This is a genomic window from Trinickia symbiotica (assembly GCF_003028655.1).
In the GTDB taxonomy this organism is placed as follows: domain Bacteria; phylum Pseudomonadota; class Gammaproteobacteria; order Burkholderiales; family Burkholderiaceae; genus Trinickia; species Trinickia symbiotica_A.
This window is the reverse complement of record NZ_PYUC01000003.1, coordinates 112,605-168,666: the sequence shown is the minus strand read 5'-3', so window position 1 is coordinate 168,666 and position 56,062 is coordinate 112,605. Positions and strand designations below refer to the sequence as shown.

The 56,062-nt window shown below is 65.1% G+C and carries 52 protein-coding genes and 1 pseudogene (2 of these 53 only partly in view); 27 read left to right on the top strand and 26 right to left on the bottom strand.

Annotated features, from left to right (window positions below; translation table 11 throughout):
* The 5 genes from C9I57_RS06840 to C9I57_RS06820 form a co-directional block, all read right to left on the bottom strand.
* Positions 1–562, bottom strand: the 5' portion of a protein-coding gene (locus C9I57_RS06840) for an SDR family oxidoreductase (RefSeq protein WP_107149883.1). It extends 119 nt beyond the left edge of the window; the window shows 562 of its 681 coding nt (coding positions 1–562); the start codon lies at positions 560–562; its stop codon lies beyond the left edge, outside the window.
* Positions 563–673: 111 nt separating this feature from the next.
* Positions 674–1,882: an acetyl-CoA C-acetyltransferase gene (locus tag C9I57_RS06835; RefSeq protein WP_107149882.1), complete on the bottom strand. Its 1,209-nt coding sequence runs from the start codon at positions 1,880–1,882 to the stop codon at positions 674–676.
* Positions 1,875–2,639, bottom strand: a complete 765-nt coding sequence (gene can / locus C9I57_RS06830; RefSeq protein ID WP_107149881.1) for a carbonate dehydratase — start codon at positions 2,637–2,639, stop codon at positions 1,875–1,877. Before can ends, C9I57_RS06835 begins: the two co-directional genes overlap by 8 nt.
* Before the next feature lie 84 nt (positions 2,640–2,723).
* Positions 2,724–4,559 carry a bifunctional isocitrate dehydrogenase kinase/phosphatase gene (aceK, locus tag C9I57_RS06825; protein ID WP_107149880.1) on the bottom strand — a complete coding sequence of 612 codons (1,836 nt, stop codon included), beginning with the start codon at positions 4,557–4,559 and terminating at the stop codon, positions 2,724–2,726.
* The gene (locus C9I57_RS06820; RefSeq protein ID WP_018441105.1) at positions 4,556–4,963 is read right to left on the bottom strand and encodes a MerR family transcriptional regulator; all 408 of its coding nucleotides are present in this window, start codon (positions 4,961–4,963) and stop codon (positions 4,556–4,558) included. The genes aceK and C9I57_RS06820 overlap by 4 nt, the downstream gene beginning before the upstream one ends.
* A 178-nt stretch (positions 4,964–5,141) precedes the next feature.
* Here C9I57_RS06820 and C9I57_RS06815 point away from each other — a divergent pair, with 178 nt between their 5' ends.
* Entirely contained in the window at positions 5,142–6,212 is a 1,071-nt protein-coding gene (locus C9I57_RS06815) for an MBL fold metallo-hydrolase (RefSeq protein WP_107149879.1), read from the top strand.
* Between the two features lie 4 nt (positions 6,213–6,216).
* Here the strand turns inward: C9I57_RS06815 and C9I57_RS06810 are convergent, their stop codons facing one another.
* A complete protein-coding gene (locus tag C9I57_RS06810; protein ID WP_107149878.1) occupies positions 6,217–6,828 on the bottom strand; it encodes a LysE family translocator in 612 nt (203 codons plus the stop codon).
* 295 nt (positions 6,829–7,123) lie between these two features.
* On the opposite strand from C9I57_RS06810, the gene C9I57_RS06805 reads away from it, so the two are divergent.
* Positions 7,124–7,528, top strand: coding sequence for a GFA family protein (locus C9I57_RS06805; protein WP_107150169.1), 405 nt, complete (start codon positions 7,124–7,126; stop codon positions 7,526–7,528).
* Positions 7,529–7,562: 34 nt separating this feature from the next.
* On the opposite strand, the gene C9I57_RS06800 is transcribed toward C9I57_RS06805, so the two are convergent.
* Positions 7,563–9,023, bottom strand: coding sequence for an NCS1 family nucleobase:cation symporter-1 (locus C9I57_RS06800; protein WP_107149877.1), 1,461 nt, complete (start codon positions 9,021–9,023; stop codon positions 7,563–7,565).
* Positions 9,024–9,074: 51 nt separating this feature from the next.
* On the opposite strand from C9I57_RS06800, the gene C9I57_RS32650 reads away from it, so the two are divergent.
* The 3 genes from C9I57_RS32650 to C9I57_RS06790 are packed head-to-tail and all read left to right on the top strand — an operon-like array spanning position 9,075 to position 12,783.
* Complete coding sequence (locus C9I57_RS32650; protein ID WP_181321749.1) at positions 9,075–9,350, top strand: hypothetical protein; 276 nt, start codon at positions 9,075–9,077, stop codon at positions 9,348–9,350.
* Positions 9,334–10,317: a PfkB family carbohydrate kinase gene (locus tag C9I57_RS06795; protein ID WP_181321748.1), complete on the top strand. Its 984-nt coding sequence runs from the start codon at positions 9,334–9,336 to the stop codon at positions 10,315–10,317. Before C9I57_RS32650 ends, C9I57_RS06795 begins: the two co-directional genes overlap by 17 nt.
* 15 nt (positions 10,318–10,332) lie before the next feature.
* Positions 10,333–12,783, top strand: coding sequence for a glycoside hydrolase family 65 protein (locus C9I57_RS06790; protein WP_107149875.1), 2,451 nt, complete (start codon positions 10,333–10,335; stop codon positions 12,781–12,783).
* Between the two features lie 22 nt (positions 12,784–12,805).
* On the opposite strand, the gene C9I57_RS06785 is transcribed toward C9I57_RS06790, so the two are convergent.
* The 8 genes from C9I57_RS06785 to argS all read right to left on the bottom strand — a co-directional run bounded on the left by C9I57_RS06785 (position 12,806) and on the right by argS (position 21,503).
* The gene (locus C9I57_RS06785; RefSeq protein ID WP_107150168.1) at positions 12,806–14,098 is read right to left on the bottom strand and encodes an RNA polymerase sigma factor; all 1,293 of its coding nucleotides are present in this window, start codon (positions 14,096–14,098) and stop codon (positions 12,806–12,808) included.
* 33 nt (positions 14,099–14,131) lie between these two features.
* Entirely contained in the window at positions 14,132–14,551 is a 420-nt protein-coding gene (locus C9I57_RS06780) for a YciI family protein (protein WP_107149874.1), read from the bottom strand.
* Between the two features lie 120 nt (positions 14,552–14,671).
* Positions 14,672–15,025 carry a YciI family protein gene (locus tag C9I57_RS06775; RefSeq protein WP_107149873.1) on the bottom strand — a complete coding sequence of 118 codons (354 nt, stop codon included), beginning with the start codon at positions 15,023–15,025 and terminating at the stop codon, positions 14,672–14,674.
* Between the two features lie 205 nt (positions 15,026–15,230).
* Positions 15,231–16,826 (bottom strand): ABC transporter substrate-binding protein, encoded by a 1,596-nt coding sequence (locus tag C9I57_RS06770; RefSeq protein WP_107149872.1) that lies wholly within the window; start codon positions 16,824–16,826, stop codon positions 15,231–15,233.
* 142 nt (positions 16,827–16,968) lie between these two features.
* Positions 16,969–17,784 (bottom strand): helical backbone metal receptor, encoded by an 816-nt coding sequence (locus tag C9I57_RS06765; RefSeq protein ID WP_107149871.1) that lies wholly within the window; start codon positions 17,782–17,784, stop codon positions 16,969–16,971.
* A 74-nt stretch (positions 17,785–17,858) separates the two neighbouring features.
* The gene (locus C9I57_RS06760; RefSeq protein ID WP_107149870.1) at positions 17,859–18,500 is read right to left on the bottom strand and encodes a thiol:disulfide interchange protein DsbA/DsbL; all 642 of its coding nucleotides are present in this window, start codon (positions 18,498–18,500) and stop codon (positions 17,859–17,861) included.
* Positions 18,501–18,763: 263 nt separating this feature from the next.
* Positions 18,764–19,564, bottom strand: coding sequence for an SPOR domain-containing protein (locus C9I57_RS06755; protein ID WP_107149869.1), 801 nt, complete (start codon positions 19,562–19,564; stop codon positions 18,764–18,766).
* Positions 19,565–19,724: 160 nt separating this feature from the next.
* Positions 19,725–21,503, bottom strand: a complete 1,779-nt coding sequence (argS, locus tag C9I57_RS06750) for an arginine--tRNA ligase (RefSeq protein WP_107149868.1) — start codon at positions 21,501–21,503, stop codon at positions 19,725–19,727.
* A 295-nt stretch (positions 21,504–21,798) separates the two neighbouring features.
* Here argS and C9I57_RS06745 point away from each other — a divergent pair, with 295 nt between their 5' ends.
* Positions 21,799–22,125 carry a DUF1840 domain-containing protein gene (locus tag C9I57_RS06745; protein ID WP_018441087.1) on the top strand — a complete coding sequence of 109 codons (327 nt, stop codon included), beginning with the start codon at positions 21,799–21,801 and terminating at the stop codon, positions 22,123–22,125.
* A gap of 123 nt (positions 22,126–22,248) precedes the next feature.
* Here C9I57_RS06745 and metH read toward each other — a convergent pair whose 3' ends face one another.
* From metH to C9I57_RS06725, 4 genes are all read right to left on the bottom strand, one after another.
* A complete protein-coding gene (gene metH / locus C9I57_RS06740; RefSeq protein ID WP_146166180.1) occupies positions 22,249–24,966 on the bottom strand; it encodes a methionine synthase in 2,718 nt (905 codons plus the stop codon).
* Positions 24,967–25,000: 34 nt separating this feature from the next.
* Complete coding sequence (locus C9I57_RS06735) at positions 25,001–26,089, bottom strand: homocysteine S-methyltransferase family protein (protein WP_107149867.1); 1,089 nt, start codon at positions 26,087–26,089, stop codon at positions 25,001–25,003.
* 216 nt (positions 26,090–26,305) lie between these two features.
* Positions 26,306–26,563 carry a BTH_I0359 family protein gene (locus tag C9I57_RS06730; RefSeq protein WP_018441084.1) on the bottom strand — a complete coding sequence of 86 codons (258 nt, stop codon included), beginning with the start codon at positions 26,561–26,563 and terminating at the stop codon, positions 26,306–26,308.
* A gap of 270 nt (positions 26,564–26,833) precedes the next feature.
* Positions 26,834–28,051 (bottom strand): DUF3108 domain-containing protein, encoded by a 1,218-nt coding sequence (locus C9I57_RS06725; protein WP_258187542.1) that lies wholly within the window; start codon positions 28,049–28,051, stop codon positions 26,834–26,836.
* A 323-nt stretch (positions 28,052–28,374) separates the two neighbouring features.
* Between C9I57_RS06725 and C9I57_RS06715 the strand changes: the two genes are divergently transcribed.
* The 5 genes from C9I57_RS06715 to rfaE2 all read left to right on the top strand — a co-directional run bounded on the left by C9I57_RS06715 (position 28,375) and on the right by rfaE2 (position 33,274).
* Complete coding sequence (locus tag C9I57_RS06715) at positions 28,375–29,397, top strand: fumarylacetoacetate hydrolase family protein (protein ID WP_107149865.1); 1,023 nt, start codon at positions 28,375–28,377, stop codon at positions 29,395–29,397.
* A gap of 135 nt (positions 29,398–29,532) precedes the next feature.
* Positions 29,533–30,339 carry a PhaM family polyhydroxyalkanoate granule multifunctional regulatory protein gene (locus C9I57_RS06710; RefSeq protein ID WP_107149864.1) on the top strand — a complete coding sequence of 269 codons (807 nt, stop codon included), beginning with the start codon at positions 29,533–29,535 and terminating at the stop codon, positions 30,337–30,339.
* Between the two features lie 52 nt (positions 30,340–30,391).
* A complete protein-coding gene (locus tag C9I57_RS06705) occupies positions 30,392–31,561 on the top strand; it encodes a patatin-like phospholipase family protein (RefSeq protein ID WP_107149863.1) in 1,170 nt (389 codons plus the stop codon).
* 321 nt (positions 31,562–31,882) lie between these two features.
* Positions 31,883–32,761, top strand: coding sequence for a ferritin (locus tag C9I57_RS06700; RefSeq protein WP_107149862.1), 879 nt, complete (start codon positions 31,883–31,885; stop codon positions 32,759–32,761).
* Positions 32,762–32,788: 27 nt separating this feature from the next.
* The gene (rfaE2, locus tag C9I57_RS06695) at positions 32,789–33,274 is read left to right on the top strand and encodes a D-glycero-beta-D-manno-heptose 1-phosphate adenylyltransferase (RefSeq protein WP_107149861.1); all 486 of its coding nucleotides are present in this window, start codon (positions 32,789–32,791) and stop codon (positions 33,272–33,274) included.
* A 34-nt stretch (positions 33,275–33,308) separates the two neighbouring features.
* Here the strand turns inward: rfaE2 and C9I57_RS06690 are convergent, their stop codons facing one another.
* From C9I57_RS06690 to C9I57_RS06680, 3 genes are read right to left on the bottom strand one after another with little or no spacing between them, the layout of a single operon-like run.
* Positions 33,309–33,548: a hypothetical protein gene (locus tag C9I57_RS06690; protein ID WP_107149860.1), complete on the bottom strand. Its 240-nt coding sequence runs from the start codon at positions 33,546–33,548 to the stop codon at positions 33,309–33,311.
* A 22-nt stretch (positions 33,549–33,570) separates the two neighbouring features.
* Positions 33,571–34,422: a type III pantothenate kinase gene (locus tag C9I57_RS06685; protein ID WP_107149859.1), complete on the bottom strand. Its 852-nt coding sequence runs from the start codon at positions 34,420–34,422 to the stop codon at positions 33,571–33,573.
* Positions 34,419–35,396, bottom strand: a complete 978-nt coding sequence (locus tag C9I57_RS06680; protein WP_107149858.1) for a biotin--[acetyl-CoA-carboxylase] ligase — start codon at positions 35,394–35,396, stop codon at positions 34,419–34,421. Before C9I57_RS06680 ends, C9I57_RS06685 begins: the two co-directional genes overlap by 4 nt.
* A 141-nt stretch (positions 35,397–35,537) precedes the next feature.
* On the opposite strand from C9I57_RS06680, the gene C9I57_RS06675 reads away from it, so the two are divergent.
* From C9I57_RS06675 to C9I57_RS06635, 8 genes are all read left to right on the top strand, one after another.
* Positions 35,538–36,665, top strand: a complete 1,128-nt coding sequence (locus C9I57_RS06675) for an MlaE family ABC transporter permease (RefSeq protein WP_107150166.1) — start codon at positions 35,538–35,540, stop codon at positions 36,663–36,665.
* 7 nt (positions 36,666–36,672) lie between these two features.
* Positions 36,673–37,551 (top strand): ABC transporter ATP-binding protein, encoded by an 879-nt coding sequence (locus C9I57_RS06670; RefSeq protein ID WP_018443252.1) that lies wholly within the window; start codon positions 36,673–36,675, stop codon positions 37,549–37,551.
* Between the two features lie 30 nt (positions 37,552–37,581).
* Positions 37,582–38,547 carry an MlaD family protein gene (locus C9I57_RS06665; protein WP_107149857.1) on the top strand — a complete coding sequence of 322 codons (966 nt, stop codon included), beginning with the start codon at positions 37,582–37,584 and terminating at the stop codon, positions 38,545–38,547.
* Positions 38,548–38,603: 56 nt separating this feature from the next.
* Positions 38,604–39,236, top strand: a complete 633-nt coding sequence (locus tag C9I57_RS06660) for an ABC-type transport auxiliary lipoprotein family protein (RefSeq protein ID WP_107149856.1) — start codon at positions 38,604–38,606, stop codon at positions 39,234–39,236.
* 152 nt (positions 39,237–39,388) lie between these two features.
* Positions 39,389–39,712, top strand: a complete 324-nt coding sequence (locus tag C9I57_RS06655) for a (2Fe-2S) ferredoxin domain-containing protein (RefSeq protein ID WP_107149855.1) — start codon at positions 39,389–39,391, stop codon at positions 39,710–39,712.
* A 32-nt stretch (positions 39,713–39,744) separates the two neighbouring features.
* Positions 39,745–40,371, top strand: a complete 627-nt coding sequence (locus C9I57_RS06650; RefSeq protein WP_107149854.1) for an alpha/beta hydrolase — start codon at positions 39,745–39,747, stop codon at positions 40,369–40,371.
* A gap of 320 nt (positions 40,372–40,691) precedes the next feature.
* Positions 40,692–41,960, top strand: a complete 1,269-nt coding sequence (locus tag C9I57_RS06640) for a D-alanyl-D-alanine carboxypeptidase family protein (RefSeq protein ID WP_107149852.1) — start codon at positions 40,692–40,694, stop codon at positions 41,958–41,960.
* 25 nt (positions 41,961–41,985) lie between these two features.
* Positions 41,986–42,255, top strand: a complete 270-nt coding sequence (locus tag C9I57_RS06635) for a DUF493 family protein (protein ID WP_107149851.1) — start codon at positions 41,986–41,988, stop codon at positions 42,253–42,255.
* Here C9I57_RS06635 and C9I57_RS06630 read toward each other — a convergent pair.
* Complete coding sequence (locus C9I57_RS06630) at positions 42,221–43,216, bottom strand: transcriptional regulator GcvA (protein WP_107149850.1); 996 nt, start codon at positions 43,214–43,216, stop codon at positions 42,221–42,223. The two genes, C9I57_RS06635 and C9I57_RS06630, sit on opposite strands and share 35 nt — an antisense overlap.
* A gap of 101 nt (positions 43,217–43,317) precedes the next feature.
* On the opposite strand from C9I57_RS06630, the gene C9I57_RS06625 reads away from it, so the two are divergent.
* The 6 genes from C9I57_RS06625 to C9I57_RS06600 all read left to right on the top strand — a co-directional run bounded on the left by C9I57_RS06625 (position 43,318) and on the right by C9I57_RS06600 (position 50,601).
* A complete protein-coding gene (locus C9I57_RS06625; RefSeq protein ID WP_107150165.1) occupies positions 43,318–43,644 on the top strand; it encodes a DUF2917 domain-containing protein in 327 nt (108 codons plus the stop codon).
* A 143-nt stretch (positions 43,645–43,787) separates the two neighbouring features.
* Entirely contained in the window at positions 43,788–44,585 is a 798-nt protein-coding gene (lipB, locus tag C9I57_RS06620) for a lipoyl(octanoyl) transferase LipB (RefSeq protein WP_181321746.1), read from the top strand.
* Entirely contained in the window at positions 44,578–45,582 is a 1,005-nt protein-coding gene (gene lipA / locus C9I57_RS06615; RefSeq protein WP_107149849.1) for a lipoyl synthase, read from the top strand. Before lipB ends, lipA begins: the two co-directional genes overlap by 8 nt.
* A gap of 217 nt (positions 45,583–45,799) precedes the next feature.
* Positions 45,800–47,095, top strand: coding sequence for a dicarboxylate/amino acid:cation symporter (locus C9I57_RS06610; RefSeq protein WP_107149848.1), 1,296 nt, complete (start codon positions 45,800–45,802; stop codon positions 47,093–47,095).
* 176 nt (positions 47,096–47,271) lie between these two features.
* Positions 47,272–49,152, top strand: a complete 1,881-nt coding sequence (locus tag C9I57_RS06605; protein WP_258187553.1) for a sensor histidine kinase — start codon at positions 47,272–47,274, stop codon at positions 49,150–49,152.
* 54 nt (positions 49,153–49,206) lie between these two features.
* Positions 49,207–50,601, top strand: a complete 1,395-nt coding sequence (locus C9I57_RS06600) for a sigma-54-dependent transcriptional regulator (RefSeq protein WP_107150163.1) — start codon at positions 49,207–49,209, stop codon at positions 50,599–50,601.
* Positions 50,602–50,706: 105 nt separating this feature from the next.
* Here C9I57_RS06600 and C9I57_RS06595 read toward each other — a convergent pair whose 3' ends face one another.
* Positions 50,707–51,234 (bottom strand): TlpA disulfide reductase family protein, encoded by a 528-nt coding sequence (locus C9I57_RS06595; RefSeq protein ID WP_107149846.1) that lies wholly within the window; start codon positions 51,232–51,234, stop codon positions 50,707–50,709.
* 308 nt (positions 51,235–51,542) lie between these two features.
* On the opposite strand from C9I57_RS06595, the gene C9I57_RS06590 reads away from it, so the two are divergent.
* Complete coding sequence (locus tag C9I57_RS06590; protein WP_107149845.1) at positions 51,543–52,187, top strand: hypothetical protein; 645 nt, start codon at positions 51,543–51,545, stop codon at positions 52,185–52,187.
* 448 nt (positions 52,188–52,635) lie between these two features.
* Here the strand turns inward: C9I57_RS06590 and C9I57_RS06585 are convergent, their stop codons facing one another.
* The gene (locus C9I57_RS06585) at positions 52,636–54,300 is read right to left on the bottom strand and encodes an alpha-amylase family protein (protein WP_107149844.1); all 1,665 of its coding nucleotides are present in this window, start codon (positions 54,298–54,300) and stop codon (positions 52,636–52,638) included.
* A gap of 35 nt (positions 54,301–54,335) precedes the next feature.
* Between C9I57_RS06585 and C9I57_RS06580 the strand changes: the two genes are divergently transcribed.
* Positions 54,336–55,910 carry an alpha-amylase family glycosyl hydrolase gene (locus tag C9I57_RS06580; protein WP_107149843.1) on the top strand — a complete coding sequence of 525 codons (1,575 nt, stop codon included), beginning with the start codon at positions 54,336–54,338 and terminating at the stop codon, positions 55,908–55,910.
* Here C9I57_RS06580 and C9I57_RS33670 read toward each other — a convergent pair.
* Positions 55,867–56,062, bottom strand: a pseudogene (locus tag C9I57_RS33670) (hypothetical protein) (its annotated part continues 65 nt past the right edge of the window); the annotation flags it as partial. The gene C9I57_RS06580 and the pseudogene C9I57_RS33670 sit on opposite strands and share 44 nt — an antisense overlap.

The window sequence follows — 56,062 nt, the reverse complement described above, 5'->3', positions numbered from 1 at the left end:
CCGCGTTGGCTCCGCCCATGTCCGTGCGCACCCAGCCGGGATTGAGCGCGATGCAAGTCGCCCGGCGCGTTTGCAGCGACGCCACGCGCAGCGCGCTGTTGAGCGCGGCCTTGCTCGCGCGGTAAAGCCAGCCCGTCGTTCCCGTCGCCTCGCTGATGCTGCCCATTCTGCTCGACAGCACGGCCAGGACCCCATCCACCGATTCGACGAGCGGCAGCAGCACGGGCAGCAAAAGCATCGGGCCGCGCACGTTGGTGGACATCACGTGGTCGAAATCGTCGGCTGAGAACGACTCGACGCCTTCCGTCTGCGGCCCGTAGACACCCGCGCAAATAATGGCCACATCGAGCTTCTCGTCGGCGATCACGGCGGCCAGCCCGTCGATGTCATCGGGCTCGGTCACGTCGAGCAGAATCGGCTCGGCTTCGAAGTCGGACTCGATCGCGTCGAGCGCCTCGCCGTCCCGTGCTGTCGCGATGACGCGCCAGCCCGCGCCACGGTATTGCCGCACGAACTCACGCCCGATGCCGCGCGACGCGCCCACGATCAGTGCTGTCTTCATTGTTCGGACTCCTAACGGACCGCAGAATCTGCGCGGCAGGCGCGCCGCATCTTGCCTTCAGCCGATCGAGCGCCGCCTGATGCCCGAGGATGCCCGATCGCCCGATGCGGGTCACGAGACGATCTCGATTCCCATGGCCGTCGCTTCACCGCCGCCGATGCACAGGCTCGCCACGCCGCGCTTGCCGCCGCGCTTCCTCAATGCGCCGATGAGCGTGACGAGAATGCGCGCGCCGGAGGCGCCGATCGGATGCCCGAGTGCGCAGGCGCCGCCGTTCACGTTGACGATCTCGTGCGGCAGGCCGTGTTCCTTCATCGCCGCCATCGTCACGACGGCGAAGGCCTCGTTGATTTCATACAGGTCGACGTCGCTGGCGCGCCAGCCGTTTTTCTCGAAGAGCTTGCGGATCGCGCCGACGGGTGCCGTCGTGAACTTCGCCGGTTCCTGAGCGAACGTCGAGTGGCCGACGACGCGTGCGAGCGGCGCGATACCGAGCCGCTCGGCCGTGGACGCGCGCAACATCACGAGTGCCGCCGCGCCGTCCGAAATCGAAGACGAGTTCGCCGCCGTGACCGTTCCCGTCTTGCTGAACGCGGGCTTGAGCGTCGGGATTTTCTCGATGTTGGACTTGAATGGCTGCTCGTCGCGCGCAATCAGGACCTCGTCGCCCTTGCGGCCTTCGATCTTCGCGGGCGCGATTTCCCACGAGAACGAACCATCTTCGTTGGCCCGCCGTGCTCTCATGAGCGATTCGACGGCGAACGCGTCCTGCGCTTCGCGCGTGAAACCGAACGAAGCGGCGCATTCCTCGGCAAACGTGCCCATCAGGCGGCCTTTATCGTAGGCGTCTTCGAGCCCGTCGTAGAACATGTGGTCGATTACCTGGCCGTGCCCCATGCGCATACCGGCGCGCGCCTTCGGCAGCAGGTACGGCGCATTCGTCATGCTTTCCATCCCGCCCGCGACGATCACATCGGCCGAGCCGGCGGCGAGCATGTCGTGCGCGAACATGGCGGCGCGCATGCCCGAGCCGCACATCTTGTTGACGGTCGTGCAGCCGGTGGAAAGCGGCAAGCCGGCACCGAGCGCGGCCTGACGCGCCGGTGCCTGGCCGAGACCGGCCGGCAGCACGCAGCCCATCAGCGCTTCGTCGACTTGCTCGGGCTTCAGTCCCGAGCGCGCGAGCGCCGCTTCGATCGCAATGGCGCCGAGCCGCGGCGCCGCGAGCGCGGCGAGCTCGCCTTGGAAACCGCCCATCGGCGTGCGCGCCGCGGCGACGATGACGACGGGATCGCTGGACCTCTCTCTTGCTTCAGTCATGCTTGATCTCCTTGATTACGCCTTCGACGACCGCTTCGACCTTCGTCAGTTCGGCGGCGTCGGCGGCGACGATGTCGATATCGGCCGCGCTCGCGCGCTTGGCGGAGAGCGCGGCTACACAGCGTTCGTAAGTACTGCCGAGCATCTCGGCGCTCGAAATCGTCATGCCGAGATTGCGCATGCGGCCGTCGTGCACGCCGTAGGTCCAGCCGTGCACCGTGAGCGGCTGGCTGCGCGCCCACGCGTCGTTCACGATCGTCGTGCGGCAGACGTTGACCACTTGCTCGATCGTGTTCAATTCGACGAGACGCCGATGCCGAGCCTCGCCCATCGGCCACTCGTCGAGCAGCGCCGCATGCTTCGCGCGCACGTCGTGAATGTGATGCAGCCAGTTGTCGGCCAGCCCGACGCGCCTGTCGAACAGGGCCGCGCCGACGCCCGAGCAGCCGTAATGGCCGACCACCATGATGTGCTTGACCTTCAGCAAATCGACGGCGAACTGGATCACGGACAGGCAGTTCAGGTCCGTATGGACGACGACGTTCGCGATGTTGCGGTGGACGAACACTTCACCGGGTGGCAGGCCGATGATCTGATTGGCGGGCACGCGCGAGTCGGAGCAGCCGATCCAGAGGTATTCGGGGGTTTGCTGATCGGCGAGCCGCGAGAAGTACTGCGGGTCTTCGGCCAGCTTGCGCTTGACCCACGACTGGTTGTTGGCGAAGAGGTGAGCGAGCGGATGGTCTTGATCGTTCATGATGCGTTGTGACGGTGGATTTGATTGATACGGGTCCGGACACTGGCGTCCTCGATTGAATGCCGCGAGCGAAACGGCGGCCGTTCAAGCCGCTCGCTTGCCGTGGCTCGGCTCGTCCTTCGCCTGAGGTTCGGCGCCGGGCGAAGTCTCGTGAAAGCGCTCGGGATAGCGATTGCAAAAGCGCACGCCCCTGTCGTAGGGAAAGAAGTCGGGCAATTCACCTTTGAGTAGCTGCTCCTTGTGTCTTTGCCACAGCGCGGGATCGAAGATGTCCGCGTGATGGCGCATGAAGTAGCGGCGCACGGTCGGATCGCCGAGCAGGAACGTTCCGTAGGTTTCGGGAAAGATGTCGTTGGGGCCGACGGCATACCAGGTCTCGGCCGATAGCTCGTCTTCCTCGCTTTGCGCCTGCGGCACGTGGCGAACGTTGCAGTCGGTCAGGTATTCGATCTCGTCGTAATCGTAGAAGACGACGCGGCCGTGGCGTGTCACGCCGAAGTTCTTATAGAGCAAATCACCAGGGAAGATATTCGCCTGGATAAGCTCCTTCACCGCGTCGCCGTACTCCTTGACCGCATGCTCGATATCGGCTTCCGTGCCATTTTGCAGGAACATGTTGAGCGGCACCATGCGGCGCTCGATGTAGACGTGCCGGATGATGACGCAATCGCCTTCGTATTCGATCATCGAAGGCGCTTCCCTTTCGAGTTCGCGCAAGAGTGCATCGTCGAGCCGCGCGAGCGGCAACGCGACGCTTGAATATTCGAGCGTATCGGCCATGCGGCCGAGGCGATCGTGCCGCTTCACGAGCAGGTATTTTTCCTGGATCTTCTCACGCGTCGTTTCCTTCGGTGCCGGGAAGCTGTCCTTGATCAGCTTGAACACGTAAGGGAACGACGGCAGCGTGAAGACGATCATCACGAGCCCCTTGATGCCGGGCGCGACGATGAACTGATCGCTCGAATGCGAGAGATGCTTCAGCAAGTCGCGATAAAAGAGGTTCTTGCCTTGCTTTTGCAGGCCGACCGACGTATAGATCTCCGCCTTCGGCTTGCCCGGCATGATCGTCTCGAGAAAGTCGACGTAGGCGGAAGGCACCGCCATGTCGACGAGGAAGTACGAATGCGAGAAGCTGAAAATGATCTGCAGCTGCTCGCGCCTGAGCAACACGGTATCGAGCGCGAGCAAACCCGGGCGCACATGGCGGATCGGCACGGCGAACGGCAATAGCAGCTCACCGTTGATGATCCGGCCGATGACATACGCGGCCTTGTTCCGAAAGAACAGCGACGACAGCACGTGCACCTGGAAGTTGAACGCTTCCTGAAACGGTCCGTAGGTCTCGTGGAGGGTGTCGATGATGCAGGCGACGTCTCGTGCGAGATTTTCGAATGGCACTTCGAGCTGAAAGTTCGTGACGATTCGCTCGAGCGTCGCCGCGAGGCCGTCCTTGCCGGGATAGTAGGCGCGATACGTGGGCTTCGCGGCTGGCTCCTCGTTCTCGAGATATTCGGTCGAGATGACGGGGCGCACGAAGATGAAGTCGTTGTTGAAGTACGACCGGTGCAGGATCTTGCAGCAGACTGAATTGAAGAACGTCTCGGCGCACTCGGGCTGCAGGTGGTTCGTCAGCAGTCCGATGTAATGGAGCCTGATCTGCTGCCAGACGTCGTCATCGATTCTTTCGGCGTCGTATTCGTCCTGAAGCAGCTCGACACAGGCTTGGACGCGGTTGTCGTATGACGCGATCCGCTCGCGCGCGAGCTTTTGCAGCCCGAGCCAGTCGCCCGTTTCGAAGAGCGTCTTCGCCCGCGTGCCGGCCTCGCGAAAAGCGCCGTAGTGGCCGTTGAAGCCTTCGAGGATCGACTGCGCCATGTCGAAGCCGATCTGCGAGGAGAGGAGCTTCGGAAAGTGCTTCATGCGCGCACGGCCTCGGCCGCCCCGTTTTCGGCGAGCATGGCTCGGCACTGCGCTTCGTATCGAGCTAGGTCCCCGAGCGTCGCGTTGAGATCGTCGAGCTGACGCTCGAGCACCTCGCGGTGCTGCGCAATCGTGGCGAGAAACGCCCGCAACTGGGGTACCGTGTCGGTCGGCGAGTCATACAGATCGAGCAGCCGGCGAATCTCGGAGAGCGTAAACCCGAGGCGCTTGCCGCGCAGCGTCAGCTTGAGCCGCGTGCGATCGCGGCTCGAGTAGACGCGCCGCAAGCCGCCCGAGCCCTCCCGCTTCGGCGCGAGCAGTCCCTGGTCTTCATAGAAGCGAATGGCGCGGGGCGTGACGTCGAATTCGCGCGCGAGTTCGGTGATCGTGAAATGCTGGCTCATGATGTTCGCTTCGGCTCGGCCGGCATGTGCCCGCGCTGCTCACGCGCTCGCGCATTCATGCGTTCGTGCGGCGCTCGCGGGGCGGCTGCGGCTTTTCGGCCGGATCGGGTAGAATCGGTCGACGTTTACGTTATCGTCAACTTCGACAAAGCGCAACCTGCGCGACTCAATCCGTCTGATGAATCCGCTCGAACATCAACTCGACTATCCGTTCGGCGACACGCTCGTCGAGCCGGGCGCCACGCTTGAGGTGGCGCCCGGCATTTACTGGGTGCGCATGCCGCTGCCGTTTGCGCTCGACCATATCAATCTCTGGTTGCTACGCGACGAGATCGATGGACGCCAAGGGTGGACCGTCATCGATTGCGGCATCGCGAGCGACGTCATCAAGGGACATTGGGAATCCATCTTCGACACGCGGCTCGAAGGTATGCCGGTGCTTCGCACGCTGGTTACGCATTGCCATCCCGACCACCTGGGGCTCGCGGACTGGATCTGCAACGGCGGCGCCCGCGAGCGCTGGAACGTGCGGCTTTGGATTTCGCTCGGCGATTACATGCTGGGGCGCGTGATGGCGGCCGGCGACGGGTCGAACGCGGGCGGCGAGGGCGCGGCGCGCCATTTCGCGCGGCACGGGGTGACGGATCCGGAGGCGCTCGAAAAGCTGCGCAATCGTAAGGACTACTATTCGAATCTGGTTCCGTCGATGCCCTCGCAGTACCGGCGCCTGCGTGAAGGCGACAAGGTGCCGATCGGCGCTCACGAATGGCGCATCGTCACCGGCTACGGACATTCGCCCGAGCACTGCGCGCTTTTCAGCGAAAGCGCGGGTGTGCTGATTTCGGGCGACATGGTGCTGCCACGTATCTCGACGAATGTGTCCGTCTTCGACATGGAACCCGAGGGCGACCCGCTCGCGCTTTATCTCGAATCGCTCGGCCGGTATGAGTCGATGCCTGCCGATACGCTCGTGCTGCCATCCCATGGCCGGCCGTTTCGCGGGCTGCATACGCGCATCGAGCAGTTGCGCACGCACCACGACGCGCGGCTTGCCGAGGTGCGGGAAGCTTGCGCTCGCAGCCCGCAAAGCGCGGCCGACATCGTGCCGATCATGTTCCGCCGGCAGCTCGATATTCACCAGATGACGTTCGCGATGGGCGAAGCGCTCGCGCATTTGCATTTGCTCTGGCATGCGGGGGAGCTCGTGCGCATCGAGGGCGCGGACGGCGTGATGCGATTCCGCCTATAGCGCGTTATCTATCGACGATCGCAACGACCCCGAGGGCTATGAAGAGCGCGCCGGAGAGATACCGGCCGAGAGTAAGCGCCGCCCCTTCCGAGCTAACGTTACGGCGAAGCGGATGTGCGAGAACGATGCAGACCAGGTCGGCAATCGTAAAGAAAGCGTTTGCTGCCGCGCCGAGGAGGAATAGTTGCCACCCTACATTGATCGATGCGGTGGGGTCGGCGAATTGCAGCAGAAAGGACATGTAAAAGAGCGCTGACTTCGGGTTCGATGCTTCGATGAATGCGCTTGAAAAGACGATTCTGGTCGGCAATCCCGTCCGCACGTTGTGAGCAGGCTTGGTCCGCAAGCGCTCAATTCCAAGCCAGACCAGATAGGCCCCGCCGACTATCCGCAACGCGTGATAGAGCCACGGGGTCGTTTGCAAAACGACAACCGCTCCGAAAGCGACCAGACAGATCTGGAAGAACGCGCCAACGTGAATTCCCAAGGCCGATAACAGCCCCGCCCGGCGCCCGTGCTGCAGCGTCAGCGATACCGTTTGCAACAGGGCGGGGCCCGGGATAAAGCCGAAGCCGAGGCAAGTCAGGCCGAACGCGAACATCTTGTCGATAGTCATTCGTTGCAGTCTCCAATTGCGATAGCGAGCTGCCGGCACGCTTGTCTGACGCGATCCGAGCGGTAGCCATTTGGTCCGTGGACAGGCGCGACATCAATGCGCTGATCTAGTCACGGCCGCAAACTTTAAAGAAAACTTCAGGCGATGGCATGCCGGCACCGGGTGCTCAGACCGAATTACCTTGCTATTGCGGCGCGCTGCCGCCGCGTGGCCCGGCGCGGACTGGAACCGCCACACCGCCAAGGCATGCGGCTTGCGCATTGATGACCTATGTTTGAACGACGAGGCAGGCAAAATGCTGACAGGCGGCTGTTTATGCGGAAAGGTTCGTTACGAGGTAACGGGCGCGCCATTTCACTCGACGATTTGCCACTGCGTGGACTGCCGCCGGTGCGCGGCGGCTCCCCTGGTTGCATGGTTCAGCTTGAAGCGATCCGAGTTTCGCGTCGTCCAGGGCACGATCGCGCGCTTTGCGTCGAGCAAGCCGGTCTTGCGCACGTTTTGCGCGGACTGCGGCACTCCGCTAACGTACCAACACGACGATTTCCCCGACGAAATCGACGTGACGACCTGCAGCCTCGACGCGCCCGATGCCGTCCCGCCGGACGATCACACCTGGGCGTCGCAACGTCTGCCTTGGCTGCCGATTTCGGACGGGTTGCCGCAGTACCCACACGGCCGCGACAAAGCGGCCGCGTGAACCGCGAGTCGCTCGGTCGCCTGGATCGCTCAGCTCAAACGCGGGCCGTCGGCACGATCGCGGTGCGCGGCCGCAGCGCCGCCATGATCAGGTACATGCAACCGCCGATCAGTACGCCGAAGAACCATCCGTAGGTGTTCCACCAGACGGGCAGCAGAGAGGTCAGGTTGGGCAAAAAAGTCGAAAACACACTGCCGACGCCGGCGGAGACGATCGCGTTGACGTTCCAGCCGCCTTCGTAGCGGTATTCGCCGTGCTCCTCGTAAAGCGCCGCGACGTTGATGTTGCCTTTGGCCACCAGGTAGTAATCCGCGAGAATGACCCCCAGCAGCGGGCCCATCGTCGCGCCGATCGCGTTGACGAAGTGCGCCGCATTGCCTTCCCATGGCGCGAATGGATAGAGCACGAGCGCAATCAGCGCGGCGATGTAGCCGCCCCGCTTGAAGCTGATCTGTTTCGGGAACACGTTCGAAATATCGAACGCCGCGGACACGAAGTTGGCCACCACGTTGATGCCCAGCGTGGCCACGGCGAACGTCAGCGCCGCGATGAGTGCCAGCACCCAGCTGTCGAATTTGGCCGAGATCTGCTCGGGATGGAGCAGCGCTTCGCCATAAACCTTGAAGGCGGCGATAGTCGTGATTCCGGCTACCAGCGAGAACGCGATCAGGTTGACGGGCAGCCCCCAAAGATTGCCTTTCTTCACCGCGTCGCGGTTTTTCGCGTAGCGCGAGAAGTCGCAAAAATTCAGGTATAGCGCGGCGAAGTAGGTGATCCAGGTTGCCCCCACCGCCATCAGCGCCCAAAACGAACCGGGTTCACCGCTGATGCCGGCGTCCTTCGTTTTATCGAGCAGCACGTTCATCGGAATGCCGTGGGAGAACGAGAAGCCGCCAGCCTTGATACAGAGGCCGATCGCGAGAATCAGCATGGCGACCCAGACCGCCGGGCCAGCCCAGTCCTGGAATCTGCGCACGGTCTCCATGCCTTTTTGGATGATGAGCAACTGCAGCGCCCATATGACCACATAACAAATCACCTCCAGCGTGGAGTGGCCGAGCAACTGCGAGCTTTTCTCGAACGCCATCAGGCTGTCGTTGCGCACGAGCAGCGCGACGACCGCCCCCGAAGCCGCTGCCGTTTGCGCGCCGTACCAAAAGCAGGCGACCACGGCGCGCACCAACGCCGCGAGGTTGGCGCCCCATACGCCGAACGACGCGCGCGCCAAAACCGGGTAGGGCACGCCGGTCTTCTCACCGGCGTAGCCGATCAGGTTCATCAGCGCAAAGATCACGAGCGAGCTGAGGCCGATCGCGAGCAGGAAATTGACGAAGCTGCCGCACAGCAAAAAGAGGCTCGCCGCGAGGTAGTAGCCCCACAGGCTGTGCACGTCCGAAGTCCAGACGTTGAAGATGCTGAAGGCCCCCCACTTGCGCTCCCGCGCTGGCGCCAGGTCTTCGTTATAGAGGCCCGGCGAAGGATTGCGGATTTCCATCTGTCATCTCCTTTGAATATGTGGATCTAGGAAACACCGCCGGACACTCCTTTGACGGAGATGCTCCTGCGTCTGAAGCAAAGGGACAGGGAAGCGCTGGACGTGCTTTACCGCGCCGTTTCAAAGCAATCGGTGGTCATTATTGCGCGCGAAAAAAAATTAGGGCAAGCACGCGAAGTGCGCGTTTGCCCGATGAACGGCCCGGCAAGTGGTGGCCGTTGCGGCTCGGGCAGTGTCGATGCGGTGCTCGATGACGGCGCACGGCATGCGCCTTGCGCAGCAATCGGACAAATCCTCACATGCCGTCGATATGGAAACCGTGATTAGCATCGGCAGCATCAACGCCGACTTCCAGATGCGCGTCGATGAGCCGCCCGGCGGTAAAGAGACGCTTGCCGGCCGCGAGCTCATCCGCCCCTCGGGCGGCAAGGCGGCGAACGTCGCTTACCTTGCGCGGCTGCTCGGCATCGAGAGCCGGCTCATCGGCATGGTCGGCGATGACGACCTCGCTGCGCAAGCGCTCGACCCGTTGCGCCGGGCCGGTGTCGATGTCTCGCGCGTGCGCGTCGCGACTGGCCACGCCACGTCCGTCGCCGTCATTCTCGTTCCGCCCGACGGCAAAAAGCGGATCGTGCATGTCTACAACGCGAACGACGTCTGGGACGAAGCGGCCCTCGCCGCGCTCGAGGACGAGATCGGGGCGGCGCCGCGCTCGGCCGTCGTGGCGGTCGACGCGGAAATTGCGACCGATGCTGCGGCGCTCGCGATCCGGACTGCAACGCGCCGAGGCTTACGCGTCGTACTCGATCCATCGCCAACGGAGCGAACATCGGTTTCGCCGATTGCCGACCTGCTCCCTGAGCTTCATGCCATCACCCCGAACAATGAGGAGGCCACCGTACTGACCGGCATCGAGATCAAAGACGACGAAAGCGCGGCGCGCGCCGCCGACGCGCTTCATGCGCGCGGCATTGCGCTCGCGTGCGTGAAGCTTGCCGATGGCGGCTGCGTTGCCGCATTCGACGATTCGACGCTGTTCGTCGCGGCGACCCCTGTTGCGGTCGTCGATACGACCGGTGCGGGCGACGGCTTTACAGGCGCGCTGTCGATCGCAGTCGCGCGCGGCGCGCCGCCCGAAGAGGCGGTGTTGTATGCCGCCGCCGTCTCGCATTGGAGCGTGACGCGCTATGGTTCGCAGGCGGCCTATCCCGGCCCGGACGAACTGCAGCCGATGATCGAGCGTCTGCGTGGCGGAGTGCGTCGCGTGCCGCGCGGCCAGCGCGTCCATCGTTGAGCCGGGAACGCGAACGTGTACGAACACGGCGTCCACTTCAATCATTACGATCGCGCCGACGAGCGGCGGCGCGAATCGTTGCTCGGGCTCGGCAACGGCATGCTGCTCGTGCGCGCGAGCGCGCCGGAGGCGGGGCTGCTCTCGCTGCTCGCCGAAGACGGGACCGTCGCGGCGCAGCCGGGCGCCCGGGAATGCGCGGCGTTCCACTACGCGGGCACTTACCGCGCGGGCGTCTATAACGAGCTCGAAAATAAGATCGATGCGCAGTCCAACCCCGTACGAATGAGTTTCATGCCGCGTCTGCCCGACGCGACGCCGCTGGCGGTGCGCCCGCGTGGCGGCGAGTGGCTGTCGCCCGACTTTGCGAAGGTGCTCGAATACCGGCACGAACTCGACCTCGAACATGCACTCGCCTACCGGACGTTGGTGCTCAGTGAGGGCGGCCGGACGACACGCATCGTCGAAACGCGCCTCGTCAGCGCGGCCCATCCATACTTCGTGCTCGTGCGTTGGCAGGTGGTGCCGCTCGATTGGTCCGGTACGCTCGAGATCGGCGCGGGCATCGAAGGTCGCGTGCGCAACACCAACGTCAAACGTCATGCGGCCTATGTCGGCCGTCATGTGATCGGCGTCGAGTGCGAGGCGTGTGGCGACGATCGTCTCTTGCTGACCGCGCGGCTCGGCGGGTCGAGCACCGACATCGCCGTGGCGACGCGCATCGAGATTGAAACGGCCGGCGCTCGGTCTCGCGCGGAGAGACACGTCGAACGCGCCGCCGAAGCGATCGCCGAAGTGCATGAGGTATCGGTCGAGGCGGGGCGGACACTCACGATCGACAAGCTGATCGCCGTGCAGACATCGCGCGACCATACAGTCATGGGCGTATCCGACGCGGCTCTCGCGACACTCGAGCACATCGCCGACGTCGATGCGCTCATTGACGCGCACCAGCGTGCCTGGCACGCCGACTGGTCGAGATGTCGAATCGTCGCCGACGATCGTGATTTGACGCATCAACTCGACATCCGCTTCTTCCATTTGCTGCAGGCGCTCTCGCCGTTCGCGGCGCTGCAAGATGCCGGCATACCGGCTCGTGGCTGGCAAGAGGCCTACCACGGGCACATCTTCTGGGACGAGATTTTCGCGGCGCCGATATTTGCCGTGCGGCAACCGGAAACGGCCAAGACGCCTCTGCTCTATCGCTTCCGGCGCCTCGACGCGGCAAGGCAGATGGCACGAGAAGCCGGGCTGACCGGCGCGATGTTTCCATGGCGCAGCGCGACGACCGGCTACGAAGAGACGCCGCCCTATCAAATGAACCTCGTCAGCGGCCGATGGATGCGCGATGAGACGCGGCTCGAGCGGCACGTCGGCGCCGCGATTTGCTGGAACGTCTGGACCTACTTTTGCGCGACGGACGATTGGGCGTTTCTCTCGCGCTATGGCGCACCGCTCGTCGTGGAGATCGCGCGCTTCTGGGCCTCGCTTGCCTCGTTCGACGACACGCGCAAGCGTTACACGATAGGCGGCGTCGTCGGCCCGGACGAATACCACGATGGGTGTCCATGGCGAGAGGCGCCGGGGCTAGACGATAACGCCTACGTAAACATCATGGCCGTATGGTCGTTGCTTTGCGCGCTCGAGGTGCTCGCACGGCTGCCCGCCGACCGCCACGATGCGCTTTGCGCGACACTCGCGCTGACGCAGGACGAGTTCGCCCGTTGGGAAGATATTGCGCGCCGCATGTTCGTGCCGTTTACGCATGAAAATGTGATCGCGCAGTTCGAAGGGTTCGATCGGCTGCTGCCCTACGAGCGGGCGATCGAAGCGCGGCAAGCGGATACGCGTCTCGACTGGGCGCTCGATGCGCGCGGCGACAGCACGAACCGCTATCAAGTATCGAAGCAGCCCGACGTGCTGATGCTGAACTACCTGCTCGGCGACGACACGCTGCAGGCGCTTTTGCAGCGCCTCGGCTACGCGTTCGACGACGATGCGGCGCGCCGCACGGTCGGCTACTACATCGAACGAATGACGCACGAATCGACGCTTTCACGGATAAGCTGCGCCGGCGCGCTCGCGCGCATCGATTCCGATCGCTCGTGGCGGTACTTCGTCGATGCGCTGCGCGTCGACGTGGATTCGCAAGCGGGATCCTCGCCGGAGGAAGGCCTGCACCTGGGCGCGTTCGCGGCCGTGCTCGACGTGCTGCAGCGCCGCTACGTCGGACTCGACTTCGACTTCGACGCGATTCGAATCTTCCCCGCGCTGCCGCGCGCGTTGCCGCCGCTGCACTTTTCGTTTCTCTACCGCTGCGATCGGTTTTCGATCGAGACGTCTGCGCGAAGCTGCATCATCGCATCGGACCGCAACAACCGCAGTGCCGTGCGCGTTCGAAGCCCCGCGGGCGACGAGACGCTCGCGCCCGGTGGATCGCTCACGATCGAGTCGCGGCACGCACGCTGACAAGCGACGTGACGCTCGCCCGCTAGCTCGCGGCACCGCTTCCGGCCCGTGACATCTCGTGCACGCGCTCGAGCAACAGCTCCCGCTCCCGTCCGTTTTGTGTCATCGTCGCGGCCCGCTCGAATTCGGCGCGCGCTTCGTCATAACGGCCCAGCTTTGCGAGCAGGTCGCCGCGCACGCTCGGCAGCCAGTGATAGCGGGCGAGCGCGGGCTCGGCGGCCAGCGCCTCGACGAGCGCGAAACCGGCTTCGGGCCCGAATGCCATCCCAACGGCGACTGCGCGATTGAGCTCGACGACGGGCGACGGGCTGATTTGCACGAGCGCGTCATAGAGCGCGACGATCTGCTCCCAATCGGTCTCTTCGGCCGTATGCGCGCGCGCATGGCAGGCGGCGAGCGCCGCTTGCAGCGCATACGGTCCGAGCGCGCCGCCGAGCGATTCGGCTCGCGCGAGCGCGGCGAGCCCACGTCGGATCAAGAGCGGATCCCAGCGCGAGCGGTCCTGGTCGGCAAGCAGAATGGGCCGGCCGCGTGCATCCGTCCGAGCGTGAAGCCGCGACGCCTGGAGCTCCATCAGGGCGACGAGCCCATGCACCTCGCTTTCGTCGCGCGCAAGCTCCGCGAGTATCCGCCCGAGACGCAGCGCCTCGTCGCATAGCACGGGACGCATCCAGTCGTCGCCGGCTGTCGCCGCGTATCCCTCGTTGAAGACGAGATAGATGACTTCCAGCACGGATGCCATGCGGGAACCGCGCTCTTGCGCGCTCGGCACTTCGAACGGGACTTTTGCCGCGCTCAGCGTGCGTTTCGCCCGCACGATGCGCTGCGCGATCGTCGGCTCGGAAACGAGAAATGCGCGCGCGATTTCGTGCGTCGTGAGGCCGCCGAGAAGACGCAGCGTCAGGGCCACTCGTGCGTCGGTCGACAGCACCGGATGGCAGGCGGTGAAGACGAGCCGCAGGAGGTCGTCGCCGATGTCGTCGGCGCGCTTCGCATCGAGCGAATCGACGAAGTCGGGCACGACGTGCGCCTCGAGCGCGTCGAGCTCGTGGCCCATTGCTTCGTGCTTTTTCGCATGAAGCGCGTCGAGCCGCAGCTTGTCGAGCGCGCGATTTTTCACGGTGGCCATGAGCCATGCGCCGGGGTTGTCGGGCACGCCTTGTCGAGGCCAGTGCTCGAGCGCGGCAACGAGCGCGTCTTGCGCGAGTTCCTCGGCGACGCCGATATCGCGCACGTAACGCGTCGCATGCGCAACGACGCGCGCCGATTCGATCCGCCAGACGGCTTCGATTGCTCGGTGCGTCGCGTTCGTCATCGCGTCAGCGGCTTCGTTGCCGTTCACGTTCCGTTATCGCTTCGACGTTTGCAGCTCGCGGAAGCGCTCGATATCGGCGCTCGGCTCGAAATCGTCGAGCTCGTAAAGCTGCCGCACCTCGATCTCCCCATCGGCCGATTCGCCGAACGGGGCGGGAAAGCGCCGCGCCCATTCCATCGCCTCTTCGCGCGAGCGCACCTGAATCAGCGTATAGCCCGCGATGAGCTCCTTGGTGTCGGCAAATGGGCCATCGATGACGGTGCCCTTGCCGCCTGAATAGCGAATACGCCAGCCCTGCGCGCTCGGCCTGAGCCCGGTCGCATCGAGCAGCACGCCGGCTTTCGCCAGCTCTTCGTGGTAGGCCGTCATATCGGCGAGGATCTTGTCGCCTGGGCCCGGCAAGACACCTGCTTCGGTCTGCGCGTTCGCTCGCACCATGATCATGAATCGCATCGTTCGCTCCTTGTTCAGCGCGGATTGATGGAATGCCCGAACCTTTAACGGGCTCCTGTCGATACGACGAACGAACCGGGACCTCATCGACATCGGCACGGGCCGACTAGGTACAAACCCCTATTCATAGCAAGGCGCGAGACGGCGGACCTCGACGGTGCACCACTGGGCGGCCGGGCATTCGGCCGCAATCGCGACGGCCTCCTCCTCGCGATCGCAATTGAGGAGGTAGAAGCCGCCGACCATTTCCTTGGCTTCGGCGAACGGCCCGTCGACGATGCGGCGCTCGCCGCCGCGAACCTCGACGCGCACGGCTTCGTGCGTCGACGCAAGCGATTGCGCCGCCACGAGCAGACCGCGCGCACGCAGATCGTCGGCGAAACGAAGCATGACGTCGTAGGCTGCGCGTCCTTCTTCCGGCGTGCGCGCGCGGCGCTGTTCGAGCGGCTCGACGATCAGTAGCAGGTAGGACATGACAGCTCCTTCGGTGGGGCGGTGGAGGGCATGTTGAATCGGAGAATCCAAAGGATAAGGCACCGCCGTTACCGCTGCCAGCTTTCGCCTCGACTGGAGCAAGCGGTAACGAGCGCCATCGTGCGGGCTGCCTTGCGTCAGGACGGGCGCCCGCCAAGCGGCGGACGAGCGGCCGCCCGGCGGGGCCCAAATTCGCCGATGGGTGTCACTGCACGGCGACCGCGCCGAAGTTCTGTCGCCCGAACGGGCTCACCTGATACCCGCTCACGCTCGCGCGCGTGATCGCGGCCGCGGTCGGATAGCCGAGCGGGATCCACAGCGCCTCGTCGTGGATGATCTTCTGCGCCGCTTCATAAGCCTGTGCGCGCTTGGTCTGATCGGCCGTCTCCTTGCCCTCGGCGATGAGCTTGTCGAGCTTCGGATCGCAGTACCGGGCGAAGTTGATGCCCGATTTAACGGCGTTGCAGCTGAAAAGCGGCGTGAGGTAGTTGTCCGGGTCGCCGTTGTCGCCCGCCCATCCCATGAAGAGCAGATCGTGTTGACCTTGCTTCGCTTCCTTGATGAGCTCGCCCCATTCGATAACCTTCACGTCGGCCTTCACCCCGATCTTCGCGAGATCGGCCTGCAGCAGCTCCGCGCCGGCCTTCGGGTTCGGGTTCAGGACGCTGCCGCTCGGGCGCACCCAGATCGTCGTTGCAAAGCCATTCGGCAGGCCGGCCTCGGCCAGCAGTTGCTTCGCCTTCGCGATATCGTGCGGATACGCGGCGATCGACTTGTCGTAGCTCCAGGTGTTCGGCGGATAGGGGTTCGTGGCCGGCTGCGCCGTGTTGTCGAATACGGTCTTCAGATACGTCGTCCGATCGAACGCGAGGTTCAACGCCTGCCGCACCTTCTCGTTGTCGAGCGGTTTGTGCTGCGTATTGAGCGCAATGAACGCCGTCATGAAGGCGGGCGTCTCGACGACCTTCAGCGCCTTGTCGCCTTTCGCGGCGGCAACATCCTGCGGCTTCGGCGAGAGCGCAATGTCGCATTCGCCGGCCCGCACCTTCTGCGCGCGCACCGTCGCATCGGGCGTGATCGCGTAGATGAGCCGATCGATCTTCGGTTTCGGCCCCCAGTACCGCGGATTGATGTCGTAGCGGATCACGGCGTCCTTCGTGTAGCTCTTCAGCACGAACGGGCCCGTGCCGATCGGCTTCGCGTTGAGCTCGGCCTCCTTGCCGGCTTTTTCGAGCTTGTCCGCATACTCGGCCGAATAGATCGAAGCGAAGCCCATCGTCAGAATCGGCACGAAGGTCGCGTTCGGCTCGTTCAACTCGAATTTCACCGTGCTGTCGTCGACTTTGGTCACCGCTTTCACGAGCTTCACGAGCCCCATCGACTGCGCGTGCGGAAACCCGTTCGGTCCGCTGACCTTGTGCCACGGATTCGAGGCGTCGAGCATGCGCGAGAACGTGAAGACGACGTCGTCGGCCGTCAGGGGTCGGGTCGGCGTGAAGTAATCGGTCTGCTGGAACTGCACGTTCGGACGCAAGTGGAACGTGTAAGTCAGGCCGTCGCTGCTCACCTCCCATTTGTCGGCGAGCGCGGGCGCGACTTTCTTGTCCGCTTCGTCATAGGACACGAGCGTGTTGAAGATCACGTCGGCCGACGCGTTCGTCGTCACGAGCGAGTTGTATTCGACGACGTCGAAGCCGTCCGGGCTCGATTCCGTGCAGACGGTCAGCGGCTTGGCGGCGGCGAGCGCCGGCAGGACGGCGGGCGCGATGGCGAATAAGGCGGCAAGCAGTTTGAGGCGCATAGGTTCTGGTTCTCCGTGAAGCGCGTGGGTTTTTGGGTTCCCAAAAGGCAAGCGGCGCGGGAATCGCTCGACGAATATTACGTTGTCGAAGGCTTCGCTGCAGAGGAGCTCGGGCTGGCGGTCGTCGGCATGGCGGGGGGCGCTAGCCGTCGAGCGCGAGCCGCCGCAGGTAGTCGAGCCCGTCGATCGCGCGAGAGCCGTACCACGAAACCATTTCGCCATCGATGAGCCGCACGGTCTTGCCGGCGAGCTGAGGATCGGCGGCCAGTGCATCGCGGTGCCGCTCGGTGAAGCGATAGGGCTCGCTCGACAGTAGAACGTCGTCGACATCGGCCATCCAAGAGACGGAGAGGTCGAACGTCGGATAGCGCGCGGACCCGGTGAGGCCGCCCGACACGGCCGGTAACGTCTGCCAGTTGACGAGCCGCAACATCGAGGCAATGTACGTATCTCGCGCGACGGTCATCCAAGGATCGCGCCAGATGACGTAGAGCACGCGCCGCTCGGGCCATTGCATGGCCGACAGTGCGTCGAGGCGCTCGCTCAAGGCTTCACCGAGCCGGCGAGCGGCGTCTTCGCATCCGAAGATCGCGCCCATCAGCGCATAGAGTGCGAGGTTGTCGCGAGGCGTAAGGGGATGGGTAACGACGATGTGCGGGACGGACTCGGCGAGCGCATCGATCGTCGCCTTTTCGTTTTCGTCGACATTGACGATCAGATGGGTGGGGCGCAGTGCCCGGACCGCGTCGAGCTTGACCGCTTTCGTGCCGCCTACCTTCGGCACGGCACGCACGCGCTCCCGCGGATGGATGCAAAAACCGGTGCGGCCGACGACGAACCTGCCGAGCCCCAGCGCAAATAGCAACTCGGTGACGCTCGGCACGAGGGAGACGATGCGGGCATCGGGTCCGGCGGGTGCGTGAGCGGTGCCGCTCGCATCGACGTTTTCGGCCGGCATGGCGGTCTCGCGCTGGCGCTTGGCGCCCGGCCGGCAGCCTCACTCAGCTCGGACCGCCGGTCGGGAATCGAACTTCAGCCTTTTTTCGCGCGCACCTGCGCGACGAGGTAGTCGAGCACTTGCAGCGTGCCGTCGAGGCTGTTGGTTTGCGCGGGGCCGGTCTCATACTTGCCCTGCACGGCGAGCGTCGGCACGCCGTCGATCTTGTAGTCGGCGATCAACTGCTGTGCGCGCTTGAGATTGCTTTGCACCGAGAACGAGTTGTACGCGGCGAGATATTTCTGCTTGTCGACGCCTTGCTTCGCGAGGAAGTCGGCCTGGGCCTCGGGCGTCAGCAGATAGTCCTTGTTTTTATGGATCTCGTTGAAGATCGTCGGCGTCAGCTTGTCGGTGAGCCCGAGCGCGTCGAGCGCAAGCAGCATCTTCGAGTGCGGGATGAAGTCGTCGCGGAACGCGACCGGCACGCGCTTGAAGACGACGTCAGGCCCTTGCTTGGCCTTCCACTTCTCGATGTACGGATCGAACTCGTTGCAGTGCGGGCAGCCGTACCACATGAATTCGATCACCTCGACCTTGCCGGCCGGCACATCGACAGGCTGCTGCGACGCGAGCACGGTGTAGTCCGTGCCCGCGACGGGCGCGGATGGCGAGGCCTGCGCGACGCCGAACATGGCGAAGCCGACGGAGAAGAAGAGTGTGCGGATCAGCTTATTCATAAGGTCTTGGTCTCGGTGATCGATCAACGTGCGCCGTCGCGGGACGATGTGCCGCGCAAAGAGACGGCTGCCGTCCTGAGACTCCCGCGGCCGCTCGTTGGTTCAGGTCCGAACCGGCGAAACGACGAGCGGCCGGCGGAAGCTCAATCTTACTGTGGCTTCGCACAAACCGGGCGTAAGCGCTCGCGCGCCAACGCCGGCCATGACTTTGCAGAGGGCAGAGCCAGGCGCTGAAGCACCCGCTTCCGCCGTGCCCGCAGCGACTATTGCTTGGGTGCAGGCGGGATCACGACCGTGTCGATGCCCGCTTCCGAAAGCCGCTGCCGGACCCCGTTCATGTCCTCGAACTTGGCGAACGGGCCGATCCGGACGCGGTAGTACGACGCGCCGCGCTCGGCGCGCTGCGTCACCTTCGACTCGATGCCCTGAAACGCGAGCCGCGCGCGCTGCTGCTCGGCGGCCGACGCGCTGCCGTACGAGCCCGCCTGGAGGAAGTAAGCGGCGTTCGCCTGCACGTTCGATCCGTTCGACGCTGGCGCCGCCGGCGCATTGTTCGCGTGCGGCGCCGGCGCGCTGCCGGGCTGCGGCACGTTCGCGATGATGGGCGGCTTCGTCGCCGGCATGTTCGGCGGCGTTTGCGTGGCCCCGTTCGGCGCCGATGCGCCTGGCGGCACCTCGACGATCTGCGGCTCCTGCAGCATCCCGGTCGGCGCGTTCTGGTTCGTCGCGGGGCTCGATTGCCCCGGTGCCGTGTTCGGCGGCGCGTTCTGCGCCGATTGCGGCACCGGCTGACCCGGCGACTTGCCTTGCAGCGAGCGGTTCGGATCGAATTGCTGCTCGACCGCGCCGGTTCCCGAGGCCGCCGGCGGCACGACTTTTTCGACGAACGGCGTGGGCGAGCGCGTGATGTAGAGCGCTACCACCACGGCGATCGCGAGCCCGACGATCAGGCCCAGCACGACGCCGAGGAACGTGCCCCCCGACTGCTTCCTCGGCTTCGGCGAGCGCGAGGAACTCCCCTTGGGGGAGGTGTTGCGTGGCGAACTGCGGCTCGGTTTTGCCATTGTCTCAATTACCTGCAAAAGAACTCGGGAACACGAAAAACGAGCGGGGCGCGGCGCGAAAGCCGCGCGGATGGGGCGAATAGACCGCGAACACGGCGAACATCATGGATGCGGCCATCGATTATAGCGACGGCCGAGGACAGCATGACACCATGGGCGGCTACATTTTGGCGGGCGCCGATACGCCGAGAATCGCGAGACCGTTGGCCAGCACCTGGCGCGTCGCCGCGATCAGCGCGATGCGCGCTTCGCGCTCGGCGCGTTCGTCGACGAGGACGCGCTCGGCATTGTAGAACGAGTGGAATTCGCCCGCGAGCTCGCGCAGATAGAAGGCGACCGCATGCGGCGCGAGCTCGGCGGCCGCGTGCGCGAGCACGTCGGGGTACTCGGCGAGCTTGGCGCACAGTGCCATCGCGCGCGTGCTCCAAAGCGGCGTGACGTCGGTGCCGGGGAGCGTCATTTCGTCGCCCCCGAAGCGGGACTTCCATTCGCCGAGCACCGAGGAAATCCGCGCGTGCGCATATTGGACGTAGTAGACCGGGTTCTCGTCGTTTTGCTTGAGCGCGAGGTCGATATCGAAGACGAATTCCGTATCGGCCTTGCGCGAGATGAGGAAGAAGCGGACCGCGTCGCGCCCGCGCCGGATCGTCTCCTCGTCGAGCAGGTCGGGCGAGGTCTCGGCGCCCGGCGCCGCGCCGCCCGACCACTCGATCAGATCGCGCACGGTGACGTAGCTGCCCGCCCGCTTCGAGATCTTGACCTCCTGGCCGTTGCGCATGACCGTGACCATCTTGTGCAGCACGTAGTCGGGATAGCCCGCGGGAATGCCGATGTCGAGCGCCTGAAGGCCCGCGCGCACGCGCGCGATCGTGCCGTGATGGTCGGAGCCCTGCACGTTGATGACCTTCGTGAAGCCGCGTTCCCACTTCGCGACGTGGTAGGCGACGTCGGGCACGAAGTACGTGTACGTGCCGTCGGACTTGCGCATGACGCGGTCCTTGTCGTCGCCGTATTCCGTCGTGCGCAGCCAGAGCGCGCCGTCCTCTTCGAACGTCTTACCCGCCTTGACGAGCGCATCCACCGTTTTCTCGACGCGTCCCTCGGTGTAGAGCGACGATTCGAGGTAGTACCGGTCGAACTTCACGCCGAACGCCTGAAGGTCCATGTCTTGTTCGTGGCGCAAGTAGGCGACCGCGAATTTGCGGATCGCTTCCAGATCGTCGATATCGCCTTTGCCGACGACCGGCTCGCCGTCCATCGCCGCGACGGTCTCGCGATTCATATAGCTTTGCGCGATCTCGGCGATGTACTCGCCGTTGTAAGCCGCTTCGGGCCAGCCGGCGTCGCCGGGCGCGAGGCCGCGCGCGCGCGCCTGCGTCGAGATGGTCAGATTCTGAATCTGCACGCCCGCGTCGTTGTAGTAGAACTCGCGGTGCACGTCGCACCCTTGGCTCGCGAGCACGTTCGAGAGCGCGTCGCCGAGCGCCGCCTGGCGGCCATGCCCGACGTGCAGCGGGCCCGTCGGGTTGGCCGAGACGAACTCGATCATCACGTGCTTGCCTGCCGCGCGCGCGCTACGGCCGAACGCCGCGCCTTCGTCGAGCACGGCCGCGACGACGGCTTGTTTCGCGCCCGTGGTCAGGCGCAGGTTGATGAACCCCGGGCCGGCGATTTCGGCGCTCTCGACGAGGCCGCGCGCGTCCGCCTGCGCCATCAGCGCATCGACGATCGATTGCGCGAGCTCGCGCGGATTCTTCTTGAGCGGCTTCGCGAGCTGCATGGCGGCGTTGCAGGCAACGTCGCCGTGGGCGGCGACCTTCGGCCGCTCGAGCGTGATCGAGGGCAGCGCGGACGGCGCCGCGCCTTCGAGCTTGGCGGCGACTTGCTCGACACTCGCGGCGAGCAATTTTTCGAGAGTCTCTTTTTGTACGGGCAGCATGCTGGTTCAGGCGATCGAATGGGGGCGGCCGCTGCCGCGTGGTAGCGCGGCCGGATGAGGGTGGGCGAGCCATCTGTCGCTCGGGCGCGACCCATCAAGGCGATTGCGCAGCCGGCGCGGGCCGCGGGCGATTGCATCGCGGCGGCGCATCGCGGCAATCCAGACGGATTTTAGCAGGTGCTAATATGTCCAATCAGCAGCTCCCGTCGCGAGTCGCGGCAGCTCAGTGCTGGCGCGCATTCGGCACGGCGCGAGGAGCCTCTCGGATTCGATAGAAAAACGTGGGGAACGCGTTATGCTCATTACCTTTAAATGCCGCTCGACGCCCGATGTCATGATGCTGGAAAACTTGGCCCAGTATCTGGTGGGCATCATCGGCAAGCACCTGGGTCAGCGCGGCGTCATTACACATGACGAACTCGACGAGGCCATCAGGCGGCTCGAAGAGGCGATCGTCTTCGATAAGAAGGAGATCGCGGAGAAAGACGGCCACTTCCATGAAGGAGAGGAAGGACACGAGCCGCACGAGTTGCCGATCGGACTTGCGCAGCGCGCCTATCCGTTCCTCGACATGTTGCGCACGGCCAAGCGCGAGAACACCGACGTGCTTTGGGGCGTTTGAGCCGATAACTCGATTGCTAAGACGAAAACGCGAGAGCCCGCGAAAGCCGATCGGCCCAGGCGGGCTCTTGTGCTTTCGCGCCAAGCGACTCGGTGGCCCAAGAGCAGGCCGCCCGCCTGACGCTCAAAGCTGCGGGGCTAGCGCCCGCTGCGCATCGGACATCGAGAGACCCATGCGGCGCGCGTAGTCTTCGAGCTGATCGCGATCGATCTTACCGACCGAGAAATAGCGGCTTTCCGGGTGAGCGATATAGAAGCCCGACACGCTGGCGGCCGGCAGCATCGCGAGCGAATCGGTCACGCTCATTCCGACTTCGTCGGCTTTGAGGGTCGTGAAAAGGTCGCGCTTCACGAGATGGTCGGGACACGCGGGATAGCCGGGCGCGGGCCGGATGCCGACATAGCGCTCGGCGATGAGCGCGTCGTTGTCGAGCGACTCGTCGGGGGCGTAGCCCCAGAGCTCGCGCCGCACACGGGCATGCATTGCCTCGGCGAACGCTTCGGCGAGGCGATCGGCGAGCGCCTTGAGCATGATCGCGCTGTAATCGTCGTAATCGGCGAGGAACTGCTTTTCTTTCGCCTCGACGCCGAGGCCGGCCGTCACCGCGAAAAGCCCGATGTAATCGGCGACGCCCGATTCCTTCGGCGCGATGAAATCGGCGAGCGATCGATTCGGCCGCATGACACCGTCGACCACAGGCCGCACGCTTTGCTGCCGCAGATTGCGCCACGTCAGCGCCACTTCCGAGCGTGATTCGTCGGTGTAGATCTCGATGTCGTCATCGCCGACCGTGTTGGCCGGCAAAAGCGCGATGACGCCGTTGGCCGTCAGCCAGCGGCCCTGAATGAGTCGCGCGAGCATCGCTTTGGCATCGGAGAAGACGCGCCGCGCCGATTCGCCGACGATCTCGTCGTTAAGGATGGCCGGATAGGCGCCGGCGAGATCCCACGTCTGGAAGAGCGGGCCCCAATCGATATAGTGGGCGAGCTCGGCAAGATCGTAGTTGCTGAAGACACGCCGGCCGACGAACTTGGGCTTCGCGGGCCGGTACGCGGCCCAGTCGATCTTCGCCTTGTTCGCGCGCGCGGCTCCGAGCGTGACCATCGGCAGCGCTTTCTTGTTCGCATGCTGCTCGCGGATGCGCGAGTATTCGGCCTTCAGGTCGTCGAGGTACTTCGCCGCGCCTTCGTCGGAGAGCAGGCTCGATGCGACCGAAACCGAGCGCGAGGCGTCCGGCACATAGACGACGGGGCCTTCGTAGTTCGGCGCGATCTTGACTGCGGTATGGACGCGCGACGTCGTCGCCCCGCCGATCAGGAGCGGGATCTTCTTCACGCGGAAGTAGTCGTCACGCTGCATTTCGGACGCCACGTAGGCCATTTCCTCGAGGCTCGGCGTGATGAGGCCCGAGAGGCCGACGATGTCCGCGCCCTCGACCTTCGCCTTCGCGAGAATCTCGTTGCAGGGGACCATCACGCCCATGTTGACGACTTCGAAGTTGTTGCACTGAAGCACGACCGACACGATGTTCTTGCCGATGTCGTGCACATCGCCCTTGACGGTCGCGATGACGATCTTGCCTTTCGCGCGCACGTCGCCGCCGGCCTCGGCCAAGAGCCGCTTCTCTTCTTCGATGAACGGAATCAGATGCGCGACGGCCTGCTTCATGACGCGGGCCGATTTGACGACCTGCGGCAGGAACATCTTGCCCTGCCCGAAGAGGTCGCCGACGATGTTCATGCCGTCCATGAGCGGCCCTTCGATCACGTTGATGGGCCGCCCGCCCGCCGCCGCGATCTTTTGGCGCGCTTCCTCCGTGTCCTCGACGATGAACGTCGTGATGCCGTGCACGAGGGCATGTGCGAGCCGCGCCTCGACGGGCCCGTTGCGCCATTCGAGGTTTTCTTCCTTCTTGGCCGCGCCGGTCTTGAACTTGTCCGCGATCTCGAGCAGGCGGTCGGTCGCGTCGGGCCGGCGGTTGAGAATCACGTCTTCCACGCGCTCGCGCAGCTCCGGGTCGAGATCGGCATAGACGCCGAGCTGGCCGGCGTTGACGATGCCCATATCCATGCCGGCTTGAATCGCGTGATAGAGGAACACCGTATGAATGGCTTCACGCACCGGGTCGTTGCCGCGAAACGAAAACGACACGTTCGAGACGCCGCCGCTCACCTTCGCATACGGCAGGTTCTGCTTGATCCAGCGCGTCGCTTCGATGAAGTCGACCGCGTAGTTGTTGTGCTCCTCGATGCCGGTCGCGATCGCGAAGATATTCGGATCGAAGATGATGTCCTCGGGAGCGAATCCGACTTCGTCGACGAGGAACCGATACGAGCGCCGGCAAATCTCGGTCTTGCGCTCGAACGTGTCGGCCTGTCCTTGCTCGTCGAACGCCATGACGACGGCCGCCGCGCCGTAGCGGCGAATGAGCCGCGCGTGATGGCGGAACGCCTCCTCGCCTTCCTTCAGCGAGATGGAGTTCACGATCGCCTTGCCTTGCACGCACTTCAGCCCCGCTTCGATCACTTCCCACTTCGAGGAGTCGATCATGATCGGCACGCGCGCGATGTCGGGCTCGGAGGCGATGAGATTCAGAAAGCGCACCATCGCGGCTTTCGAGTCGAGCATCGCCTCGTCCATGTTCACGTCGATGACCTGCGCGCCGTTCTCGACTTGCTGGCGCGCAACGGCGAGCGCCTCGTCGAACTGCCCGTTCAGGATCATGCGCGCGAACGCTTTCGAACCGGTGACGTTCGTGCGTTCGCCGACGTTGATGAAAAGCGAGCCCGGCGTGACGTTGAACGGCTCGAGGCCGGCGAGGCGCATCGTGTGATCGGTCATGGCGAATGCGATGGGAAAGTCTTGGGATAAGTGATCAAGCCGCGTCGCGGTATTGGCCCGGCCAGCGCCGCGACTTCACAGCGGCCAGCGCTTTCGCGATCGCGGCGATATGCTCGGGCGTCGTCCCGCAGCAGCCGCCCGCGATGTTGACGAGGCCCGCTTGCGCGAATTCCTTCAGGAGTCCTGACGTATCTTCGGGCGTCTCGTCGAAGCCCGTCTCGCTCATCGGATTCGGCAGCCCCGCGTTCGGATAGCACGAAACGTAGGTGTCGCAAAGTTTCGCGAGCTCGGCGATATACGGCCGCATCAGCGCGGCACCGAGCGCGCAGTTGAGGCCGAACGTGAGCGGCTTTGCGTGGCGAAGCGAATTCCAGAACGCTTCCACCGTTTGTCCCGACAGAATGCGTCCCGATGCGTCGGTCACGGTGCCCGAGATCATGATCGGCAACCGTTCACCCGTATCTTCGAAAAGCTCGTCGAGCGCAAAGAGCGCCGCCTTCGCGTTCAGCGTGTCGAAGATCGTTTCGACGAGGAAAAGGTCGACGCCGCCTTCGAGCAGCGCCTTCGCCTGCTCGTAATACGCCTGGCGCAGCTCGTCGAACGTGATGTTGCGCGCACCCGGGTCGTTCACGTCGGGCGAGATGCTCGCTGTCTTCGGCGTCGGCCCGATCGCGCCGGCGACGAAGCGAGGCTTCTCGGGCGTCGAATACTTGTCGCACGCGGCGCGCGCAAGCTTCGCCGACTCGAGGTTCATTTCCGCGGCGAGCGCTTCCATTCCGTAATCGGCCTGGGCCACGACCGTCGCGCCGAAGGTATTCGTCTCGATGATGTCCGCACCGGCGGCCAGATATTGCTCGTGAATCTCGCTGATGATCCGCGGCTGCGTGAGCGAGAGCAGCTCATTGTTGCCCTTCACGTCGCGCGTGAAGTCCTTGAACCGCTCGCCGCGATAGCGCGCTTCGTCGAGCTTGTAGCGCTGGATCATCGTGCCCATCGCGCCATCGAGGATCAGGATGCGCGACGCGAGCAGTTCGGGCAGCATTGCGCCGCGCGTATAGGATTTGGCCGTTGCAGCCGATGCATCGGAATGGGGCGCGGCGGAAAAGGCGGCAGAAGAAGTCATGGCGAGCGGGCTCTACGCCTTCGATACAGTGGGAAGTCCCACATTGTAGCCGTTGCCGCCCGGGCTCGCCCGGCAAGGGGACTCTCCCCAAAGGGCTATTCGCGTACGCCGGGCCGGTAAAAAGAGGAAAAGGAGAGAGAAAAATGGAAAACCCCGCCGAGCTTGCGTCGACGGGGTTTCGTCAATCTGTGGGCGGTGCCGCCGCGGGTCGCCGGCTCAGTGGAGCACGACGGGCTGGTTCATGAGGCTGTCGAACTGGCCGAGAAATTCGTCGACTTCATCGAGCGTCGGCTCTTCCTCGATCAGCTTTCGAACATGTTCGCGAAAGCGTGCCGCCATTGCGCCGTCGATGAAGATTTCGCGCTGCGTGTTCTTGTCCACGATTTCATAGCCGCCGGCGTTCATCGCAAGATGGCCGGCCTGGGGCGCAAACTCGACGACACAGTAGTTGGGGCTGTTGTAGATCATTTGCATGGCGACACTCCTTATTCCGATGGCCTTTGGCCGTTTTCCGCCCTGAAGGTGGAGCGTATGCATGGAATTTCAAGGGGTGGGTCTTAAACGACGCTTAAACCTCCCGTCAGACCGTTGCAAAAAACAAACCTCCGACTTCGGAGTCCTTGAAAGTTAGACCCCGGCCGCGCCAAACGTTCGCGCGCGAGGGCCAGATATCGAGGCTCGTCCGTGCGCCTCGACACCTTTTATAACGGCACTGCGATCCGTTGGTTTAGGGTCTCGTCGACCCTATGGCTCGACGCGTGATGACTGCGGCGCGATGCCGTTGTCGGACGAATTGTCGGATCTCACTGAGGAAGTCGCATTTTCCGCGCCCGCAGGAGCAAGGGCGCCGCCCCACACCAGTTCGATCTGCGTGCCGTTCGGCTCCGTTTGCATGATGCGCGCCGGCAACCAGCCGAGCGCCGGGGCCAGCCACACGTCGATGCGCCGGGCGTCGCCCGCGCGCCGCGGCAAGCGCATGAAGTGCCGCGCCTCCACGAAGCCTGCCGGCGTGCGCACGGTTTCGTCGCCGATCGTCTCGATCGGCCAAAGTTCGCCGCTGTCGTTGTCCGCAACATAGAACTCGCGCGTGACGCCGGGCTTGTAGGCGTCCGGATCGCCTTTCACGAGACTCGCGAGTTGCATGATCACGCTGAACCGATCCTGTGCGCCGTTCGCGAGCGGCACCGTCGATGGCGTTCGCGTAAAGGCGATGTGTCCGGCTCCGCGATCGAACGTCGTCACGTCCTGGCCGCGGCGGCCGCGCGTCTCGATATAACGCTGCGGGGCGAGGCCGAACGCATCGATGCGCCCCTCGCTCGCATAGGTGTAGGTGCCGACGAACGGCAACGGCACCGAGACGACCATCGTGTAGCCGCTGCCGTCGCTCGCCCAATGAATCGTGCCGGGCGCGTTGCGCACGCCGTTGTAGAACGTGTCGTAGCGCAGCTCGCCCGATGGCGGCATCGAAAACTTGACGCCCTGAACGGCAGCGCCGCTCGCGTGCGTGGCGGCCGATGTGGCCTCGCCCGTCGTTGCGCTGCCGCTCGCCACGGTCCCCGTGCCGTTCGCGGCAAGGGCGGCCGATGCGGCCGGAGGCGCGGATGCTTCAGCCGGAGCCGACGGCGGCGCGGGCGGCGCATTTGGCGCGATCGCTCGCAGCACGTGCTCGGAGGAAGGCGCGCTGCCCGGTTTTTTCGCCGCGCGTACGGCCGGGCGCGAGGGATTCGCCGCTTCGTGCGCGGGCTCGCGCGAGATTCGCTGCGGCTGCAGCAGCTCGATTTCGACAGGCGGCTTTTCAGTGGAACGCGTCGCGGTGTCGCGCTCGCGGGAAAACCAGATACCGACTACGCCGTGCAAGATCAGCACGAGCGCCAGGACGGCGCCCCAGCGCGCCGCGCGTGAACCGGCTGAACGAGCGACGGGCGTGGTGCGAGGGTCGGCGGCGGCGAAGGCGGATGGCATGGCGATAGCGGATGCGGCGTCAACGCGCCGGACCAAACCCCACGACTATCCGTTTGCGTTCGTCGTGCGAATCGTCGGGTGGCGGGAAGCGATGATGAGCGAGAGGTAGTCGAGCAGGCATCGGGCTGGGAGGTCGGAAAGAAGTCGGAAGGCGACGTGCTGAACGCCCGTCGTCAATGCGAGGCGCCGGCGCATCGCGGCGCGTATGCGGCAATAGTAAGCGCGCAAGCGCGAAGCCAAGGCAGCTTGAACGATCGCCGCCGTTCACCATCGTAAAATAGATCGCATTTATCGTCACGCCACTCACACGGCTTCCATCTCCTATGAAACTCGCCACGCTCAAGGACGGCTCGCGCGATGGTCAGCTCATCGTCGTGTCGCGCGATCTGCAGACGGCGGTCATCGCGAACACGATCGCACCGACGCTCCAGCGCGCGCTCGACGATTGGCCTTTTTACGGCCCGCAGCTCGCCGAGCTCTACGACACGCTGAATCAGGGCCGGGCCCGCCACGCATTCGCGTTCGAGCCGAAGCGCTGCATGGCGCCGCTGCCGCGCGCGTTCCAATGGGCCGACGGCTCGGCATACGTGAACCACGTCGAGCTCGTGCGCCGCGCGCGCGGCGCCGAGATGCCGCCTGAGTTCTGGAGCGATCCGCTCATCTATCAAGGCGGCAGTGACGATTTCCTCGGCCCTTGCGACGACATCGTCTGCGCGTCCGAGGCTTTCGGCATCGACTTCGAAGCCGAAGTCGCCGTCGTGACGGGCGACGTGCCGATGGGCGTCGCGCCTGACGCCGCGCTGCGCAGCGTGCGGCTCGTGATGCTGGTCAACGACGTCTCGCTGCGCAATCTGATTCCGGCCGAGCTCGCGAAAGGCTTCGGCTTTTTTCAGAGCAAGCCGGCGACGGCATTCGGACCCGTCGCGGTCACGCCCGACGAACTCGGCGATCATTGGCGCGAAGGGCGCGTGCATCGCCCGATGATCGTGCATTGGAACGGCCGCAAGGTGGGCCAGCCCGACGCGGGCGTCGACATGGTGTTTCACTTCGGCCAACTGATCGCGCACGCGGCGAAGACGCGCAACCTTCGGGCCGGCTCGATCGTCGGCTCGGGAACGGTCTCGAACAAGGACGCCGCGCGCGGTTATTGCTGCATCGCCGAGAAGCGCTGCCTCGAGACGATAGCCGACGGCGCGGCGAAGACGGAATTCATGAAGTATGGCGACACCGTGAAGATCGAGATGTTCGACGAAGCCGGCAAGTCGATCTTCGGCGCGATCGAGCAATCCGTCGCACCGCTCGATGACTCCGCCCAGTCCGCCGCGCGACTCGCGCAAGCGGAGTGAAGCGCCGCTCGCGCGCCGGGTTTCGCCCGATGCTTCGGCGCGCCCGCCGGCCTACACTGGTTTTTCAGAAGAATGGCGCACGCTTGAAGGAAGGCTCGACGCATGTCCCACGAACGCAGCAACGGAGGCTAGACGATGACCGATACCACCGGCGACAACAAGCCGTTTCCCGGCTTCCCGGGTTTCCCGCCCGCCGAGATGCTCGACAAGATGTGGGACATGATGCGGCTCACGCCATTCGGTGCGGCCTTTCCAGGCATGCAGCCGGGCACGGCGCAGGGGCTCGGTTCGCCGCTCTCGGCGATGTCGGACATGATGACGCCGCTCATGAGCGTCGAGGAGCTCGATAAGCGCATCACCGATATGCGAGCGGTCGAGCAGTGGCTAAAGCTCAATCTCAGCATGCTGCAATCGGCGACGCAGGCGCTCGAAGTACAGCGCGCGACCCTCGCCACGTTGCGCGCGTTCGGAGCGTTTGCGCAGGCATCGATGACGGAGCCCGCGCAGGGCGCGGCCAAGTCGCAAGACGCTCCGACCGGGTCCGCGTGGGGCGCCAAGCCGCGCGAAAGCGCGGCGCGAGAGGAAGCGGAGTCGGGCGAGCAGGCTGAATCGACGGGTGACAACGCCAGCAGGCCGCAAGGCGACGCGCCCGCGGCGGCGGCGTTCGACCCGGCGGCCTGGTGGAATCTTCTCCAATCGCAATTCAATCAGCTCGCCTCCTTCGCCGTGGCGCAGTCGGGCGCGGCGGCATCCCCGGGCGCGGGCGACGCGACGAACGATCCACCGGCGCGAAAAGGCGGCAACGCGGCAAAGGGCGGATCGACGGGCAAGCGCGCGGCCAATTCGGCTGGCGCCGAAAAGCCCGCGGCGAAGCGCTCCGCGGCGCGCAAGCCGGGGGACAAGCCGGCGGGCTCTTCGCCCGCGTCTTCGACCGAGAAATGATGTCGCCCGTCGGCGCCGCCCCGCGCCGATCGTCGACTCCGCACCGCTTCTCATGCGGCTAGCGCTCGTCCTGATGGGCGGCGGCGCGCGGGCCGCGTACCAGGTCGGGGCGCTGCGCGCGCTCGCGGAGATCGCGCGCGCGGTCGACCCCGAGCGCCGTTCGTCGCCGTTCACCGTCATTTGCGGGACGTCGGCCGGCGCGATCAACGCGGCGTCGATCGCGAGTCACGCCGACGATTTCGCGCTCGGCGTCAACCTGCTCGTCGACTTCTGGTCGCATCTCGAAGCGAGGCAGATCTATCGAACCGACTGGCTCGGCATCGCCGCGGCCGGCGCGCGCTGGCTGGCGGCGATGAGCATCGGCTGGGTGGTCCAGCGCGCGCCGCGTGCGCTCTTCGACAACAGCCCGCTCGCGCAACTGCTTGGCGAGGCGCTCGACTTCCAGCGCGTGGCGCATCTGCTCGAAGCCCGCGCGTTGCACGCGGTTTCCGTCACGGCGATGAGCTATACGAGCGGCCGGCATCTGACGTTCTATGAGGCCGCCGAGCCGATTCAGTCGTGGCGGCGCGCTCAGCGCGCGGCGCGTGCCGTCGCGCTCGGGCCTGCGCACCTGCTCGCTTCGGCCGCGATTCCCTTTCTCTTTCCCGCCGTGCCGCTCGAGATCGACGGGATCACCGAGTATTTCGGCGACGGCTCGATCCGCCAGATCGCGCCGCTTTCGCCCGCGATCCACTTCGGCGCCGAGCGGATCGTCGTGCTGGGCGCGGCCGCGCCGCGTCCCGAGGTGCCCGTGGCGGCGCCGGAAACGCGCGGCTATCCGTCGCTCGCGCAGATCGGTCAGCAGGTTCTGGCCAGCGTGTTTCTCGATTCGATTGGGGCCGACATCGAGCGGATCGAGCACATCAACAGCATGATTCGCCACCTGCCGCACCAGGTGGAGCCCGAAAGCGGCTGGCGTCACGTCGACGTCCTGCCGATCGCGCCGTCCGAGCACGTCGAAGTGTTGGCGGCGCGCCACATCAAGCGCCTGCCCGCGACGGTGCGCGGCTTGCTCGGCGGTGTCGGCGGCAACCGCGCGGCCGGCGCCTCGTTCGCGAGCTATCTGCTGTTCGAAGCCGAGTTCGCGAACGACCTGATCGAGCTCGGCTATCGCGATACCCTTGCTCAACGTGAGCGGCTCGCGGGCTGGATCGCGTCGGCGAACAGCCTGCGCATGGTATAATCTCAAAGCTTTCGATCTGTGGGCGCAATCAAAAACCAAGATCGCGGCAGTCCGTCGCGCCGCCGTCCGCCGGAACACGAAAGGAAAGGCTCGGTTGCCTTGAGCGAAACCCGCTCGAACTCATTGCGACCGACATCGCCAGCGACGAAACGTGCCGCTAGAGCGGGCAGATTGCCGGACCGACACCGTTGAGCTCGGTCGATTTGCGGCGGCTGTTACCGCGTACAATTGCAAATTCGGTTTTTCGTGTGCGCCTATTGGTGCGGCTGCTGCAATAGTTGAAGACACACGAGTCGCAATGGGCAGACTAGGGGTGGGACGATGAACACCATGCTTTATCCGGAACTTTACAGATCGCTCGAGTCCGTTCGATGGGACATGGAGAAGGACATTCCCTGGGACAAGTTCGACGGCTCCTTGCTCACCGACGAGCAGGCGACGACGATCAAAATGAACGCGATTACCGAATGGTCGGCATTGCCCGCCACGGAAATGTTCCTGCGCGATAACCACCACGACAGCGATTTCTCGGCCTTCATGAGCGTCTGGTTCTTCGAGGAACAGAAGCATTCGCTCGTGCTGATGGAGTACCTGCGTCGCTTCAGGCCCGAGCTCGTGCCGAGCGAGGAAGAGTTGCACGCGGTGCGCTTCGAGTTCGATCCGGCGCCCCCGCTCGAGACGCTGATGCTGCATTTTTGCGGCGAAATCCGCCTCAATCACTGGTACCGCCGTGCGGCCGAATGGCACACGGAACCCGTCATCAAGCACATCTACGAGACGATTTCGCGCGACGAGGCGCGACATGGCGGCGCCTATCTGCGCTATATGAAGAAGGCGCTCACGAACTGCGGCGACGTGGCGCGCGCGGCGTTCGCGAAGATCGGCGTGCTGATGGCGTCGGCGCGGCGCACCGAGAAGCCGCTGCATCCGACCAACCTGCACGTGAACCAGGCGCTGTTCCCGCGCGACACGGTGCAATCGCGCCTGCCCGATCCCGAATGGCTCGAGCGCTGGCTCGACGAGCAGATCCGTTTTGACGACGGCTGGGAGAAGAAGGTCGTCGAGCGCATCCTGCACAACCTGTCGGTGCTCTTCGAGCGGACCTTCACGACGGCGCAGGAGCTCAACCGCTACCGGAAGGAAGTCACGACGCGCCTGCAGTCGCAGGGCCCGTCCGATTCTCAGCATCAGCCTGCCTGACGCATTCGCTTCGAATCAGACAAGCCTGTGCCGAGCCCCTTCGAACGCAAGATCGTCACGCGCGAAGCCCTCGCTGCGCGCCGTGCCGAGTTGCCCGCGCCCGTCGTTTTCACGAACGGTGTCTTCGACATTCTCCACCGCGGGCATGTCAGTTACCTTGCCGAGGCGCGCGCGCTCGGCGCATGTCTCATCGTAGGCGTCAACAGCGACACATCGGTGCGCATGCTCGGGAAGGGCGACGATCGCCCGATCAACCGAGAAGAGGACCGGATGGCATTGCTTGCGGCCCTCGAAAGCGTCGATTGGGTCGTTCGCTTCGAGGAGAAGACGCCCATCGATCTGATCGCCGCACTTCGGCCGGACATCCTCGTGAAGGGCGGCGACTACGATATGGACGCCTTGCCGGAATCGGCGCTCGTGCGCGGCTGGGGTGGACGCGCGATTGCGATTCCGTTCGAGCACGCACGGTCGACGACGGCGCTCTTGAAGAAGGTGCGCGCGCACGGCGCATGAGCGGCTGCTCGCGCACCCGTACCGTTCCCCGACGCTACTGCATGAGCGCCGAAGCCTTCACGGCCGGCTCGGGCGCGGCCTTGCCGACGATCGCCTGATCGTTGGCTTCCGCCGCCGAGATCGGGCGCGTCTTCAGCCATTCGGGATGAACCTGGCGATTCAAATGATTCGGCTCCCGCGGCCCCGAGGCGGGCAGCGGCCCCAACATGCCGCTCGCAAGCCCGAAGGCGACCAGGTTGGCGAGCACGAGAATGGCGATCAGCCAGCGCAACATCGTTGACTTCCCCCTCTTTGATTCAAAGCAATCGAGCGTCGTCGGCGGCGATCAGCGCCAGCCCCGAGATCACGAGCCCGTCGTGACGCGTGCACGGCACGCTCAGCGCGCGCGCCACCGCGTCGGCGGCCCCGCCTCCGAGCACGAGCCGCGTGGGCGCCTTGCGCGCCCGCGAAAACTCGCGCCACGCCTGTTCGATGAGCCCGACTTGCGCGAGCAGCGAACCCGCGGAAATGGCCTGCCGCGTGTCCGTCGCGAGCCAGCGGCGCGCGCGCGCGTCGCCGGCCAGCTCGCGCGCCGAATCGGCGGCGAGTGTCGGCAATTGTGCCGTATGCTCGCCGAGCGAGCGCATCATCAGCGTCCAGCCCGGTGCAATGAGCCCGCCTTCGAACGTGCCGTTGGCATCGAGCGCCTCGAGCGTCGTCGCCGTGCCGAGCGTCGCGATGAGCAGATCTTCGCCCGGAAACGCCGCGTGGGCGCCGACGAGCCCCGCCCAGCGATCGCTGCCGAGGCGCGCGGGTTCCGTGTAGCCGTTCGTCACGCCGCATTGACGGTCGCGCGCGCGAATCGTCGTGCGCGGCAGCGCCGGCCAATGGCGCTCGATCAGCGCGTCGATGCGAACGGCCGCTTCGGCGCCGGCGACGTTCGAGATCCATGCGCCGCCCGGAGGCGGCAACGACGACCAGTCGGGCTCGGCGGCAAGACTCGTCGCAGCGCCCGGCAGGGGCACGCTGTCGTTGCCGTTCCCGTTCTCGTTCTCGTGCGAGAAGACACCTTGGCTCGAGAACAGGCCGGGCGCGTCGGCGAGCGCCCACTTGATGCGGCTGTTGCCCGCGTCGATCAGTAAAAAGGGCGGGGAGGGCGCGCGCTTCATGGATGGTGCGACTGTCCCGGGAGGGGCACGGGGCGCAAAGACACGTCGCCCGTTGCGATCGGCATGACTCCGCGTGGAGTGGCGACGAGCAGCTGCCCCGATTCATCGACGTCGATGGCCGTGCCGCGCAACACCTCCACGCCTTGCTCGATCAGCGCGACCTCGCGGCCTGCATAGGCATGAAAGGCGTTCCAGCGCGGCCGGAACGGCGCGAAACCTTCGGCCGCGAAGCGATCGATCGTACCGAGGAGTGCGTCGAGCGCGGCCGCGAGCGTTTCTGTCAGATTCGCGTTCGGATACACGCGAGCGAGCGCCGCGGGCGTCAGCGCGCGTGTGAGCGCGGCTCCCTGCGGCTCCATTCCGGCGGCGTCGGGAGCCTGTTCGGCCGCGAGCGTGACGTCGTCGCGCACGTTGATGCCAACGCCGATGACAGCGGCCGTTGCGAGTGGCGTGCTCCAGGCCGTCTCGACGAGGATGCCGGCGAGCTTGTCGTCGTCGAGCAGAATGTCGTTGGGCCACTTGAGCCGGATGCGGGCGGCGTCGCCGGGGGCGAGCGCCGGCAGGGCGCGCAGTGCTTCGACGAGCATCGCGCCGACCGCGAGGCTCAAACCGGCCAGGTCCGCCAGCGGGCGGGGCAGCACGCAGGCGAGCGAGAAGGTCAAAGCGCGGCCGCGCTCGGCGTGCCAACTGCGCCCCTGGCGTCCTCGCCCCGCCGTTTGGCGGTAGGCGACGCGAACGGCGTGCACGCCGGGCTCGGCCGCATCGCGCGGCAGATTCCGCATGCGCTGCATGAGGTCGGTATTCGTCGAGCCCGTTTCGTCGACGATTTCGAGCCGCTCGGCCGCAATGGCAGCCCGAATGGCCGAGAGGGCCCGCGCCGGGTCGATGCGCCAGTCGTCGCAGGCGGGCGCGAGCGCACCGCGCGCGACAGGCGCCGGCGAGGCCGGCCGTGCGGGATGTGTGGTATCGGTCATAGGCGCTATTGTAGTGTCGCTGCGCGTACCGCCGCCGCCGGTTCGGACTCGATGTCGGCTGCAAGCGCCGCCAACGACGCATACGATCGACGCTTCGCTGGCTACAATGGCCGCTGTTCATAACGGATGAGCACCGCTCCCTTGGACTTCGATACTCCGCCCGGCTTGCAGATCGGCGCCGGCAGCCCGGGCCCGCTCGTCCGGCTGTCGGGGCAGTGGACGGCGCTCGCGCTCGCGCGCGACCGCGCTCGCGCCGGCGCGACGATGCGGCTCTCGTCGCTGATCGGGAACACGGCCGCGCAGTGGGATCTCTCCGCGGTCGAGCGAATGGATCATGTCGGCGGCCAGGCGCTTTGGCGTGTCTGGGGACGCAAAATGCCCGAGCGGATTACGCTCACCGAGACGCAGCGCGACATCTTCGCCCGCATCGCGTTGCTCGAGACCCATCGCGAAGACCCGGAGCCCGTCGAGCGGACCAGTCCGGTGACGAGGCTCGGCTATACGATCTTCGGCTTCGCCGATCACGTCTACGGCGGCGTCGCCATGTTCGGGCGCGTGGTGCTCGACGCGCTCACCATCGTCCGACGGCCGGCCAGCGCGCCGTGGACGGAAATCTCGGCCAACGTCTACGGCGCCGGCACGAAGGCGCTGCCGATCACGGCGCTCGTCGCGTTCCTGATCGGCATCGTGCTCAGCTATCTGTCGGCTCAGCAGCTGCGGCTCTTCGGGGCGAATCAGTTCATCGTCAACATTCTCGGACTCGCGGTCATCCGCGAGCTCGGGCCCGTGCTCGCGGCAATTCTCGTCGCGGGCCGCTCGGGTTCCGCGATCACGGCGCAGATCGGCGTCATGCGCGTGACGGAGGAGCTCGATGCGATGCGCGTGATGGGCATTCCGCACGGGCTGCGCATCATCTTGCCGCGCGTGGTCGCGCTCGCCGTCGCCATGCCGTTGCTCGTGATGTGGACCGACATCGTCGCGCTCGTGGGCGGCGCGCTCGCCGCGCAGCTCGTGCTCGGCATCGACGTGGCCTACTTCGCGCGGGCGCTGCCCGCGGTCGTGCCGATCGCGAACCTCTATATCGGCCTGGGCAAGGGGGCCGCGTTCGGCATCCTCATCGCGCTCGTCGCCTGCCACTTCGGCTTCAGAATCAAGCCGAACTCGCAAAGCCTGGGCACGGGCACGACGTCGTCGGTGGTGACCTCGATCACAGTCGTCATTCTGGCCGACGCCGTGTTCGCCATCATGTTCCAGAACGTCGGATTCTGAGGCTCGAATGACTGCACCGCTTTCCGCCGCCGTACGCGACCGTCCGCCGCCCGCCATCGCCGAGAAGGTGATCGAGGTGCGCGACCTCACGAAGCGCTACGGCGGCAACGTCGTGCACGAGCATCTCGATTTCGACGTGCGGCGCGGCGAGATCGTCTCGATCGTCGGCGGCTCGGGCTCGGGCAAGACGACGCTCGTGCGGCAGATCCTCGGCCTCGAGCAGCCAACCTCGGGCGACATCTCGCTTTTCGGCGAGAACATGTCGACGATCGATCCGCATGCCGCGCGTCTCATGCGCAGCCGTGTCGGCATGCTGTTCCAGCAGGGCGCGCTCTTTTCGTCGCTGTCCGTCTTCGACAATATCGCCCAGCCGCTGCGCGAGCTCGGCCGCGTGCCGCGCGCGCTGCTTCACGACATCGTCATGCTCAAGCTCGAAATGGTCGGCCTGCCCTGCAAGCATGCGTCGAAGATGCCGGCCGCGCTCTCGGGCGGCATGGTGAAGCGCGTCGGCATCGCGCGCGCGCTCGCGCTCGAGCCCGAGCTGCTCTTTCTCGACGAGCCGACGGCCGGCCTCGATCCGCAATCGTCCGAAGAATTCGTCGAGCTCGTGGCGACGCTGCATCGCGCGCTCGGCCTCACCGTCGTCATGGTGACGCACGATCTCGATACGATGACGTCGCTCTCGACGCGCGTGGCGGTCATCGCCGACCGCAAAGTGCTCGTCGCGGCGCCGATCGAGGAGGCCTGCGGCGTCGAGCATCCGTTCATCCGCGAGTTCTTTCTCGGGCGGCGCGGACGGCGCGCGCTGCAGGCGTTGCCGCCCGAGCGTCGCGCGAAGCTGCCGCCGGCCGCGCTGGCATCGGCATCGGCGGAAGTGTCGCTGTAACGACAGATAGCAGAGCAGGGGAATCCGCGCATGGAAAACAAGTCGCATGCATTCTGGGCCGGGCTCTTCGCGATCGGGTTGTCGGTCGCGATCGGGCTCGCCGTTTTCTGGTTCAATCTCGATCGGACGGTGCGTGTGCCATACGACCTCGTCTCGCGCTCGGCTGTGACCGGCCTCACGACCGATGCCGCGGTCCGCTATCGCGGACTCGACGTCGGCAAGGTGCAGTCGCTGCGCTTCGATCCGGCGCATCCGGGGCAGATCATCATTCGCATTCTCGTCGACAAGCACGCGCCGATGACGCACTCCACGTTCGGCACGCTGGCGTTGCAAGGCGTGACCGGGCTCGCGTTCGTGCAGCTCGACGATACGGGGGCAGACCCGAGGCCGATCGCTTCGTCGGCGAAGCATGTCGCGCAGCTGCCGATGCACGCCGGCCTGCTCGAGCAATTGCAGGAGCGCGGCGATGTATTGCTGCACGAACTCGAGAGCGTCGCGACGCGCGCCGATGCCATGCTCTCGCCCGAGGTGCAGACGCAGCTTCTCACAAGCGCGGCAAGCATTCAGCACGCGGCCGACGCCGTGACCGAACTCGCGCACGCGGTCGGCCCCGCGACGACGCAATTGCCGGCTACGCTGACGCAACTGCAGCGCACGCTCGCTTCGGCCAACGCGCTCGTCACGAATCTCAACGCGCCGCGCGGGCCGCTCTACTCGAACCTCGAGAGGCTCGGCTCCGCGGCCGATCGCGCGAGTGCCGCGATTACGCAGATGGACGCTTCGCTGGAAAACATGTCGACGCGTGTCCAGTACGAGACGCTGCCGCGCGTGAACGAGTTGGCCGCCGACGTCGGCGGCGCGGCGCGCTCGATCGACCACGCCGCCGCCGTGTTCGGCTCGAGCCCGAGGAGCGTGCTGTTCGGCGTCGCACCCGCGGAGCCTGGCCCGGGCGAGGCCGGATTCCGATGGCCCGCGGCGCCGTCCGCCGCTCGCTGAACCACGCGGGCCGATGGCCCGGATGAATTGAACGATCAAGCAGGGGAAACCGACAAATGCAATATTCGATCGACCGTCTTTTGTCGTCGGCCGCGCGAGCGCTGCTGCCCGCATTCATTGCGATGCTCGTCGTGAGCGGCTGCTCGCTCGCGACGCCCGCCGCCGTGTCGGACCTGCGTTACGACCTCGGGCCGACGCCGAGCGCTTCCACGCAAAACCAGCCGTTGCCGGCGGTCAGAGTCTTCGAGGTGCGGGCGCCGCGCTCGCTCGAGAGCGACGACATCCTGTACCGGTTGAGCTATGCCGATCCGCACCGCACGGCTGTCTACGCGCACAGCCACTGGACGATGCCGCCGGCGCTTTTGCTGACGCAGCGCGTGCGTGCCGCGCTATCGGCGCAAGGCGTCGTGCTCGCGGGCGGCGATATCGCCGCGCCGCTTTTGACCGTCGACCTCGAGCAGTTCGAGCAGGTGTTCGATTCGGAGGGCGAGAGCCACGGTGCGATTACGGCTCGCGCGACGCTGATGCGCGACGGGCAAGTCCTCGCTCAGCACACGTTCATTGCGCGTGCGCCGGCCACGATGCCGAACGCGGCGGCCGGTGTGGGTGCGCTTTCGGCGGCGAGCGACGACTTCGTTGCGCAGCTCGTCGCCTGGCTCGGGATGCAGGCGCCCGTCGCGGCCCGCTGACGGTGGGCGGCCGAACGCGGGCGCGCGCGTTGCGTCCTTCGCTGGGGCCAGCTTTTCGACGGCGGGGCGCCCCGTTCGGCTCGCGAGCGCCAGTGCCTGCCGCTCGCTATAATCGGCCGGCTCATCGGCGCCCCTTTCATTGCCACGAGATTATGGATTCCTTCTTCAAATACCACGTCTTTTTCTGCCTGAACAAACGCGCTCCCGACGCCGATCGTCCGAGTTGCGCGAACTGCAACGCCGAGGCGATGCAGGAATACGCGAAAAAGCGCGTGAAGCAGCTCGGCCTCGCCGGTCCCGGCAAGGTTCGGATCAACAAGTCCGGCTGCCTCGATCGCTGCGAGCAGGGCCCGACCGTCGTCGTCTATCCCGAAGGCACCTGGTACACGTACATCGACGAATCGGACATCGACGAAATCGTCGAATCGCACCTTGCCAACGGCAAGATCGTCGAGCGTCTGCTGATCGATCGCTGATCGACCGCGAGCATCGAGAGAAAACGTCCGGCATGAACGCCCAAACGCAACGATTCCTGATCGACGGGCCCGTCGGCAAGATCGAGGTCGCGCTCGATCGGCCCGACGGCGCGTCGCGCGGCATCGCGCTCGTCGCGCACCCGCATCCGCTCTTCGGCGGCACGATGGACAACAAGGTCGCGGTCACGCTCGCGCGCACGCTCGTGCAGCTCGGCTACGTCACGTATCGCTCGAACTTCCGCGGCGTGGGGCAGACCGAAGGCGAACACGACAACGGCATCGGCGAGCGCGACGACCTGCGCGCCGTGATCGCTCACATGCGCGCGCAGCCGGGTCAAAGCGATGCTCCGCTCGTGCTCGCGGGCTTTTCGTTCGGCACCGTCGTGCTCTCGCACGTCGCGGCGGCGCTGCGCGAGGCGGGCGAGGCGATCGAGCGCATGGTTTTTGTCGGCACGGCGGCGAGCCGCTGGGACGTCGCGCCCGTGCCCGACAACACGCTCGTCATTCACGGCGAAATCGACGACACGGTCCCGCTCGCGGCGGCCCTCGAGTGGGCGCGGCCGCAGGAGTTGCCCGTCGTGGTCATCCCGGGCGCCGAGCATTTTCTGCATCGCAAGCTGCATCTGCTGAAGCGCATCGTCGTCGACGCCTGGCGGTGAGTCGCGGCGCCGTGCGCGAAAAAAAGCGCACGATCGCGGCGGCTCGTCGCGCGCGGTGCATCGATTTGCGCATACAGGTCCTCATAAAACGCGATTTCGAAGCACTGCGCCGCGTATAATGGGCGCAATTTTTTTGCGCGAGCGTCGCCCCGTCGAGGCCGTTTGCGTGAACCGGTCGCATTCGCCTGTGTCCAATCGCTGCTTCGCCGCTACCGCATTCCGATCGTTTTCCGCGAGTCGCGGCGCCGCTCGCTTTGGCCCGGCCGCCTCTTTCCGCCGCGCGCCATGCGCGCATGCTCTCTTTCGCACGAACTGACCCTATGCGCTCTTCCTTCTTCGGCCCTTCGTCGGCGCCATCGATTCCGTCGATCTCGTCGTTCGCTTCGTCGTTCATCCCGCAATCGATTGCGCGCGGCGCGCCCGTGAGCGTTCTCGTCGCCGCGACGCTCGCGGCCGGTGCCGCGGCTTACGCGCCGCGCGCGTCGGCCCAGGTGCCCCCGCCGGCCGTGACGGCGCGCTCGTGGGTGCTGATCGACGCGACGGCCAATCAGGTGCTGGCTTCCGGCAATGCCGACGAACGCGTCGAGCCCGCCTCGCTCACGAAGCTGATGACGGCCTATCTCGTCTTCGAGGCGCTGCAGACCAAGAAGATCTCGATGGACCAGGTCGTGACGCCGAGCCTGGCCGTGCGCCGCGTTCGCAACGACGAATCGCGGATGTTCATCGAAGCCGAGAAGCCCGTGACCGTGCACGATCTCGTCTACGGCATGATCGTGCAGTCGGGCAACGACGCGGCAATCGCGCTCGCCGAGCTCGTGGGCGGAAGCGAATCGCATTTCGTCGAGATGATGAATGCCGAAGCTCAGAAGCTCGGCATGAAAGGGACGCACTATGCCGACGTGAACGGCATGCCCGATCCGCAGCACTACACGACGGCGGGCGATCTCGCCACGCTTTCGGCGCGCCTCATTCGCGACTTTCCCGAGTACTACAGCATCTTCTCGGTCAAGGAATTCACCTATAACAAGATCAAGCAGCCGAACCGCAACCGCCTGCTCTGGCTCGATCCGACCGTCGACGGCCTGAAGACGGGGCATACCGAGGCGGCCGGCTACTGCCTGATCGCGACGGCGAAGCGCCCGCTGCCGGGCGTGGCCGATGCATCGCGCCGCATCGTCGCCGTGGTCATGGGCGAGCAAAAGGAGCATGAGCGCGTACAGGACAGCATGAAGCTGTTGAACTACGGCTACAGCGCGTACGACACCGTGCGCCTCTTCAAGGCGAATCAGCCGGTGCAGACCCCGCGTGTCTACAAAGGCGTGGCCGACAGCGTGCCCGTCGGCGTGAAGAGCGACCAGTACGTTACCGTGCCGCGCGGCATGGGTGACAAAGTGAAGCCGCAAGTCACGCTGAATTCGCCGCTGATCGCGCCGATCGCCGATGGTCAGCAAGTGGGGGCGGTACAGATCGCGGCCGATGGGAAGACGCTCGCGCAGGTCCCGATCGTCGCGCTGCAGCCGGTGCCGCAAGCCGGCATCGGCGGACGGATCTGGGACTCGCTGATGCTGATGTTCAGCAAGAAGAAGTGATGGTGCAAGGGTGGGAGTGAAGCCGATGAGCCCGGTCAACGAATCGCTGTTCGAATTTCCGTGCGACTTTCCGATCAAGGTGATGGGCAAGGCGCATCCGGATTTCGCCGACACCGTCGCGTCCGTCGTGCGTCAGTTCGACGCGAGCTTCGATGCGACGCGGGTGGAGACGCGGCCGTCGAGCGGCGGCAACTATGTCGGCCTGACGGTGACCGTGCGCGCCGTCAGTCGCGAGCAGCTCGACGACATCTATCGGGCGCTCACCGGACATCCGATGGTGAAGGTCGTCCTTTGACGGCGGCTGGCGCGAGCGGACCGCTTTCGTTCACGCCGCTTCTCACGCCGCCGCACGTTTGCTCGTAGACGGCGCGAAAGCGCTTGACCTCTTCGAAGATCCACGCGCGGAACGCCTGCACGCGTGCGCTCGTCAAGAGCGGTGGCGGGCAGACGAAGTAATAGCTCCAGGGGGACGCCGCTTCGACATCGAAGAGGCGCACGAGGCGTCCCGCCACGAGTTCCTGCATGACGATCGAGCTACGCGCGAGCGCGACGCCCTGGCCATCTCCTGCCGCAAGCAAAAGATTCGACGAATCGTCGAAGAGCACGCCGCGCCGCGGTTCCGTGGCATCGGGCAATCCGGCGGCTTCGAACCAGGGCCGCCAGAGGTCGGTGTCGGAGCGCAAAAGCGGGACGTGCAGGAGGTCCGCGGGCGTCTTCGGCAGTTGCCCGCCGTTGAACGTCGGTGAACAGACCGGGAACGCCACTTCATCGAGCAACAGCTCGACGTGGAGGTCCGGATAGTTGCCGCGGCCATAGCGGATTGCCACGTCGACGTCGTCGCGCGAAAAATCGGCGAGCGCGTTCGTCGAGAGCAAATCGAGATCGACCTCGGGATGGCGGTCCATGAAGCTGCCGATGCGGGGCGTGATCCAGCGGGCTGAAAACGACGGCGACGAGGAGACGACGAGACGCCGCGTGCGCTCGCCGCTTCGTACGTCGCGTGTCGCGTCCGCGAGCGTCATCAGCGCGGCGCGCACCGACTTCGCATAACGGTTGCCGGCGTCCGTCAGCCGGACGCGCTTACCGGTACGCACGAAAAGCGCGACGCCGAGTTCCTCCTCGAGCGCGCGCATTTGATGACTGACCGCGCCGTGCGTAACGAAGAGCTCGTCGGCCGCGCGCGAAAAGCTCTCGTACCGGGCGGCGGCCTCGAACGTGCGCAGCGCGTTGAGAGCAGGCAGCTTCCTCAGGTCCATTGTGAATTCACCTCACATACGCGTGAGAATTGATCGTTTTACGCCGAACGTTACCACGCCTAGGATTCTAGCCATCGAAGGCACGTTGGGTGGAGGCGATCATGAGAGAGATTTCTTCAAGCGTCACGTTCGAGATCGAGCGGGGTGAGACGATTCCCGTGATGATTGCGCACAGCACGCGCCTCAATGTCGAAGGCGCATCAGTCTGGGTGTCGCGCAGCAACGATGTCGAGGATTATTGGGTACTGCCGGGGTCGTCGCTGACCTTGCGGCGCGGCGAGCGGCTTTGGCTCAGCGTCGATGGTGACGGGCCGGCACGTGTGGCGTTTCACGGCCCGCTCCTGGCCGGCGAGCGCCTGCGGGGTGCGCTTGCCGCGCTGGGGGATCTGTTCGGTATGCGCTGGCGCGGCGGCTGGCGGACGGTTTGACGGACGCTCGGCAGAGCCGCCATGCGAGGCGTTGCGGCGGGCCGTAGCGAGCTGTTGCCGCCGGTAGTCGCCTCGGTGGCGCCGTGCGCCGGCCCCGCCCGGCATCGGCGCCGCCCGTCCGATTCCGGTAAACTGCCGGCATCATGTCTGCCGTTCCGCTCTCCGAACCGCTCGCCGCGCCAATCGCATCGTCCGACGCGGCGGCGCCCGTCTCAGGGCTTTCCGCGCCGCTTTCCGGCCTCCCTTTGCGCGAGCGGCTCGCGCCGGACCTCGAACTGGTCTGGCGCGGCGTCGAATCGTATGAAGTGAGCTTCGCCGCGATGCGCGAATTCACCGAGGCGCGCACCGCGGATACCGTGGACGAGATCTGGCTCGTCGAGCATCCGCCCGTCTTCACGCTCGGCCAGGCCGGCAACCCCGCGCATCTGCTGGCCGCCGATTCCGCGATTCCGCTCGTCAAAGTCGATCGGGGCGGCCAGATCACCTACCACGGTCCCGGTCAGGTCGTCGCCTATTTACTGGTGAGCCTGCGGCGGCGCGGTCTGCTCGTGCGCCAACTCGTCACGCTGATCGAGGAGGCCGTGATCGAGACGTTGGCGGCGTATAATCTTGCCGGCGAGCGCCGTGATGGCGCTCCCGGCATCTATGTCGCGCCCGGGCCCACGGCCGGTGCGCACGCGGGCGCGAAGATCGCGGCGCTCGGCCTCAAGATTCGCAACGGATGCAGCTACCACGGCGTGAGTCTGAACGTGAAGATGGATTTGCAGCCGTTTCTCGCGATCAATCCATGCGGCTATGCAGGGCTCGAAACAGTCGATATGGCGACGCTCGGCGCCGCTGCCGGCTGGGACGATGCGGCCCGAACCCTGGCGGCGCGTCTTGCCGCGAACCTCGATAGCGCCGTCGCGCATCGCCCAAAGAATGGACTACCGAATGACTGACGTTACCGCCCACCCGAACGGGCCGGCCGCTTCGAGCGCCGACGCGCCCCAGACCGCCTACGACGCGACGGCCAAGCAGAAGTCCCAGGCCAAGACGGCGCGGATTCCGATCAAGATCGTGCCGATCGAGAAACTCAAGAAGCCCGAATGGATTCGCGTGAAGGCGGCGACGGGCAGCTCGCGCTTCTCCGAAATCAAGCAGATTCTGCGCGAGCACAACCTGCACACCGTCTGCGAAGAGGCGAGCTGTCCGAACATCGGCGAGTGTTTCGGCAAGGGCACCGCGACGTTCATGATCATGGGCGACAAGTGCACGCGGCGCTGCCCGTTTTGCGACGTGGGCCACGGCCGTCCCGATCCGCTCGATCAGGAAGAGCCGCTGAACCTCGCGCGCACGATCGCAGCGCTCAAGCTCAAGTACGTGGTGATCACGAGCGTCGATCGAGACGATCTGCGCGACGGCGGCGCCGCGCACTTCGTCGAGTGCATTCGCAAGGTGCGCGAGCTTTCGCCTGCGACGCGCATCGAAATTCTCACGCCGGACTTCCGCGGCCGGCTCGATCGCGCGCTCTCGATTTTGACGAGCGCACCGCCCGACGTGATGAACCACAACCTCGAAACCGTGCCGCGCCTTTACAAGGAAGCGCGGCCGGGTTCCGACTACGCTCATTCGCTGAAGCTCTTGAAGGACTTCAAGGCGCTGCATCCCGAGGTGGCGACGAAATCCGGGCTGATGGTGGGCCTCGGCGAAACCGAAGAAGAGATCTTGCAGGTGATGCGCGATCTGCGCGCGCACGATGTCGACATGCTGACGATCGGCCAGTACCTGCAACCGTCCGAGCATCACCTGCCGGTGCGGGCCTACGTCCACCCCGATACGTTCAAGATGTACGAGGACGAGGCGTACAAGATGGGCTTCACGCACGCGGCCGTCGGCGCGATGGTGCGTTCGAGCTACCACGCCGATGTGCAGGCGCACGAGGCGGGCGTTGTCTGATAGCGCTCATGCGCTCGAGGTTGTCCGGATTTCCGGATTCTGTTTTGCGGTGAAATCCGGAAAACCGGATCGCGCGCTCGAGCGTGCGGTTTCTTTTCCTTTAGATTCAAGACGTTGAGGCGTGCCACGCGTTGGCATCGACCTTGCAATTGACGACCCCACAGCCGAGCGACTCCCCTTTCGCTCGGACCATTAGTCAAGAGCAAGGAGACATCCGATGCCCCGCCTCAAGAAACCGTTCTATCGAATCCTCTATGTGCAGGTGATCGCCGCGATCATCGCCGGCGTCGTGCTCGGGCACTACGCGAAAAATCTCGCGATCGACATGAAGCCGCTCGGCGACGCGTTCATCAACCTCGTCAAGATGGTGATCGGCCCGATCATCTTCTGTACCGTGGTCACCGGCATCGCGGGGATGGAGGACATGAAGAAGGTAGGGCGGGTGGGCGGCAAGGCGCTGCTTTACTTCGAAATCGTATCGACGTTCGCGCTCTTGCTTGGCCTCATCTCCACGCACTTGCTCAAGCCGGGCGCCGGCTTCAACGTCGATGTCGCGTCGCTCGACGGCAAAGCCGTCGCCTCGTACGCGGAGAAGGCGCACGGCCAAAGCGTCGTCGACTTCTTCATGCACCTGATACCGAAGACGTTCGTCGACGCGTTCGCGCAAGGCGAAATCCTGCAGATCCTCGTCATCGCACTGCTCTTCGGCAGCGTGCTCGCGACGATCGGCGAGCGCGGCAAGCCCGTGACGAACTTCATCGAGAGCCTCTCGCATGTCCTCTTCGGCATCGTGCGCATCGTCACGAAGCTCGCGCCGATCGGCGCGTTCGGCGCGATGGCGTTCACGATCGGCAAGTACGGCATCGGCTCGCTCCTGCCGCTGCTGAAGCTGATCGGCACGTTCTATCTGACGTCGATCGTGTTCGTGCTCGTCGTGCTCGGCACGATTGCCCGCCTCGTCGGCTTCAACATCGTGCGCTTCGTCAGCTACATCAAGGAAGAGATGCTGATCGTGCTCGGCACGAGCTCGTCGGAGGCCGCTTTGCCGCAACTGATGGAAAAGCTCGAGAAGCTCGGCTGCTCGCGCTCGGTCGTTGGCCTCGTCGTGCCGACCGGCTACTCGTTCAACCTCGATGGCACGAACATCTACATGACGATGGCCGTGCTCTTCATCGCGCAAGCGACGAACACTGACCTCACGCTCACGCAGCAGCTGACGCTGATCGCCGTGGCGATGCTGACCTCGAAGGGCGCCAGCGGCGTGACGGGCGCGGGTTTCATCACGCTCGCCGCCACGCTCGCCGTCGTGCCGACGATCCCGCTCGCCGGCATGGTCCTCATCCTGGGTATCGACCGCTTCATGAGCGAATGCCGCGCCCTCACGAACATCGTCGGCAACGGCGTTGCCGCCGTGGTCGTCTCGGCGTGGGAGAAGGAGCTCGATCGCGCCAAGCTCACGCGCACGCTGCGTGGCGAGGCCGCTATCGCGGAAACCGAAGCGGCACGCGTCTGACGTTGGTTGTAGAGTCGCTGCCGGGGCGCTTGCCTTCACGGATCGTTCGCGGCAGCGGCGCCACGCCCGCGTCGAGGGAGCAGGACGACGGGCAACTCCGGGCAGGCGGGGACGGCGGCACCATCGCGCCGCTATGCCACAATGGGCCTTTGTCATTGCTGGAATCGGCCACCGTGATGCGTCGCTTCACCGTCGTCTTCCTGCTCGCCGTGGCGCTTTCGGCGGTTTGCGCGCTGACCTGGCGCATCGCCTGGGAGCGCGGCGTCGATGCGCTGCGACAGCAAGCGGCCGTGCGCGCGGACCGCACGGCGAGCGCGCTCAAGGACACGCTCGATCGCTACGAATCGCTGGCCTATCTGCTCGCGAATCATCCGCTCGTGAAGGACGCGCTCGAGCACTCGACGCCCGAAAACGCGACGCGCGCCAACCGCTATCTCCAGGATGCCAACCGTCACGCGCAGGCCAACGTCACTTATGTGATCCGCGCCGACGGTCTGTGCGTCGCCGCCAGCAACTGGGACCAGAGCGATAGCTTCGTCGGCTCCAACTACCAGTTCCGGCCGTATTTCGTCGATGCGATGAAAGGCGAGGTCGGCCGTTTCTTCGGCATCGGCACCGTTTCACGCGAGCCCGGCTACTACCTGTCGGAGCCGGTGCACCGCGATGGGCGGATCGTCGGCGCGGCTGTCATCAAGTTGAACCTGGAATGGTTTCCGGGTACCGACGCGAGCGAGCCGCTCATCGTCGCCGACAACCACGGCGTCATCTTCCTATCCTCGGTGTCGGCCTGGAAATATCGCGCCCTCGCGCCGCTGCCGGCTTCGCTTGCGGCGGCGATCGAGAAAACGCGCCAGTATGCGAGCCAGCCGATGACCCAGTTGCCGTTCTCGATCGTGCGGCGGGTCGACGACGCCCAGATCGTCCGCATCGGCGACGAGCGGTTCGGGCCGCACTACCTGGTGACGCGGCGCACGCTCGGCACGCCGGACTGGCAGCTGATCACGCTTTCCTCGGTCACCCCTGTTCTCGACGACGCGCGCAATGCGACGGCCGCCGCCGGCTTCGGATTCGTCTCGCTCTGCCTGCTCGGGTTTTACTGGCGGACGCGGCGCGCGCGCGTGCGCGAAATGATGCGCAGCCGCGCCATGCTGCAGGCTGCCTATGCCGAGCTGAACGAGCGCGTGGCCGAGCGGACCGCCGATCTCTCAGCGGCCAATGCGCGTCTGCAAACGGAAGTCAGCGAGCGCACGCGCGCCGAAAACGAGCTGCGCGCGGCGCATGACGAGCTCGTGCAGACGAGCAAGCTTGCCGCGCTCGGTCAGATGGCGGCCGGCATCACACACGAGCTCAACCAGCCGCTCGCCGCGTTGCGCGCATTCTCGGACAACACGCGCGTGCTGCTCGAGCGCGGCGACCAGACAGCGGCGCGCGAAAACCTCGAGGCGATCTCGGCGCTCACCGAGCGCATGGGCAAGATCACGAACCAGCTCAAGCTTTTCGTCGGACGCGCGCAGCCGCGCACGGCGAAAGCGCCCGTGGCGCGCGCGGTTCGCAACGCGCTGAACGTGCTGCAAAAGCGATTTCAGGGCGTCGCGCTCGATCTCACCCTGCGTGAGGCCGACGGCTCGGCCGACGCGCCGCGCAAGCGGCTGGAACTCGATGCCGAGCATCCCGCGCTCGTCGCCTATTGCGACGATCTGCGTCTCGAGCAGGCGCTCATCAACCTGATCGGCAATGCGCTCGATGCGGTGGTGGGCGCGGCCGACCCGCGCATCGGGATCGACGTCGATGCAACGCTTGCGACGTTCTCGATCACGGTGCGCGACAATGGGCCCGGCATTCCGGACGATGTCCTGCCGCGGCTTTTCGAGCCCTTCTTCACGACGAAGGGCATGGGGCAGGGCCTGGGTCTGGGGCTGGCGATCGCATCGTCGATCGCGCGCGACTGCGGCGGCTCGCTCGTCGCGCGCAATCTGCCCGAAGGCGGCGCGGCGTTCGTGCTCACGTTGCGGCGCGCCATCGTGACGAGCGCGCCGTCCGAGACTTCGTCGCATTAGCGCATGCCACGCTCGACGATTCGACATCCCTCATTTCCCGACGCGGAACCGGCCATGAAAGCCTCAGCAACGGCGACCGACAGCCTTCAAGTGATCTTCATCGAGGACGACGAGCTCGTTCGGCGCGCGAGCGTCCAGAGTCTGCAGCTTGCCGGATTCGACGTTGCAGGCTACGCGTCCGTCGAGGCGGCTCGACCCGCGCTCGACGCGGCGGCGACGCCGCCTGGCGTGATCGTCAGCGACATCCGGCTGCCCGGGGCGAGCGGCCTCGATCTGCTCGAGTTTTGCCGCGAGCGCGTGCCCGATGTGCCGGTCATTCTCGTTACCGGACACGGCGACATTTCGATGGCCGTCCAGGCGATGCGCGACGGTGCGTATGACTTCGTCGAAAAACCGTTTGCCTCCGAGCGCCTCATCGAGACCGTGCGCCGCGCACTCGAGCGGCGGCGCCTCGTGCTCGAGAACGTCGCGTTGCGGCGAGAGCTGGCCGAGCGCGATGCGCTCGTGCCGCGCATCATCGGCCGCAGCGCCGCTATCGAGCAGGTCCGCGGACTCATCGCCAAAGTGGCGCCGACCGACGCATCGGTGCTCATCAACGGCGATACCGGGGCAGGCAAGGAGTTGATCGCGCGCAGCCTGCACGAGCTTTCGCCGCGCCGCGCGAAACCGTTCGTCGCCGTCAATTGCGCGGCGCTGCCCGAGCCGATGTTCGAATCGGAGATGTTCGGCTACGAGCCGGGCGCATTCACGGGTGCGGCGAAACGCCGCATCGGCAAGCTCGAGTACGCATCGGGCGGCACGCTGTTTCTCGACGAAATCGAGAGCATGCCGCTCTCGCTCCAAGTGAAGCTGCTGCGTGTGCTGCAAGACGGCGTGCTCGAACGGCTCGGCTCGAACCAACCGATCCGCGTCGACTGCCGCGTCGTGGCCGCAGCGAAGGGCGATATGGCCGAGCATGTCGCCGCCGGAACGTTCCGGCGCGATCTGCTCTATCGGCTCAACGTGGTGACGATCGCGTTGCCGCCGATCTCGGAGCGGCGCGAGGATATCGTGCCGCTCTTCGAGCATTTCGTGCTCGACGCCGCCGTTCGCTATGAAAGGCCCGCGCCCGTGCTGACGGAGCGCCAGCGGCAACGTCTCATGGAGCGCGACTGGCCGGGCAACGTGCGGGAGCTGCGTAATGCGGCCGAGCGATTCGTGCTCGGCATTGCCGATCCGCAAGCGCCCATCGGCGGGAGTCTCGTAGAAGAAGACGCGGGCGCGGCGCTGTCGCTGAAAGAGCGTGTCGAGCGATTCGAGCGCGCGGCGATTACAGATGCGCTCGAGCAGACGAGCGGTGCCGTGGCGATCGCCGCGGACCGGCTGCAAATCGGCAAGGCGACGCTCTACGAGAAGATCAAGCGATACGGCTTGGCCGAGCGCAGCGACGGCGGCGGAAAGGAGACCTGAATAAAGCGGCTTCAGGGGGGCGGCAAGCACGGCCGCGCAGCGAAAGCGCGAGGCGGCGCGGCGTCGCCGAATTTCTGCGGCCGGCGCGTCGCGCGCCGAGCCAGCTCAGGCGCCGAGCGCCTTTTGCAAAAGTTTGTCGAGCTCGGCGAACTGCGGCTCGCCGACATAGCGCTTGAGGATCGTGCCGTTCTTGTCGATGACGAACGTCGTGGGCGTCAACTGCACGTTGCCGAACTCTTTCGCCGCGCTGCCGTCGTCCATGGCCACTTTGAATGGCAACTGGCGAGTCTGTGCGTAGTTCGCCACGTACATCGGCGCATCGTAATTCATCGCGACGGCGACGAACTCCAGTCCTTTATTCTTGAAACGATTGTAGGTCTCGACCATCTGCGGCATTTCGTGCATGCAGGTCGTGCAGCTCGTCGCCCAAAAGTTGACGAGGTAGACCTTGCCCTTCAGATCGGCCGTGGAGACCTTCTGGCCCGACAACAGCGTGAACGTGGCATCGGGCACGTGCTGCGACGTACCGAACGTGAAATAGCCGGCTACGGCGATTGCGCATGCGCCAAGCGCCAGCGCGAGAGAGCGGAACGGGCTCCCGCGGCGTGCGGGAGAAGCAGGGGTCTGGCTCATGGGCGACCTCGAAGGCAGACGGTGCGAAAATAGCGCTGCAATTTTAGCGCCATTCGGGAATCGGTGGAGCCGGGGCGGGCGCTGCGCCCGGCGTGAATCATGCCGTTATGTCCGGTGCCGCGCGGATCCGCGGTCGATGTGAGGACTTTGGGTTTTGCGTCCGGTGTTCCGCGCACCGCTTCGTGGATCGGCTGTTCCGCGCGGCCGCGCCTCGCGATAGCGGATAATCGAAGTTTATCCGGCACGGCGATAGGTATCCGTCGCCGGCTCGCCCTCCGCTTCTTCTTGACCTGGCTTCGATGTTCCGCATGCGCTTCGCCCTCCGATCGGCGCCCCGCTCGCCGCGCCGAACGATTCAGCTCCGACTGGAATCCAACGAATTCGCCCGATCCTCCAGCGCGGCGCGCGGGCCGGGCTTGCCATGGTGGCGTCTAGCCGCCGGCGCGGCGCTGACTGCCGCCGTGCTGACGGGCTGCTCACCGACTTACGATTGGCGCACGATCACCGACAACTCGGACGGTTACGCTATCGATCTCCCGGCCAAGCCGACGGAAGACGAACGCTCGATAGATATCGCGGGCCAATCGCTGCCGATGCACATGCGAGCGGCGCACTTGAAGGGCGCTGTGTTCGCCGTGGGCACGATCGTCTTGCCGAGCGACGATCCGCAGCTGCAGCGCACGGTGCTCGATTACCTTCGCACTGGGCTGGCGCGCAATCTCGGCGTGCCGCCCAACGCGCGCGCCATTGGCGTGCCGCTGGCCGCGGGCGGGCAGGTGCCGGCGCTCGAAATCGCTTTGAGCGGCACGGCCGGCGACGAGCATGAGCACAAGATGCTTCACGCGTGGCTCGTGGCGCGCGGCAGGCACGTCTATCAGGCTGTCATTGCGGCAGACAGGGCGCCGCCGCCCGAACAGTCGGACCAGTTCTTCGGATCGTTCAAGGTATTCTGAGCGGCGATTTCGGGGGGCTCGGGCGAGGCATGCGGGCCATGCTCAGCGGTGCAGAGAGAACGGCGGACGACAGTTTTGCCAATTCAAAGTTCCTTCGCAACAAGGAGCGCTAACGCAGCGATTCTTTAGGGCTTTCCATGTCTATCCACAGATGATGTGGATAACTTTGTTGAAAAGATCGGGGATCTTCTCAGAGGGTGGCCCCCAACATGGCTAGCGCTCGATCGCCGATTTGTCTCTCGGCGCGAAAATATCTCTAAATTCAGCGAGTTGCTGTGCCTTTCTAAGGCGACGTCTTCAAACGACTGTCCGGTATTCGCAAGCGCCGAGCTGTGCATAAGTCTTCCCGCGCGCTTTTTAATCAAGGCGTGCCAAACACCCTCCGGTACTGAATCGCCTCGGCGACGTGTGCCGCGTTCGGCGCTTCGTCGCCGGCCAGATCCGCGATCTAAATCTCAGCGCGCCTCAGCAGATAATCGAGACCGCCGACTCGGTACCACCTGTATCCGTAAGGCTCGAGCACGACCGTATGCCGGCCGTCACCGCCAGCCTGACTGTGGTCGTCCGACAAAACGTTGATCAGCCGCTCGTCGCCCGGCCCATTGCAGCCGGAGTGGAATTTGACTGTGCACGTCTTGGCGCCGAAGTTATGCACGCACAGAACCGAGCTGTTACGCCAGTCGTAACGTAGTGCAAGCACATCGTTTCGCGATGTGCGCAGCGCTTCGAAATCGCCCCAACTGATTTCCGGCATTTCGCGGCGCATGCGGATGAGCCGTTCCGTCCAGTTGAGAAACGAATCCGGATCGCGCCGCTGGTTAGCCACGTTGACGCGCTCGAAACCATAGGCACCGCCGGAGATCGCGGGGACGGGCGGCTTAGGATGTTTGGTGAACCCGCCGTGGGGCTCCGCCGACCACTGCATCGGCGTGCGCGTGCATTCGCGCTCGGGGCGACGAAGATCATCGCCCATGCCGATCTCATCGCCGTAACGGATGACGGGCGTGCCCGGCAAGGTCAGCATTAGGCTGTAGGCGAGTTCGAGCCGGCGCCTGTCGCCCGACAGCATCGGCGCGAGTCTGCGGCGAATGCCGCGCCCGTATAGCTGCATGTCCGGCTCCGGGGCGAACGCGGCGAATACTGCCTCGCGCGCTTCGGGTGTCAGGCGGCCTAGATCGAGCTCGTCGTGATTGCGCAGAAACACGCCCCATTGGGCCGTTGCCGGCCTTGGCTTCGTCGCCAGCAGCGCTTTCTTCAGCGGCTTGGTGTCGCCCGTTGCTAGTGTGTAAAAGGTATTCTGATTGAGCTGGAAGTTGAACATCATCGGCAACCGCTCGCCTGCGTCGCCGAAGTATTCGAAGTCTGTATCGGGGAGCACATTCGCTTCCCCGAGGACGATCACATTGCCCTCGCGCCATTGCAAAAACTCGCGAAACGCGCGCAGCATCGCGTACTGCTCGACATGCCCGCGCACCTTCGCACCCTTCGCCGCAATCACGAACGGCACGGCATCCATGCGGAACCCCGATACGCCCAGCTGAACCCAGAAGCCCATGATCTTCAGCAACTCCGCGTGAACGTAGGGATTGGCCGTATCCAAGTCCGGTTGGAACTTGTAGAAGCGATGGAAGTACCAGCGCCTGGCGTGCTTGTCGAAAGTCCATGTCGACTTCTGCACACCCGGAAACACCACGCCGTCATCCACATTTGACGGCTTCCTGTCAGACCAGACGTACCAGTCGCGGTATTTCGAACCGGGATCGCTACGTGCTGACTTGAACCATGGATGCTCGTCGGAAGTGTGATTCACCACAAGATCGATGATCACGCGCAAGCCGCGCTCGTCGCACGCGTGCGTGAATTCCGTGAAGTCGCCGAGCGTGCCGTATTTCGGATCGACGTTGTAATAGTCCGAAATGTCGTAGCCGTTATCGCGCCCGGGCGATGGCTGGAAGGGCATCAGCCAGATCGTCGTCACGCCCAGGCCCTGCAGGTAGTCGAGCCGGCGCATTAGCCCCTGGAAATCGCCGACGCCGTCGCCGTTGGCGTCCAGGAACGTACCTACCGAAAGGCAATAGATGATGGCGTTCTTGTACCAAAGGTCATTGAGCATGGGTGCCAAACGATCAAGCGCGGAGAGGAATAGCGATGTCTGAGCGAGCTTGGTGGAAAAGTGCCGTCATCTATGAGATTTATCCCCGCTCGTTTCAGGATAGCAACGGCGACGGCGTCGGCGACCTGACGGGGATCCTCAAACGCCTGGAATATGTCGCCGCCCTGGGCGTCACCGCGGTCTGGATTGCACCCATCTATCCATCGCCGATGGCCGACTTTGGTTACGACGTCGCGAATTACTGTGACATCGATCCGATGTTCGGCACGCTTGCCGAGTTCGAGCAATTGGTGGGCCACGCCCACCGGCTCGGGCTCAAGGTGCTGCTGGACTTCGTGCCGAATCACACATCGGATCGGCATCCTTGGTTCGAGGAAAGCCGGTCGTCGCGTGACAATCCGAAGCGCGACTGGTACCTGTGGCGCGATCCGGCGCCCGATGGCGGGCCGCCAAACAACTGGCTGAGCAGGATGGGGGGCTCAGCGTGGGAGCGGGACAAGCTCACGGGGCAGTACTACTACCATGCGTTTTTACGGGAACAACCGGACCTGAACTGGCGCAACCAGGAAGTGCGCCGCGCAATGGATGACGTGCTGCGTTTCTGGCTGGATCGCGGTGTCGACGGTTTTCGCGTGGATGTGCTCTGGTTGCTGATCAAAGACGCGCAGTTTCGCGACAATCCGCCGAACCCAGCCTATCGGCCCGGGGAGCCGCAGCATCACCGGCAATTACAGACTTACACCGAGGATCAGCCGGAAGTGCACGACATCGTACGCTCGATGCGCGCCACGCTTAGCGAGTATGGCGAGCGCGTGCTGATCGGCGAAATCTACCTGCCCGTCCCGCAACTCGTGAAGTACTACGGCACCAACGGCGATGGCGCGGACATGCCGTTCAATTTTCAGCTGCTCAATACGCCGTGGAAGGCGAGCGAGATCGCTCGCGTGATCAAGGATTACGATCGCGCCTTACCGGAGCACGCGTGGCCCAACTGGGTGCTGGGAAATCACGACAATCGGCGCGTCGCTTCGCGCGTCGGCACGGTGCAGGCGCGAGTGGCCGCGGTTCTGCTGCTGACATTGCGCGGTACGCCGACGCTGTATTACGGGGATGAAGTCGGCATGACAGACGGGGATATCGCGTCCGATGAGATTCGGGACCCGGCGGAGCTTCGACAACCCGGCCTCGGCCAGGGGCGTGATCCGGAGCGCACTCCGATGCGATGGGACAGCTCATTGCCCAATGGCGGTTTTACCACTGGCCGGCCCTGGTTACCTATTGGCACGACCACGAGCGTGAGGGAACAGGAGCGTGACGCATCCAGCATGCTGTCGCTCTATCGTCGGCTGTTGGCGTTGCGGCGCGGCAATGCCGCGCTCTTGGCGGGCACGATCGAGAACGTCGCGGCGCACGGCGATGTGCTGACTTATGAACGGTGCTACCGCGATCAACGGCTTTTCATCGCGCTGAACATGGGTAGCGAAAATGCCGCCGTGCTTTCGCCAGCAGGCGTGGTCTTGCTATCGACGTTTGCGGATCGCGACGGTCAAACATTGGAAGCAGGCGTCATTCGCATTTCGGCAGGCGAGGCGCTTGTCGTGGCGGCGTAGAGGAGCGGGCCCAATGAACCTCGAGCAGGTCTATGCCCGAATTTGGGATTGCTTGGCTGCTGCGCGGCTCGCCGCGTGCCGCGCGTGCGGCGATCGACGTTGGCGTGGTTCCTAGCATACGCCGGCACGTACCACTGAAGTGTGCCGCATCG

What these genes read in the sequence shown, in the direction of transcription:
- C9I57_RS06690 (WP_107149860.1), bottom strand. Translation starts at nt 33,548, where the DNA reads ATGTTGCGCTGGCTGATCGCCATTCTCGTGCTCGCCAACCTGGTCGCC.
- metH (WP_146166180.1), bottom strand. Translation starts at nt 24,966, where the DNA reads ATGACCGATCACACGATGCGCCTCGCCGGCCTCGAGCCGTTCAACGTC.
- C9I57_RS06650 (WP_107149854.1), top strand. Translation starts at nt 39,745, where the DNA reads ATGAACGCCCAAACGCAACGATTCCTGATCGACGGGCCCGTCGGCAAG.
- C9I57_RS06765 (WP_107149871.1), bottom strand. Translation starts at nt 17,784, where the DNA reads ATGCCGGCCGAAAACGTCGATGCGAGCGGCACCGCTCACGCACCCGCC.
- C9I57_RS06785 (WP_107150168.1), bottom strand. Translation starts at nt 14,098, where the DNA reads ATGACGAACGCGACGCACCGAGCAATCGAAGCCGTCTGGCGGATCGAA.
- C9I57_RS06585 (WP_107149844.1), bottom strand. Translation starts at nt 54,300, where the DNA reads ATGCTCAATGACCTTTGGTACAAGAACGCCATCATCTATTGCCTTTCG.
- C9I57_RS06580 (WP_107149843.1), top strand. Translation starts at nt 54,336, where the DNA reads ATGTCTGAGCGAGCTTGGTGGAAAAGTGCCGTCATCTATGAGATTTAT.
- C9I57_RS06635 (WP_107149851.1), top strand. Translation starts at nt 41,986, where the DNA reads ATGAGCCCGGTCAACGAATCGCTGTTCGAATTTCCGTGCGACTTTCCG.
- C9I57_RS06815 (WP_107149879.1), top strand. Translation starts at nt 5,142, where the DNA reads ATGAATCCGCTCGAACATCAACTCGACTATCCGTTCGGCGACACGCTC.
- C9I57_RS06730 (WP_018441084.1), bottom strand. Translation starts at nt 26,563, where the DNA reads ATGCAAATGATCTACAACAGCCCCAACTACTGTGTCGTCGAGTTTGCG.
- C9I57_RS06660 (WP_107149856.1), top strand. Translation starts at nt 38,604, where the DNA reads ATGCAATATTCGATCGACCGTCTTTTGTCGTCGGCCGCGCGAGCGCTG.
- C9I57_RS06595 (WP_107149846.1), bottom strand. Translation starts at nt 51,234, where the DNA reads ATGAGCCAGACCCCTGCTTCTCCCGCACGCCGCGGGAGCCCGTTCCGC.
- C9I57_RS06810 (WP_107149878.1), bottom strand. Translation starts at nt 6,828, where the DNA reads ATGACTATCGACAAGATGTTCGCGTTCGGCCTGACTTGCCTCGGCTTC.
- C9I57_RS06760 (WP_107149870.1), bottom strand. Translation starts at nt 18,500, where the DNA reads ATGAATAAGCTGATCCGCACACTCTTCTTCTCCGTCGGCTTCGCCATG.
- argS (WP_107149868.1), bottom strand. Translation starts at nt 21,503, where the DNA reads ATGCTGCCCGTACAAAAAGAGACTCTCGAAAAATTGCTCGCCGCGAGT.
- C9I57_RS06735 (WP_107149867.1), bottom strand. Translation starts at nt 26,089, where the DNA reads ATGACTTCTTCTGCCGCCTTTTCCGCCGCGCCCCATTCCGATGCATCG.
- C9I57_RS06795 (WP_181321748.1), top strand. Translation starts at nt 9,334, where the DNA reads ATGGAAACCGTGATTAGCATCGGCAGCATCAACGCCGACTTCCAGATG.
- C9I57_RS06710 (WP_107149864.1), top strand. Translation starts at nt 29,533, where the DNA reads ATGACCGATACCACCGGCGACAACAAGCCGTTTCCCGGCTTCCCGGGT.
- C9I57_RS06590 (WP_107149845.1), top strand. Translation starts at nt 51,543, where the DNA reads ATGCGCTTCGCCCTCCGATCGGCGCCCCGCTCGCCGCGCCGAACGATT.
- C9I57_RS06800 (WP_107149877.1), bottom strand. Translation starts at nt 9,023, where the DNA reads ATGGAAATCCGCAATCCTTCGCCGGGCCTCTATAACGAAGACCTGGCG.
- aceK (WP_107149880.1), bottom strand. Translation starts at nt 4,559, where the DNA reads ATGAAGCACTTTCCGAAGCTCCTCTCCTCGCAGATCGGCTTCGACATG.
- C9I57_RS06705 (WP_107149863.1), top strand. Translation starts at nt 30,392, where the DNA reads ATGCGGCTAGCGCTCGTCCTGATGGGCGGCGGCGCGCGGGCCGCGTAC.
- C9I57_RS06775 (WP_107149873.1), bottom strand. Translation starts at nt 15,025, where the DNA reads ATGTCCTACCTGCTACTGATCGTCGAGCCGCTCGAACAGCGCCGCGCG.
- lipB (WP_181321746.1), top strand. Translation starts at nt 43,788, where the DNA reads ATGTCTGCCGTTCCGCTCTCCGAACCGCTCGCCGCGCCAATCGCATCG.
- C9I57_RS06680 (WP_107149858.1), bottom strand. Translation starts at nt 35,396, where the DNA reads ATGACCGATACCACACATCCCGCACGGCCGGCCTCGCCGGCGCCTGTC.
- C9I57_RS06835 (WP_107149882.1), bottom strand. Translation starts at nt 1,882, where the DNA reads ATGACTGAAGCAAGAGAGAGGTCCAGCGATCCCGTCGTCATCGTCGCC.
- C9I57_RS06605 (WP_258187553.1), top strand. Translation starts at nt 47,272, where the DNA reads ATGCGTCGCTTCACCGTCGTCTTCCTGCTCGCCGTGGCGCTTTCGGCG.
- lipA (WP_107149849.1), top strand. Translation starts at nt 44,578, where the DNA reads ATGACTGACGTTACCGCCCACCCGAACGGGCCGGCCGCTTCGAGCGCC.
- C9I57_RS06755 (WP_107149869.1), bottom strand. Translation starts at nt 19,564, where the DNA reads ATGGCAAAACCGAGCCGCAGTTCGCCACGCAACACCTCCCCCAAGGGG.
- C9I57_RS06715 (WP_107149865.1), top strand. Translation starts at nt 28,375, where the DNA reads ATGAAACTCGCCACGCTCAAGGACGGCTCGCGCGATGGTCAGCTCATC.
- C9I57_RS06600 (WP_107150163.1), top strand. Translation starts at nt 49,207, where the DNA reads ATGAAAGCCTCAGCAACGGCGACCGACAGCCTTCAAGTGATCTTCATC.
- C9I57_RS06630 (WP_107149850.1), bottom strand. Translation starts at nt 43,216, where the DNA reads ATGGACCTGAGGAAGCTGCCTGCTCTCAACGCGCTGCGCACGTTCGAG.
- C9I57_RS06610 (WP_107149848.1), top strand. Translation starts at nt 45,800, where the DNA reads ATGCCCCGCCTCAAGAAACCGTTCTATCGAATCCTCTATGTGCAGGTG.
- C9I57_RS06820 (WP_018441105.1), bottom strand. Translation starts at nt 4,963, where the DNA reads ATGAGCCAGCATTTCACGATCACCGAACTCGCGCGCGAATTCGACGTC.
- C9I57_RS06665 (WP_107149857.1), top strand. Translation starts at nt 37,582, where the DNA reads ATGGAAAACAAGTCGCATGCATTCTGGGCCGGGCTCTTCGCGATCGGG.
- can (WP_107149881.1), bottom strand. Translation starts at nt 2,639, where the DNA reads ATGAACGATCAAGACCATCCGCTCGCTCACCTCTTCGCCAACAACCAG.
- C9I57_RS06770 (WP_107149872.1), bottom strand. Translation starts at nt 16,826, where the DNA reads ATGCGCCTCAAACTGCTTGCCGCCTTATTCGCCATCGCGCCCGCCGTC.
- C9I57_RS06725 (WP_258187542.1), bottom strand. Translation starts at nt 28,051, where the DNA reads ATGCCATCCGCCTTCGCCGCCGCCGACCCTCGCACCACGCCCGTCGCT.
- C9I57_RS06685 (WP_107149859.1), bottom strand. Translation starts at nt 34,422, where the DNA reads ATGAAGCGCGCGCCCTCCCCGCCCTTTTTACTGATCGACGCGGGCAAC.
- C9I57_RS06640 (WP_107149852.1), top strand. Translation starts at nt 40,692, where the DNA reads ATGCGCTCTTCCTTCTTCGGCCCTTCGTCGGCGCCATCGATTCCGTCG.
- C9I57_RS06625 (WP_107150165.1), top strand. Translation starts at nt 43,318, where the DNA reads ATGAGAGAGATTTCTTCAAGCGTCACGTTCGAGATCGAGCGGGGTGAG.
- C9I57_RS06670 (WP_018443252.1), top strand. Translation starts at nt 36,673, where the DNA reads ATGACTGCACCGCTTTCCGCCGCCGTACGCGACCGTCCGCCGCCCGCC.
- C9I57_RS06805 (WP_107150169.1), top strand. Translation starts at nt 7,124, where the DNA reads ATGCTGACAGGCGGCTGTTTATGCGGAAAGGTTCGTTACGAGGTAACG.
- C9I57_RS06700 (WP_107149862.1), top strand. Translation starts at nt 31,883, where the DNA reads ATGAACACCATGCTTTATCCGGAACTTTACAGATCGCTCGAGTCCGTT.
- C9I57_RS06780 (WP_107149874.1), bottom strand. Translation starts at nt 14,551, where the DNA reads ATGCGATTCATGATCATGGTGCGAGCGAACGCGCAGACCGAAGCAGGT.
- C9I57_RS06655 (WP_107149855.1), top strand. Translation starts at nt 39,389, where the DNA reads ATGGATTCCTTCTTCAAATACCACGTCTTTTTCTGCCTGAACAAACGC.
- C9I57_RS06745 (WP_018441087.1), top strand. Translation starts at nt 21,799, where the DNA reads ATGCTCATTACCTTTAAATGCCGCTCGACGCCCGATGTCATGATGCTG.